The sequence below is a fragment of the Metapseudomonas cellulosilytica genome (genome assembly GCF_049334135.1).
Taxonomy (GTDB): Bacteria; Pseudomonadota; Gammaproteobacteria; order Pseudomonadales; family Pseudomonadaceae; genus Metapseudomonas.
Genome location: NZ_JBHZGN010000036.1, coordinates 1 through 45,146 on the forward strand (window position 1 = coordinate 1; position 45,146 = coordinate 45,146).

The 45,146-nt window shown below is 65.5% G+C and carries 46 protein-coding genes; 23 read left to right on the forward strand and 23 right to left on the reverse strand.

The features are described 5' to 3' along the window. The coding region (locus ACFW0H_RS27965; RefSeq protein ID WP_422917155.1) for a hypothetical protein at nt 1-113 on the forward strand (113 nt) is incomplete at its 5' end. Nucleotides 114-245: 132 nt separating this feature from the next. Here ACFW0H_RS27965 and dkgB read toward each other — a convergent pair. Beyond that, the gene (gene dkgB, locus ACFW0H_RS27970; RefSeq protein ID WP_422917110.1) at nt 246-1,049 is read right to left on the reverse strand and encodes a 2,5-didehydrogluconate reductase DkgB; all 804 of its coding nucleotides are present in this window, start codon (nt 1,047-1,049) and stop codon (nt 246-248) included. Between the two features lie 45 nt (nt 1,050-1,094). Beyond that, on the reverse strand, nt 1,095-2,276 hold the full coding sequence (locus ACFW0H_RS27975; RefSeq protein ID WP_422917111.1) for an MFS transporter: 1,182 nt from the start codon (nt 2,274-2,276) through the stop codon (nt 1,095-1,097). Between the two features lie 228 nt (nt 2,277-2,504). On the opposite strand from ACFW0H_RS27975, the gene ACFW0H_RS27980 reads away from it, so the two are divergent. After that, nucleotides 2,505-3,290 carry an SDR family oxidoreductase gene (locus ACFW0H_RS27980; RefSeq protein WP_422917112.1) on the forward strand — a complete coding sequence of 262 codons (786 nt, stop codon included), beginning with the start codon at nt 2,505-2,507 and terminating at the stop codon, nt 3,288-3,290. A gap of 65 nt (nt 3,291-3,355) precedes the next feature. Here ACFW0H_RS27980 and ACFW0H_RS27985 read toward each other — a convergent pair whose 3' ends face one another. The 3 genes from ACFW0H_RS27985 to ACFW0H_RS27995 form a co-directional block, all read right to left on the reverse strand. Continuing rightward, nucleotides 3,356-3,766 carry an SRPBCC family protein gene (locus tag ACFW0H_RS27985; protein WP_422917113.1) on the reverse strand — a complete coding sequence of 137 codons (411 nt, stop codon included), beginning with the start codon at nt 3,764-3,766 and terminating at the stop codon, nt 3,356-3,358. 82 nt (nt 3,767-3,848) lie between these two features. Next, nucleotides 3,849-4,859 (reverse strand): aldo/keto reductase, encoded by a 1,011-nt coding sequence (locus ACFW0H_RS27990; protein ID WP_422917114.1) that lies wholly within the window; start codon nt 4,857-4,859, stop codon nt 3,849-3,851. Nucleotides 4,860-5,067: 208 nt separating this feature from the next. Next, on the reverse strand, nt 5,068-6,372 hold the full coding sequence (locus ACFW0H_RS27995) for an MFS transporter (RefSeq protein ID WP_422917115.1): 1,305 nt from the start codon (nt 6,370-6,372) through the stop codon (nt 5,068-5,070). 474 nt (nt 6,373-6,846) lie between these two features. Between ACFW0H_RS27995 and ACFW0H_RS28000 the strand changes: the two genes are divergently transcribed. Further along, on the forward strand, nt 6,847-8,010 hold the full coding sequence (locus tag ACFW0H_RS28000) for an iron-containing alcohol dehydrogenase (RefSeq protein WP_422917116.1): 1,164 nt from the start codon (nt 6,847-6,849) through the stop codon (nt 8,008-8,010). 35 nt (nt 8,011-8,045) lie between these two features. Then, on the forward strand, nt 8,046-8,360 hold the full coding sequence (locus ACFW0H_RS28005; protein WP_422917117.1) for an NIPSNAP family protein: 315 nt from the start codon (nt 8,046-8,048) through the stop codon (nt 8,358-8,360). 41 nt (nt 8,361-8,401) lie between these two features. Here the strand turns inward: ACFW0H_RS28005 and ACFW0H_RS28010 are convergent, their stop codons facing one another. Together ACFW0H_RS28010 and ACFW0H_RS28015 are read right to left on the reverse strand one after the other, a co-directional pair. Further along, nucleotides 8,402-9,325, reverse strand: coding sequence for a LysR family transcriptional regulator (locus ACFW0H_RS28010; RefSeq protein ID WP_422917118.1), 924 nt, complete (start codon nt 9,323-9,325; stop codon nt 8,402-8,404). A 314-nt stretch (nt 9,326-9,639) separates the two neighbouring features. Continuing rightward, on the reverse strand, nt 9,640-10,092 hold the full coding sequence (locus ACFW0H_RS28015) for a LysR family transcriptional regulator (RefSeq protein ID WP_422917119.1): 453 nt from the start codon (nt 10,090-10,092) through the stop codon (nt 9,640-9,642). 133 nt (nt 10,093-10,225) lie between these two features. On the opposite strand from ACFW0H_RS28015, the gene ACFW0H_RS28020 reads away from it, so the two are divergent. The 3 genes from ACFW0H_RS28020 to ACFW0H_RS28030 all read left to right on the forward strand — a co-directional run bounded on the left by ACFW0H_RS28020 (nt 10,226) and on the right by ACFW0H_RS28030 (nt 14,073). Beyond that, nucleotides 10,226-11,017: an SDR family NAD(P)-dependent oxidoreductase gene (locus ACFW0H_RS28020; protein WP_422917120.1), complete on the forward strand. Its 792-nt coding sequence runs from the start codon at nt 10,226-10,228 to the stop codon at nt 11,015-11,017. A gap of 1,138 nt (nt 11,018-12,155) precedes the next feature. Beyond that, nucleotides 12,156-13,598 carry a SulP family inorganic anion transporter gene (locus ACFW0H_RS28025; protein ID WP_422917121.1) on the forward strand — a complete coding sequence of 481 codons (1,443 nt, stop codon included), beginning with the start codon at nt 12,156-12,158 and terminating at the stop codon, nt 13,596-13,598. Between the two features lie 88 nt (nt 13,599-13,686). Continuing rightward, complete coding sequence (locus ACFW0H_RS28030; RefSeq protein ID WP_422917122.1) at nt 13,687-14,073, forward strand: VOC family protein; 387 nt, start codon at nt 13,687-13,689, stop codon at nt 14,071-14,073. 369 nt (nt 14,074-14,442) lie between these two features. Here ACFW0H_RS28030 and ACFW0H_RS28035 read toward each other — a convergent pair whose 3' ends face one another. The 6 genes from ACFW0H_RS28035 to ACFW0H_RS28060 all read right to left on the reverse strand — a co-directional run bounded on the left by ACFW0H_RS28035 (nt 14,443) and on the right by ACFW0H_RS28060 (nt 22,385). Beyond that, nucleotides 14,443-15,534: a PAS domain S-box protein gene (locus ACFW0H_RS28035; protein WP_422917123.1), complete on the reverse strand. Its 1,092-nt coding sequence runs from the start codon at nt 15,532-15,534 to the stop codon at nt 14,443-14,445. A 67-nt stretch (nt 15,535-15,601) separates the two neighbouring features. Continuing rightward, a complete protein-coding gene (locus tag ACFW0H_RS28040; protein ID WP_422917124.1) occupies nt 15,602-16,573 on the reverse strand; it encodes a PDR/VanB family oxidoreductase in 972 nt (323 codons plus the stop codon). A 65-nt stretch (nt 16,574-16,638) separates the two neighbouring features. Then, the gene (gabD, locus tag ACFW0H_RS28045; RefSeq protein WP_422917125.1) at nt 16,639-18,087 is read right to left on the reverse strand and encodes an NADP-dependent succinate-semialdehyde dehydrogenase; all 1,449 of its coding nucleotides are present in this window, start codon (nt 18,085-18,087) and stop codon (nt 16,639-16,641) included. A gap of 55 nt (nt 18,088-18,142) precedes the next feature. Then, nucleotides 18,143-19,264 carry an aromatic ring-hydroxylating oxygenase subunit alpha gene (locus ACFW0H_RS28050; protein WP_422917126.1) on the reverse strand — a complete coding sequence of 374 codons (1,122 nt, stop codon included), beginning with the start codon at nt 19,262-19,264 and terminating at the stop codon, nt 18,143-18,145. Nucleotides 19,265-19,478: 214 nt separating this feature from the next. Beyond that, nucleotides 19,479-21,092, reverse strand: coding sequence for a BCCT family transporter (locus ACFW0H_RS28055; protein WP_422917127.1), 1,614 nt, complete (start codon nt 21,090-21,092; stop codon nt 19,479-19,481). 213 nt (nt 21,093-21,305) lie between these two features. Continuing rightward, nucleotides 21,306-22,385 (reverse strand): tartrate dehydrogenase, encoded by a 1,080-nt coding sequence (locus ACFW0H_RS28060; RefSeq protein WP_422917128.1) that lies wholly within the window; start codon nt 22,383-22,385, stop codon nt 21,306-21,308. A gap of 107 nt (nt 22,386-22,492) precedes the next feature. Here ACFW0H_RS28060 and ACFW0H_RS28065 point away from each other — a divergent pair, with 107 nt between their 5' ends. Then, the gene (locus ACFW0H_RS28065; RefSeq protein ID WP_422917129.1) at nt 22,493-23,416 is read left to right on the forward strand and encodes a LysR substrate-binding domain-containing protein; all 924 of its coding nucleotides are present in this window, start codon (nt 22,493-22,495) and stop codon (nt 23,414-23,416) included. 176 nt (nt 23,417-23,592) lie between these two features. On the opposite strand, the gene ACFW0H_RS28070 is transcribed toward ACFW0H_RS28065, so the two are convergent. The 3 genes from ACFW0H_RS28070 to ACFW0H_RS28080 all read right to left on the reverse strand — a co-directional run bounded on the left by ACFW0H_RS28070 (nt 23,593) and on the right by ACFW0H_RS28080 (nt 25,872). Then, nucleotides 23,593-24,495 carry a class I SAM-dependent methyltransferase gene (locus ACFW0H_RS28070; protein ID WP_422917130.1) on the reverse strand — a complete coding sequence of 301 codons (903 nt, stop codon included), beginning with the start codon at nt 24,493-24,495 and terminating at the stop codon, nt 23,593-23,595. Nucleotides 24,496-24,562: 67 nt separating this feature from the next. After that, the gene (locus ACFW0H_RS28075; protein ID WP_422917131.1) at nt 24,563-25,303 is read right to left on the reverse strand and encodes a sulfite exporter TauE/SafE family protein; all 741 of its coding nucleotides are present in this window, start codon (nt 25,301-25,303) and stop codon (nt 24,563-24,565) included. A 65-nt stretch (nt 25,304-25,368) separates the two neighbouring features. Then, nucleotides 25,369-25,872, reverse strand: a complete 504-nt coding sequence (locus ACFW0H_RS28080; RefSeq protein WP_422917132.1) for an anthrone oxygenase family protein — start codon at nt 25,870-25,872, stop codon at nt 25,369-25,371. 249 nt (nt 25,873-26,121) lie between these two features. Here ACFW0H_RS28080 and ACFW0H_RS28085 point away from each other — a divergent pair, with 249 nt between their 5' ends. The 3 genes from ACFW0H_RS28085 (at nt 26,122) to ACFW0H_RS28095 (ending at nt 27,675) form a co-directional block, all read left to right on the forward strand. Further along, on the forward strand, nt 26,122-26,400 hold the full coding sequence (locus ACFW0H_RS28085) for a hypothetical protein (protein ID WP_422917133.1): 279 nt from the start codon (nt 26,122-26,124) through the stop codon (nt 26,398-26,400). Between the two features lie 75 nt (nt 26,401-26,475). Then, on the forward strand, nt 26,476-26,787 hold the full coding sequence (locus ACFW0H_RS28090) for a YgaP family membrane protein (protein WP_422917134.1): 312 nt from the start codon (nt 26,476-26,478) through the stop codon (nt 26,785-26,787). A gap of 177 nt (nt 26,788-26,964) precedes the next feature. Then, complete coding sequence (locus ACFW0H_RS28095; RefSeq protein ID WP_422917135.1) at nt 26,965-27,675, forward strand: rRNA pseudouridine synthase; 711 nt, start codon at nt 26,965-26,967, stop codon at nt 27,673-27,675. Between the two features lie 202 nt (nt 27,676-27,877). Here ACFW0H_RS28095 and ACFW0H_RS28100 read toward each other — a convergent pair whose 3' ends face one another. Both ACFW0H_RS28100 and ACFW0H_RS28105 read right to left on the reverse strand, forming a co-directional pair. After that, nucleotides 27,878-28,675, reverse strand: coding sequence for a putative hydro-lyase (locus ACFW0H_RS28100; protein WP_422917136.1), 798 nt, complete (start codon nt 28,673-28,675; stop codon nt 27,878-27,880). A 97-nt stretch (nt 28,676-28,772) separates the two neighbouring features. Continuing rightward, complete coding sequence (locus ACFW0H_RS28105; protein ID WP_422917137.1) at nt 28,773-29,726, reverse strand: LysR family transcriptional regulator; 954 nt, start codon at nt 29,724-29,726, stop codon at nt 28,773-28,775. Between the two features lie 294 nt (nt 29,727-30,020). Here ACFW0H_RS28105 and ACFW0H_RS28110 point away from each other — a divergent pair, with 294 nt between their 5' ends. From ACFW0H_RS28110 to ACFW0H_RS28125, 4 genes are all read left to right on the forward strand, one after another. Then, nucleotides 30,021-31,304: an MFS transporter gene (locus ACFW0H_RS28110; protein ID WP_422917138.1), complete on the forward strand. Its 1,284-nt coding sequence runs from the start codon at nt 30,021-30,023 to the stop codon at nt 31,302-31,304. A gap of 75 nt (nt 31,305-31,379) precedes the next feature. Further along, nucleotides 31,380-32,123 carry a 5-oxoprolinase subunit PxpA gene (locus ACFW0H_RS28115; RefSeq protein ID WP_422917139.1) on the forward strand — a complete coding sequence of 248 codons (744 nt, stop codon included), beginning with the start codon at nt 31,380-31,382 and terminating at the stop codon, nt 32,121-32,123. Then, the gene (locus ACFW0H_RS28120) at nt 32,120-32,833 is read left to right on the forward strand and encodes a 5-oxoprolinase subunit B family protein (RefSeq protein WP_422917140.1); all 714 of its coding nucleotides are present in this window, start codon (nt 32,120-32,122) and stop codon (nt 32,831-32,833) included. The genes ACFW0H_RS28115 and ACFW0H_RS28120 overlap by 4 nt, the downstream gene beginning before the upstream one ends. Beyond that, the gene (locus ACFW0H_RS28125; RefSeq protein WP_422917141.1) at nt 32,830-33,747 is read left to right on the forward strand and encodes a 5-oxoprolinase subunit C family protein; all 918 of its coding nucleotides are present in this window, start codon (nt 32,830-32,832) and stop codon (nt 33,745-33,747) included. The genes ACFW0H_RS28120 and ACFW0H_RS28125 overlap by 4 nt, the downstream gene beginning before the upstream one ends. Before the next feature lie 100 nt (nt 33,748-33,847). On the opposite strand, the gene ACFW0H_RS28130 is transcribed toward ACFW0H_RS28125, so the two are convergent. Continuing rightward, complete coding sequence (locus tag ACFW0H_RS28130) at nt 33,848-34,747, reverse strand: LysR substrate-binding domain-containing protein (RefSeq protein WP_422917142.1); 900 nt, start codon at nt 34,745-34,747, stop codon at nt 33,848-33,850. 247 nt (nt 34,748-34,994) lie between these two features. Between ACFW0H_RS28130 and ACFW0H_RS28135 the strand changes: the two genes are divergently transcribed. From ACFW0H_RS28135 to ACFW0H_RS28155, 5 genes are all read left to right on the forward strand, one after another. Continuing rightward, nucleotides 34,995-36,110 (forward strand): ABC transporter ATP-binding protein, encoded by a 1,116-nt coding sequence (locus tag ACFW0H_RS28135; protein ID WP_422917143.1) that lies wholly within the window; start codon nt 34,995-34,997, stop codon nt 36,108-36,110. 19 nt (nt 36,111-36,129) lie between these two features. Beyond that, the gene (locus ACFW0H_RS28140) at nt 36,130-37,062 is read left to right on the forward strand and encodes an ABC transporter permease (RefSeq protein WP_422917144.1); all 933 of its coding nucleotides are present in this window, start codon (nt 36,130-36,132) and stop codon (nt 37,060-37,062) included. Next, complete coding sequence (locus ACFW0H_RS28145; RefSeq protein WP_422917145.1) at nt 37,062-37,868, forward strand: ABC transporter permease; 807 nt, start codon at nt 37,062-37,064, stop codon at nt 37,866-37,868. The genes ACFW0H_RS28140 and ACFW0H_RS28145 overlap by 1 nt, the downstream gene beginning before the upstream one ends. Before the next feature lie 15 nt (nt 37,869-37,883). Further along, nucleotides 37,884-38,918 carry an ABC transporter substrate-binding protein gene (locus tag ACFW0H_RS28150; protein WP_422917146.1) on the forward strand — a complete coding sequence of 345 codons (1,035 nt, stop codon included), beginning with the start codon at nt 37,884-37,886 and terminating at the stop codon, nt 38,916-38,918. Nucleotides 38,919-38,982: 64 nt separating this feature from the next. Next, nucleotides 38,983-40,440 (forward strand): amidase, encoded by a 1,458-nt coding sequence (locus tag ACFW0H_RS28155; RefSeq protein WP_422917147.1) that lies wholly within the window; start codon nt 38,983-38,985, stop codon nt 40,438-40,440. Between the two features lie 122 nt (nt 40,441-40,562). Here ACFW0H_RS28155 and ACFW0H_RS28160 read toward each other — a convergent pair whose 3' ends face one another. Next, nucleotides 40,563-40,865, reverse strand: a complete 303-nt coding sequence (locus tag ACFW0H_RS28160; protein WP_422917148.1) for a hypothetical protein — start codon at nt 40,863-40,865, stop codon at nt 40,563-40,565. Then, nucleotides 40,865-41,083: a hypothetical protein gene (locus tag ACFW0H_RS28165; protein WP_422917149.1), complete on the reverse strand. Its 219-nt coding sequence runs from the start codon at nt 41,081-41,083 to the stop codon at nt 40,865-40,867. The genes ACFW0H_RS28160 and ACFW0H_RS28165 overlap by 1 nt, the downstream gene beginning before the upstream one ends. 217 nt (nt 41,084-41,300) lie before the next feature. Between ACFW0H_RS28165 and ACFW0H_RS28170 the strand changes: the two genes are divergently transcribed. Beyond that, entirely contained in the window at nt 41,301-42,437 is a 1,137-nt protein-coding gene (locus ACFW0H_RS28170; protein ID WP_422917150.1) for a carboxylate-amine ligase, read from the forward strand. Here ACFW0H_RS28170 and ACFW0H_RS28175 read toward each other — a convergent pair. Continuing rightward, the gene (locus ACFW0H_RS28175) at nt 42,434-43,120 is read right to left on the reverse strand and encodes an RES family NAD+ phosphorylase (RefSeq protein WP_422917151.1); all 687 of its coding nucleotides are present in this window, start codon (nt 43,118-43,120) and stop codon (nt 42,434-42,436) included. The genes ACFW0H_RS28170 and ACFW0H_RS28175 overlap by 4 nt on opposite strands. Continuing rightward, nucleotides 43,120-43,521: an MbcA/ParS/Xre antitoxin family protein gene (locus ACFW0H_RS28180; protein ID WP_422917152.1), complete on the reverse strand. Its 402-nt coding sequence runs from the start codon at nt 43,519-43,521 to the stop codon at nt 43,120-43,122. Before ACFW0H_RS28180 ends, ACFW0H_RS28175 begins: the two co-directional genes overlap by 1 nt. A gap of 214 nt (nt 43,522-43,735) precedes the next feature. On the opposite strand from ACFW0H_RS28180, the gene ACFW0H_RS28185 reads away from it, so the two are divergent. Both ACFW0H_RS28185 and ACFW0H_RS28190 read left to right on the forward strand, forming a co-directional pair. Next, entirely contained in the window at nt 43,736-44,329 is a 594-nt protein-coding gene (locus ACFW0H_RS28185; protein ID WP_422917153.1) for a TetR/AcrR family transcriptional regulator, read from the forward strand. Nucleotides 44,330-44,440: 111 nt separating this feature from the next. Next, on the forward strand, nt 44,441-44,962 hold the full coding sequence (locus ACFW0H_RS28190) for a gluconokinase (RefSeq protein ID WP_422917154.1): 522 nt from the start codon (nt 44,441-44,443) through the stop codon (nt 44,960-44,962). Nucleotides 44,963-45,146: the final 184 nt, after the last annotated feature.

Genomic DNA, 45,146 nt, shown 5'->3' on the forward strand with positions numbered 1-45,146 from the left:
CGAAGAACATCGACAGCATGGCTGCCGATATCTACCGCTACCTGTCCTTCGACCAGATCGCCGAGTACAAGGAAGCCGCGGCCAACGCCAAGATCCCGGTGGTCCAGGCCTAAGCCTGCACCGCGATTCCGGTGACGCAAAAGCCCCGCCCCGTGCGGGGCTTTTTGCTTGCAGGCCAATGCGACCCACCACTGGCAGTGGCGATCAGTTGGCGCCGTCGGCAATCCCGTGCGGCACCGGCGTTCTCAATCCCAGACCGGCGCCAGGCCGTCGGGACTGACCTCGCGGCCGTTACGCTCCAGCCCGGCGATCCGCGCCATGTCCTCGTCATCCAGCTGCAATTCCCGGGCGATCAGGTTGCTGGCAAGGTTCTCGCGCCGGGTGGAGGACGGAATTACCGCGTGGCCGAGCCGCAGCGCCCAGGCCAGGACCACCTGTGCCGGCGTGGCCTGGTGCTTGGCGGAGATCTCGCCGATGACCGGGTCCTTGAGCGCCTTGCCGTAGGCCAGGGTCATGTAGGAGGTGACGCGGATGCCCTGCGCTTGCAGGAACTCGACCAGCGCGCGATTCTGCAGGTAGGGGCTGAGCTCGATCTGGTTGGTGGCGATCGCCTCGCGGCCGACAACCTCGATGGCCCGCCGGGTCAGGTCGATATTGAAATTGGAGATGCCGATCTGCCGGGTCAGCCCCTGCGCCCTGGCCTGCGCCAGCGCCTCCATGTATTCCTCCAGCGCGACGCCATTACCCGGAGCCGGCCAGTGGATCAGGGTGAGGTCGACCTGGTCGAGGCGCAACTTGGCCAGGCTGACCTCCAGGCTGGGGATCAGTTTGTCGCGGGCGTAGTTGGCGACCCAGATCTTGGTGGTGACGAACAGCTCGTCACGGCGCACACCGGACTCGGCGATCGCCTGTCCGACATCCGCCTCGTTGTCGTAGATCTGCGCCGTGTCGATGGCGCGATAGCCCAGTTCGAGCGCGTTGCGAACCGAATCGATCACGGTTTGCCCCTGCAGGCGGAAGGTGCCGACACCAAATTCGGGAATGCTCATGGAAGTCTCCTTGGAATGAGTGGGAGGACGTATCGGAAAAGGGATTCAGGCACTGGCCAGGCGGGCTTCCGCCCGGTTGTCCAGGCGTCCGCTCAGAACGGTCAGGCCAAGGGCGCCGAGGGTCACCAGCGCGGCGATCCAGGGTGTATGGGCAAGGCCCAGTTGGCTGACCACTTGCGCGCCGCCCCAGGAGCCGCCGGCCACACCGAGGTTGAAGGCGGCGATGTTGAAACCCGAGGCCACGTCGACAGCGTCGGGCGCGACCTTCTCGGCCTGCTGGACCACGTACACCTGCGGGCCGGGCACATTGCCGAAGGCCACTGCGCCCCAGGCCAGTACCGTCAGCACCACCAGCCAGGGGTTGGGCGCAGTGAAGGTGAGCACGAAAAGCACCACGGCCAGGGCCAGGAAGATGGTCTTGAGCGCGCTCACCGCCCCCTTGCGGTCGGCCAGCCGGCCGCCCCACAGGTTGCCCGCCGCCACCGACAGGCCGTAGGCCAGCAGCACCGCGCCGACCATGCCCGGCTCGAAGCCGGCGATGTCCTGGAGGATCGGTGCCAGGAAGGTGAAGGCGATCAGCGAACCGCCATAGCCCACCGCGGTCATCGCGTAGACCAGCAGCAGGCGTGGTTGCAGCAGCACACGGACCTGGCGCAGCAACGGCGCCGGCGGGTTGTGCGCGATGCCCCTGGGCACGAACAGCAGCGCGCCGAGCAGCGCCACCAGGCCGAAGGCAGCGACCACCAGGAAGGTGACACGCCAGCCGAAGTGCTGGCCGATGAAGGTACCCAGGGGGATACCGGTGACGAAGGCCACGGTCATGCCGCTGAACATGGTGGCGATGGCGCTGGCGGCCTTGTCCTTGCTCACCAGGCTGGTGGCGATGATCGAGCCGACCGAGAAGAACACGCCGTGGGCCAGCCCGGTGAGGATGCGTGCGACGATCAGCGACTCGTAGCCCGGGGCCTGCCAGGCCACCAGGTTTCCGCCGGTGAACAGCGCCATCAGCGCCACCAGCAGCAGCTTGCGCGGCACCCGGCCGGTGAGCGCGGTCAGCAAGGGCGCGCCGATGGCCACGCTCAGGGCATACAGGCTGACCAGCAGCCCGGCCGAGGGCAGCGTGACGCCAAGGTCACTGGCGATGGTGGGAATCAGGCCGACGATCACGAACTCGGTCGTCCCGATGGCGAAGGCGCTCAGGGTCAGCGCAAGCAGAGCGAGTGGCATATGCGTGGTCTCTGTTCGGAATGGAGAGGCCACGAAGTCTGCAGGCTGGACACTTTTCTAAAAAATACCTGCCCAAGCCAAATACTTTTGAATTTTTATCAAGAGTTGGCGCTACACCCGAGACACCACAAACCCCTATCCTGAGCGGCCGGATCTTCGATCCCGAAACCTTCCGGAGCGCCACTATCGGCGCCCCGGCTTCGCCGACTCAATTCGAGGAGATATGACATGGATCTGGGAATCGCGGGGCGGTGGGCAATCGTCTGCGCCGCCAGCAAGGGACTGGGCAAGGGCTGCGCCGCCGCCCTCGCCCGGGAAGGGGTGAACCTGGTGATCAACGCCCGTGGCAGCGAGGCGCTGGAACAGACCGCCAGCGAGCTGCGCGCGCGCAATGCCGGCATCGAAGTCCGCAGCGTGGTGGGCGACGTGGCACGGCCCGAGGTGCGAGCGGCACTGCTCGCCGCCTGCCCGCAGGTGGACATCCTGGTGAACAACGCCGGCGGGCCGCCGCCGGGAGACTTCCGCGACTGGACCCGTGAGGACTGGCTCAAGGCACTGGACGCCAACATGCTCGCCCCCATCGAGCTGATCAAGGCAACGGTGGACGCCATGGCGGCACGGGGCTTCGGCCGTGTGGTGAACATCACTTCCGGGGCGGTGAAGGCGCCCATCGACGTGCTCGGGCTGTCCAACGGCGCACGCAGTGGCCTGACCGGCTTCATTGCCGGCCTGGCGCGCCAGTCCCGGCTGGCGTCCTGTAACGTCACCCTGAACAACCTGCTGCCCGGTGCCTTCGATACCGAGCGGCTGCAGAAGACCCTGAAGGCCGCGGCCCAAGGGGAACACGACCTGGAAGAGGTGGCGGAGCAACGCCGCCGTCGCATTCCGGCCGGGCGCTTCGGCAATGCGGACGAGTTCGGCGCTTTCTGCGCCTTCCTGTGCAGCGCCCACGCCGGCTACCTCACCGGCCAGAACCTGCTGCTCGATGGCGGAGCCTATCCGGGGACCTTCTGAGGGTCTCCCGACAACCAGCGACAAACGGCGATCCCGGCTTCAGAAGCGGGATCGCCGGGCGTCGATCAGCCCTCCATGGCCTGTTTCAATGCGGCGAGGCCGTCCTTGTAGATTCCCTCGAACATGGCCTGGGCTTCCGCCTCGCTGATGTTCTCGGGGGTAAACGAGCCGAACCATTCCACTTTGGACCCCCGGCCTTGCGCCTGCACGCGCAGAGTGGACTGGTAATCCCGCACCGGCGCCGGCCCCTGGAGGATGGTGTAGGTGTAGCTCCGCTGGCTTTCACTGAAGTCCAGCAGGCGTTCGATGATGACGTCGCCGCCGACGGACTTCAGGGTCCGCACGCGTCCCCCCTCGCTCAGTCCGCTCTGGGGAATGAAGGGCAGCCAGTCGGGCAGCGAGTCGAAGCCACCGATCAATTGCCATACCTGCTCGGCACTGGCTTGAAGTTCAACGGATGCATAGGCGTTGCTCATGGCGATATCTCCCGGGGCCTCGGCCCCTGAATCGGAAAAGGTTCTGCTGACAGGCCCGGCGGAGGCCGGACGTGGAGAGGTTTCAGTTGGACGGAAGCGGCGCCTGCGGGGAGACCAGCCCCTGCTCGCGCAGTTCTTGCCAGAAATCGGTCGGGATAACGGCCGACAAGGCGGCATGGTCCTCATTGGCGTGCTGCGGGCGGGTCGAGCCGGGAATCACCGCCACCACCGCCGGGTTGGCCAGGGCGAACTGCAGGGCCGCGGCCTTGATGTCGACGCCATGGCGTTGGGCGACCGCGCGAATCCGCGCAAGCCTGGCCAATACCGGCGCCGGGGCTTTCTGATACTCGAAGTGCTCGCCGCCGGCGGTGACCCCGGAGCTGTAGGGGCCGCCGACGACTATGCCGACACCCCGCTCGGCGGCGGTTGGCATCACCCGCTGCAGGGCGCGCTCGTGGTCCAGCAAGGAATAGCGGCCGGCAAGGAGGAAGCCGTCGGGACTCGGCTCTTCCAGGCCCAGGGCGAGCTCGATGGGTTCCACGCGGTTGACGCCCAGTCCCCAGGCCTTGATCACGCCTTCATCACGCAGGCGGCTGAGGACGCGGAAGGCGCCCTTGCGCGCGGTTTCGAAGCGCTCGAGCCATTCGTCGCCGTAGAAGTCCTGGGCGATGTCGTGGATCCAGACGATATCCAGGTGGTCGGTCTGCAGGCGTTTCAGGCTGCCCTCGATGGCGCGCAGGGTGCCATCGGCGGTGTAGTCATTGACGATGCGGTTCCTGCTTCCGTGCTCGAACAGCCCGCTTTTCTCGCCCAGCTCACGGCTGGCCGGATCCTCCAATTCGTCGAGAACGATGCGGCCGACCTTGCTGCTGAGCACGTACTGGTCACGTGGGCGTTTGGCCAGGGCGGCTCCCAGGCGGGACTCCGCAAGCCCGGCGCCGTAAAAGGGAGCGGTGTCGAAGTAGCGCACGCCGTTGTTCCAGACTGCGTCTACGGTAGCCTGGACTTCCTCCTCGGACACCGCGCGATACATGTTGCCCAGCGGGGCGGTGCCAAAGCCGAGCGGATGAGGGATCAGGGGCTTGAGGTTCATGGGTCTCTCCGGATGCTGTGGTTGAAGGAGCCGGTTTCGATCTCCTGTGGGCTCATCCTATGGGCGAGACACCAAGACCGTCCAAGTCATACTTCGACATCCTTGAGACCCACCAGGTCTGCCCAGCCAACCAAAGGGCCACGCCTCTCCGCCATCGAAGCGAGGAGGCGTGACCGCAGGGGGATTCATCGGCAGGAGCGGTGTCCGCTCAAACCCGCTCGCGGTAGTCGATCAGGCTGGAGAACAGCGCCAGCAGGGCCGCCACGACCACGAAGAAGATGAGCGCCAGGAAATAGGAGCCGCTGAACTGCACGATCAGGCCGATCAGGATAGGCACCACGACCCCACCCATGTTGCCGCAGAAGTTCATGGCGCCAGCCAGCACGCCGGTCCTTGCCGGGCCGCCGATGATCGTCGGCAGGCACCAGTACATGCCGCACCAGCGGATGAAGAACATCGCCACACAGAGCAGGCCGATCACCACGGGTGCGCTGGAAACGTAGGCCGCGCCCAGGATGCAGGCCGCTGCCACCAGGGCCGAGCCGCTGAACATGCTGCGCATGACCAGGTTCGGTGAGGCTCCGGCGGATTTCCAGCGGTCACCGATCCAGCCACCGATCAATTCCCCGACGAAGCCGCACATGAAGATCAGGAAGGTGGCGCCGCCCATGGCCGAGATATCCAGCCCATGGGCCTTGTGCAGGTAGCTCGGCATCCAGGTCAGCAGGCCGTAGAACACGCTGCACACGCAGCAGTAGCCGGCGAACATGGCGAGGATGGAACGATCCTTCAGCAGGGTGCGCAAGGGCGGGTTGTGTTCCCGGCGAGCACTGCGGGACCCGGCGTTGGCCGAGGTGATGTGCTGCAACTCGGCTTCGTTGACCCCCGGATGATCGCCCGGGTGGTTGCGGATGTACTTCCAGGCCAGGAGCCCGGCCAGGACGGTGCCGACGCCCGCCACCACGAAGGCCACCCGCCAGGAGCCCAGCCAGGCGATCAGCCCGGAAATGATGATGGCGCCCAGGGCGCTGCCCAGCGGCGCGCCGCCGTCCACCAGCACCGCGCCACGGCCACGCTCGTTCGGCGTCAACCAGGCACTGTTGAGCTTGGCGCCGGCCGGATAGATGGGCGACTCGGCAACCCCCAGGCCGATACGCGTTGCGAGCAGCACCAGCCAGTTGTGCGAGGCCGCGCCCAGCGCCTGGAACAGCCCCCAGCTGACGGTGGCGACCCCGATGATCCCGCGGGACTGGTAGCGATCCAGCAGGATGCCACCCGGTATCTGCATCAGCGCGTAGGACCAGAAGAAGGCACTCAGCAGCAGCCCCTCCATGGCCGGTGAGATGTCGAACTCGGGGGCTATCAGCGGCATCGCCACCGACAGCGAGGCACGGTCGATGTAGTTGATGGCGGTGAGCAGCAACATGATCAGGAAGATGCGCCAGCGCACGTTCGTGGGCCGGCTGGCATTCAGCGCCTGGAAGGTAGTCGCGTCCGGGGAAGGTATTTTCATGATGTGTCTCATTGTTGTGATTGTCGGGTCGAGAAAGTTCACGCCAGCCCACTGGAAGGCAGAGGCCAGTCAAGCGCGGAAGAGCAATGGAAGAGTGGGCGGAGTAACTTTTTAAGTCACAGGAGCGAACCTGCGTAATGAAACTTCATGATTGGGGGATAACTGATCCTGATCTTCTTGCCGGCCATATCCGGCAGCACGTCGAAATAGCGTCCAGGGCAAAAGGCGGATAACCAGGGGTTATCCGCAGATCAGCTCTTTTCATTTGGAAGTGCAAGGGTGGATTTGTAGCTTCGGCCCCGAAGTTGCTCTTGGGCAACTTGAAACACTCAATCAATAACAAGGAAATTCCATGTTCGCCGCACTCCTGTCGCCCGCCCCTCCCCCTCTGCGGATTTCGCAGGCCTGATCCGACACTTTTCGAACTTGACGCTGCCGGTGCCCACACCCCGGCGGACTGCTCACGAGGCTGCCATGAACCCATTCCAGTTCTTCTTTCCCACGCTCCTGAAATCCGGCAACGGCCTGGCCCGGCAGGCCGGCCAACTGCTCAAGCCCCACCTGCGCGAAAAGCTGCTGGTGATCACCGACGAAGGCCTGATCAAATCAGGCGTTCTCGAAGGCTTTTTCCAGTCCCTGGCGGAAGCGCGGATTCCCTTTGAGATCTTTTCCGGCGTAGAGCCCAACCCCAGCACCGAGGTGCTGGACCAGGCGGTGGCCGTCCTCAAGGCCAGCGGTTGCGACGCGGTAATAGGCGTCGGCGGCGGCAGCAGCATCGACACCGCGAAAGGCGTGGCGGCCATGGCCACCAACCCTGGCAGCATCCTCGACTACGAAGGCTATGACCGCCTGCCGAACGCGCCCTTGCCGATCTTCGCCATCCCGACCACCTCGGGTACCGGCAGCGAATGCACGGCATCCACCGTGTTCACCAACAAGCAGACGCTGTTCAAGACGGTCATCGTCAGCCCGCGGCTGTTCCCCAGGCTGGCCATCCTCGATGCCGAACTGACCTGGAAGCTGCCACCGGCCATCACCGCGGCGACGGGCATGGACGCGCTGACCCATGCCATCGAGTCCTATGTCTCCAGACAGGCCAACCCGATCAGCCAGGCCCTGGCCATCCAGGCCATCCGCCTGATCGGCGCCAATCTGCGCAAGGCCTATTTCGTCGGCAGCGACGCCGAGGCAAGGGAAAACATGCTGCTCGGTTCCTTCCTTGCCGGCGTCGCCTTCTCGCAGTCGAAACTGGGCAACGTGCATGCCATCTCCCACACCTTCGGCGGCGTGTTCAACATTCCCCATGGCATCGCCAACGCCACCCTGCTGCCCTACGTGATCGGCTTCAACCTGCCGGCCTGCCCGGAGCGGTTCCGCGAGATCGCCATTGCCCTGGGCCGGGACATCACCGGCCTGGACGACCTGGCCGCCGCGCGCACAGTGGTGGACTTCGTCGTGGAGCTGAACGCCGCGCTGGGCATTCCCGACAACATCAAGGAACTGGGCGTCCGCCTGGACCTCCTGCCACAGATGGTCAGCGACTCCATGCGTAGCGGCAATGTGCTGGTCAACCCCCGCCTGACCACCGCCGCAGACGTCGAAACCATCATCACCCACGCCTACCACGGCACTCGCTGAGCGCCGGGTAGCCGCACATCCGAGGAAACCTCCAGATGTTCTACGAAATGCGTACCTACACCATCCAGATCGGCAAGATGAAGGAATACCTGCAGCACTTCGAAGCCGAAGGCCTGCCTGTGATCTCCCGCTACACGACCCTGGTGGGCTGGTGGTACACCGAGATCGGCGAACTGAACCAGGTCGTGCACATATGGGCCTACGAGAGCCTCGACGACCGGATCAGGAAGCGGGCGGCGCTCTACGAAGACCAGGACTGGCTGACCCGCTTCGTGCCCAAGGCCTTCCCCATGCTGATCAGCCAGGAATCGAAGCTGCTGATGCCGGCCGCCTTCTCGCCCATCCGCTGAATCAGGCGGACCTGGCCCCGCCCTCCCCCTGGGCGGGGCCCTCAGCACTCGCTCAGCAGTTCCTCCAGAAGCAGCCGTGCGGCGGGCGAAAGCTCGGTGCCGGCACGGCTGACCGCGCCGAAGGGTTCGACCAGGGCCCGCAGGGAAACCGGCAATTGCACAAGCACGCCGAAGCGTTCCGCGAACTCGGCCACCTCGCGGGGTATCACCGCCACCAGGGTGGGGTCCTCCTGCAGCAACATCATGGTGGCGAAGGTGGACGAGGTTTCCAGCGGATAGCGCGGCACTTCCAGCCCCGCCTCGCTCAACTCACGCTCCAGGGCCTGGCGCATGGGCATCTGCACCGGGTAGACGATCCAGCGGTAATGACTGAGTTCACTGATTTCCAGATGGGCAGCACCCGCCAAGGGGTGGTTGCGCGTGGCGACCACTGAAAGGGGTTCGTCGCCAAGGGCCACGCTCTGGTAGGCGCTGGCCCTGCGACTGACCCCGGTTCGGCAGATGGCCAGGTCCAGCCGTCCCTCGTCCAGCAGGGCGAGCAGGCTGGCGCTGGTATTCTCCACCACCTCCACCGACAGGGTCGGCTGTTTCTGCCGCAGGCGGCTCAGGGCGCGACTCAACAGTGGAACGGCGCCCATGATGACCCCTACCGACAGGCGCCCTCCCTCACCCTGGGTGATGCCCATCACCTCCTCCCGCAAGTGCGCCAGGTCGCTGTAGATCAGGCGCGCATAGCGCGTGATGCAGCGCCCCACATCGTTGGGCACCAGCCCTTTGGGCTGCCGGTCGAACAAGGGCATGCCGAGGATGGACTCGATTTCCCGCAGGACCTTGGTCGCCCCCGGCTGGGATATCGCCATTTCTTCGGCCGCCTTGTGCAGCGAGCCATGGTTATCGAGCTCGATGAGCAGCCGCAGCTGCTTCAGACGCAAACGCGCGGCGATGTTTTCCAGGGAAGGGAACATGGCGATGGATTCTCACGGAAGGCAGGCGGGAATTATAACTTTCGCGATGCGCCGATACTTGCCAACGCAGCAATACATAATTGCGGGAAAATCACGAGCCGGGCAACTGAAGAATCAATATTGAACTGCCGATAACGGAGCATGATCAGGTAATCCAGACTTTTCATTAGGCAGCTGCAGAAGAACTCGATAGAGTCGCCCGGACACAACTTTATTCATGTCGTGGAGATCGATACTTCCCACTGGGAATACTCTTCCGGACCTTCGTTTGTGTCCAGAAAGCCCTGCCGAACAATCCGGCAGGCGGGCCACCTTCAGTCTTGCGCACCCGCCAGCACCATCTGGCGGAAGTCACCGACGATCGGCCTCAGGTCGACCCGGTGCCAGGCCGCCCAGAGCCCGATGCCCTGATTCAGCCATGGCAGCTCCCGCAGCACCACGTTGGCGTTGCCTTCGCCGTTGAAGCTCTTCTGGATCAGGGCCAACCCCAGGCCGGCGGAAACGAGACCAAGTGCACTCAAGGGTTCGGCGGCCTCCAACCTGATCTGCGGGGTGAAGCCCGCTTCCACGCAACCAGCCAGGAAGCGCTCGCGTCGGTGCTGCTGCAGCTGGCTACGCTCGAATAGCTGAAGGCCGAGACGATCCTCCAACTGGGCGATCTGCCGGCTCAGGGGAGACTGGGAGATGTGCAGTTGCTCCGCCGCGCGACCGACGTGCTCGACTTCGGCCACGGCGACGAAATAGCGGAGCTGTCTGAGATCCAACATATGTCCCACAAGGACTCAAGTGTGACCCTATCTGTCATGGACGGTCTTATACGCCGATTCTAGGATGCTGCCCAGAACCCAATGATCACCGGTAGCCAACCAACGCTGCCGAACACTGGAGAGGACCTGAAACATGCAAATCGATCTGAGCGGCAAAACCGCTGTCATCAGCGGCTCCACCGGTGGTATCGGCCTGGGCATCGCCCGGAGCCTGGCCCTGGCCAACGCTGAAGTCGTGATAGTCGGCCGCACCGCGGCCGCAGTCGACGAAGCCGTAGCCGGCATCACGGCCAGCGGCGGCAAGGCCCGTGGCGTGGTGGCGGACCTGGGAACCCAGGCGGGTGCCGAATTGCTGTTCGCCGCCGAGCCTCGCGCCGACATCCTGGTCAACAACCTGGGGATCTACAACGATGTCGATTTCTTCGCCACCGACGACGCGGAGTGGTTGCGCTTCTACGAAATCAACGTGCTCTCCGGAGTACGCCTGGCGCGTCACTACATCCCGGCGATGGTGCAGCAGAAGTGGGGCCGGGTGATCTTTCTTTCCTCTGAATCGGGCATCGCCATCCCCGCGAACATGATCAATTACGGCGTCACCAAGAGCGCCAACTTGGCGGTCTCCCATGGCCTGGCCAAGCGCCTGGCCGGGACCGGCGTCACGGTGAACGCCATACTTCCGGGCCCGACCTTCACTGAAGGCGTGGCGGCGATGGTCTCGGATGCCATGCGCCAGTCCGGGCGCAGTGCCCGGGAAGAGGCGAACGACTTCGTCCGCCGGGAGCGTCCCAGCTCCATCATCCAGCGCGTGGCGGAGGTGGAAGAAGTGGCCAACCTGGTGACATACGTCGCCTCGCCGCTCTCCTCGGCAACCACAGGCGCGGCTCTGCGGGTGGACGGCGGCGTGGTGGACAGCCTGGCGATCTGAGGGCAAGGCGCCCCTCGTCAGGCGCTCTGGCGCCGGCGGCGGATCTGCGCTGCAGTCAATTCGGGCGAAAGGGGCAAAGCTGCACGGAGGTTGCCATGGCCGTTGAGCAGCCCAACGATTCCCGCACCGGCTCCTCAGGTTGGGCTTCGTGGCCTCAGCCACAACGGCGGTCGTGCGTATTCATTGGCTATGTCTGCGTCAGCTGTTGCAGAACCGAATAGAAGCGTCTAATACGGCCCCTTCAGACCTTCGTACCCGCCTGACACTTCCCTCACCCCCGGCCCCCGCCCTGCGCCCCGGCCCGATCGCTTCGCGCTCAGGCGTTCATCGGCACCGGAAGCGGTGCTTCCGAAAGCGTGCCTCTTCACCCCTGAAGAGGAGAGGGGTGACTCGCGCCTGCTCGAACGATGCAATTCTGATGCATTGTCGGGGCCTGAAAGCTTGCGGAAGAGGTGGGGCGGCACTCCGCCCCGTCAGGAGGCCGAGCGGAATCGTTGCGCAGGGGGACGAGCGGCATGGATGCCGCGAGAGGCGTGCGGGGCCATGGATGGCCCCTCACGCCGGGCCCCGGAGCAACGATGGAGCGAGGGAAACGCAGTAACAGCCGAAGGCTGGTCACCCGGCGAAGCCGGGCCGGATGCAGGGGCAAGCCTTTTGGTTCCTTTTTGGGGGGGGGGCGGCCATCCGTCGTTTGCAAAAGGGACTCGCCCGGGAGGGCGAAACAGGGACTCGCCGTCCGCTCGATAATCAGCTTGGCTCAGAACGTTCTAGCAACATTTAACGCAGACATAGCCTATTCATTCGCGAAAGGGCGGACTCAGTTCGTAGATGGGCCATGCGGCAGTGCGTAGGGTGGAAATCCCTTTCGGGATTTCCACCAGCGGTGTCCTGCACCGCCTCGCTGGTGGATAGAAAAGCCCTTTCCATAGCCCTACACGGCTGAGGGAGCGAGTTCATTCGCGAAAGGCGAACTGGCTCAAGGCACCGGATGCCGATGCCCGGGCATCCACGAGTCCGGGATCGACCGCAGAGTCGCCCCTTGCCGCTGGCCGCATCATCTTCATTTCCGTAACATCCGCCCCCCATTTTCCCGCTCGTTCCCGAGGCCGGCCTTGCCGGCCCTGATCCCAGGTACGCCATGAAACCACCCCGCCTGCGCGCCGATGTCCTGGCCGGACTCACCACCTCATTCGCCCTGGCGCCCGAATGCATCGCCTTCGCCCTGGTCGCCCACCTCAACCCGCTGATGGGGCTCTACGGTGCCTTCATCATCTGCACCCTGACTGCGCTGTTCGGCGGCCGCCCGGGGATGGTCTCGGGTGCGGCCGGGTCCATGGCCGTGGTGATAGTGGCGCTGGTGGTCCAGCACGGGGTGCAGTACCTGTTGGCCACGGTCCTGCTGGGCGGATTGATCATGGTCGCCTTCGGCCTGCTGCGCCTGGGCAAGCTGGTGCGCATGGTGCCCTACCCGGTGATGCTCGGGTTCGTCAACGGCCTGGCGATCGTCATCGCCCTGGCCCAGCTGGAGCATTTCAAGGCCGGTGACGGCTGGCTGAGCGGCACATCGCTGTACCTGATGCTGGGACTGGTGGCGCTGACCATGGCCATCGTCTACCTGCTGCCACGCCTGACCCGCGCCGTGCCGCCGGCGCTGGTGGCGATCCTTGGCGTCGGCCTGCTGGTCTACTTCCTCGGCCTGCCCACCCGCACCCTGGGCGACATGGCGCATATCGCCGGCGGCCTGCCTGCCCTGGCACTGCCGGAGGTTCCCTGGAACCTGCAAACCCTGGCGATCATCGCGCCCTACGCAGTGCTGATGGCGATGGTGGGCCTGCTGGAGACCCTGCTGACCCTCAACCTCACCGATGAAATCACCGAGAGCCGCGGCTACCCGGACCGCGAGTGCGTCGCCCTGGGTGCCGCCAACCTGGTGTCCGGCGCCTTCGGTGGCATGGGCGGCTGCGCCATGATCGGGCAGACCGTGATCAACCTCAGTTCCGGCGGCCGTGGCCGGCTCTCGGGCGTGGTGGCCGGGGTAATGATCCTGCTGTTCGTTCTATTCCTCTCGCCGCTGATCGAGCGCATACCGCTGGCCGCGCTGGTCGGCGTGATGTTCGTGGTGGCCCAGCAGACCTTCGCCTGGGGTTCGCTGCGGGTCGCAGGCAAGGTGCCGTTCAACGATGTGCTGGTGATCATCGCGGTAACCGTCATCACCGTGTTCACCGACCTCGCCATCGCAGTGCTCTGCGGCATCGTCATCGCCGCGCTGAACTTCGCCTGGCACCATGCCCGCGAGCTCTACGCCGACGGCCACGACGAGCCGGACGGCAGCAAGCTGTACCGCCTGCACGGCACGCTGTTCTTCGCATCCACCACCCCCTTCCTCAACCAGTTCGACCCGGCCGGCGACCCTGACCGGGTGACCCTGGATTGCCGCCACCTGAGCTTCGTCGACTACTCGGCCATCGCCGCGCTGAAGACCCTGCGCGAGCGCTACGCCAAGGCCGGCAAGCACCTGCGCGTGGTGCACCTGTCCGAGCGCTGCAAGCAGCTGTTCAAGCGTGCCGGGGAGCAGCACTAGGCACCCCTCGTCAGGCGGATTGGCGGGTGTGGCGTTTGTGCGCTGCAGTTAGTTCGGGTGAAAGGGGCAAAGCCGCAAGGAGGTTGCCATGGCCATTCAGCTCGATCATCTGATGGTGCCGGCCCGCGACAAGCTGAAGTCGGCGCAGCTGCTGGCGGAACTGCTCGGGGTGCCCTGGTCGGCTCCCGGTATCGGACCTTTCGTGCCGGTCTACCTGAACGAGGGGCTGACGCTGGATTTCGACGAGTGGGGCGAGCCCTTTCCGTTGATTCACTTCTGCTTCCGGGTGAGTCCGGAAGAGTTCGAGGCCATCCTCGGGCGCATCAAGGCGGCGGGGATTGCCTACCGCAGCGACGTGCACGGGCCAGTGGATCATCAGGTGAATACGCAGCATGGCGGGCGCATCGTTTACTGGAATGTGCCGGATGGGCATCAGTGGGAGATGTTGACGGTGAGTTATGCGCGGAAGGGTTGAGGAACTGTAGGGGCGAATTCATTCGCCAAGCGCCGCGTAGGGTGGAAATCCCTTTGGGGATTTCCACCATCGGTGTCTTGCATGGCCTCGCTGGTGGATAGAAAGGCGCTATCCACCCTACACAGCTGTGGGCGAGTTCATTCGCGATCGGGCAGTTCGTAAGATGGGTCGGGCGGCGTTCCGCGAGCTTGCGATACCCATCAGCCCTGTCCGCATGGGTATCGCTCCGCTCCACCCATCCTACGGGGAGCCATGTGGCTCCAATTAGGGATTTCCACCATCGGTGTCTTGCACGGGCTCGCTGGTGGATAGAAAAGCGCTATCCACCCTACACGGCTGTAGGAGCGAATTCATTCGCGATCGGGCAGCCTAGCGCCCCTGCAGCTCCCGCACCTGCGCTTCCAGCTCGGCGATGCGCGCCTCCAGTGCCTGGCGCTCCGCGCGGCTGGCGGTGATGTCGTCGTAGACGCTGATGATGTGCTCGGGACTGCCATCCCGGGCGTTGCGCTGGACCGAAGCGCGCACGCTCACCCAGATGTAGCTGCCATCCTTGCGGCGGAAGCGCTTCTCCATGGTGCTGACAGCCACCTCGCCATTCAGCAGGCGCTTGACCCGGGCGAGGTTTTCCTCGACGTCGTCGGGGTGGGTGAGCGCCTGGAACGTCAGCCCGGCGAGTTCATCCGCGCTGTAACCCAGGAGTTCGCACAGCGGCTGGTTGACCCGCTGCCAGCGGCCGTCGAGGCCGATGTAGGCCAGGGCGCCACCGGCCAGCTCGAAGATGGCGCGGAAGCGCTCCTCGCTCTGCCGTAGCTCATCCTCCACCCGCTTGCGTTCGGTGCTGTCCAGGCTCACTCCGACCATCTTCACCGAGCGCCCGGCGGCATCCTTCAGCGAAGTGGCGCGGGAGGTGACCCAGCGCAGCTCGCCATCGGGGCGGTAGATGCGGAAATCGAATTCGTAGCCTTTGCCCTCGGCCACGCACTCGCGGTAGATGGCCTGCAGCGCGGTAACGTCGTCGGGGTGCAGGTGGGCCCAGAAGTCTTCGTTGCGGCGCACGGGCCAGCCGTACACGGCTTCGACATTGGCCGAGTAGGAGACTTCGTCGGTGATCAGGTTCCATTCCCAGTTGACGATGCCGGCGCTTTCCTGCGCCAGCTTCATGCGCGCTTCGCTTTCCATGATTTCGGCGGTGTACTTGCGCCGCACATCGGTCATGGGCAGGTCCTGCACCTCGACGTGCTGGGCATCTTGCAGGGCTTCGTCGCCATAGCGCAGCCAGATCCAGTTGACCTTGAGGAAGGTGGCCAGCTTGCGCAGGTTGTCGTAGTCGATCTCGCCGCCACGGGTCCACTTGTGCACCGCGGTGCGGGAAATGCCGAGCACCGTGGCCACGGCCTGCAGCGTCAGTTTCTGGTGTTCGAGCAGTTCTTTGAGGCGGAAGGCGAAGCTGTTTTCTGTCATGGCAAGACATGTCCCTGAGCCAGGCGACGCAGTATACACGTCGCCAGCTCCGCCCCTGCCAGCCCCGCTACAGATCGAGAACCAGGCGCTGCCCCTTGGCTCGCGACACGCACAGCATCATGGTTTGCTGAGCGGCTTTTTCGTCGTCGGACAGGTACTGGTCGAAGTGCTCCGCCTCGCCTTCGAGGATGCGCGTCTCGCAGGTGCCGCAGACGCCTTCGCGGCACAGGCATTCCACCTGGGCGGCATTGGACTTCTCGATGGCCTGGAGGATGGTCATGCCCTCCTCCACCTGCAGCTCGCGGCCAGACTGGGCGAGCACCACGGTGAAGGCCCCACCGGTGGCCGGAGCGGCGGCGAACTGTTCCCAGTGCACGCGCGAATCCGCCACGCCCTGGGCCTTGGCGGTGTCGATCACCGCGTCGATCAGCGGCTTGGGCCCGCAGACGTAGAGGTGAGCGTCGGCGTCCAGGCTGCCGATCAGTTCGGCCAGGTTGAGCGAGGTCCCCTGGCTGTCGACGTAGAAACGCACCTGCTCGGCATGCGGCCCTTCGCCCAGTTCGGCCTGGAAGGCACCATGCTCCGGGCTGCGGAAGGCGTAATGCAGTTCGTAGCGAGCGCCCACCCGACCCAGGTCATGCAATTGCGAGAGGAACGGCGTGATGCCGATTCCGCCAGCGATCAGCACATGCTTGCCGGCGGAAGGATCGATGGCGAACAGGTTGTTCGGGCTGGAGATCACCAGCTCGGTGCCGACCTCCACCTGCTGGTGCATGAAAACCGAGCCGCCCTTGGACTGTTCTTCCAGGCGCACGCCGATCTGATAGCTGGCGGTGTCGGCCGGGTCGCTCATCAGCGAGTAGGCATTGCTGAACTGGCGGCCGTCGGCGCTCTTCATCTGCACGATGATGTGGCTGCCACCGGTGAAGGTCGGCAGCGGCTGGCCGTCGGCACGCTCCAGGGTGAAGCGTTTGATCAGGGGGGTCGCCTGCTCCACCGCGGTCACGCGGGCAGGCATCATTTCGTAGGAGTTGGCCATCGCTCACCTCTGTTGCGACTGCGGGCGGCGCCAGGCGCCGCCCTGATGGTGCGTGGTGCCCGCCGTCAGACGGCGAGGCACAGGTACTTCATTTCCAGGTAGTCCTCGATGCCGTACTTCGAGCCTTCGCGGCCGAGGCCGGACTGCTTGACGCCACCGAAGGGGGCCACCTCGTTGGAGATCAGGCCGGTGTTGATACCGACCATGCCGTACTCCAGCTGCTCGGCGATCTTCCACACGCGGCCGATATCGCGGCTGTAGAAATAGGCCGCCAGGCCGTAGAGGGTGTCGTTGGCGAGAAGCACCACTTCCTCGTCAGAGGAGAAGCGCACCAGGGGCGCCACCGGGCCGAAGATTTCCTCGTCCAGCAGCTGCATGCCCGGCGCCACGCCGGTCAGCACCGTGGGCTGGAGGAAGTTGCCGCCCAGGTCGTGGGTTTCGCCGCCCACCAGCACCTCGGCGCCCTTCTCCAGCGCGTCGGTCATCAGGCTGCGGACCTTGTCCAGAGCCTTGCCGGTGATCAGCGGGCCGATCTGGGTGCCGCCTTCCAGGCCGTGGCCGACGCGCAATTCGCGCACCTTCGCGGCGAAGCGCTGGGCGAAAGCGTCGTAGATGGCGTCATGGATGTAGAAGCGGTTGACGCAGACGCAGGTCTGGCCGGCATTGCGGTACTTGGCGACCAGCGCGCCTTCGACCGCTGCGTCGATATCGGCGTCATCGAAGACGATGAAGGGCGCGTTGCCGCCCAGCTCCAGGGAGACTTTCTTGATGGTGGGTGCGCACTGGCCCATCAGCAGGCGGCCCACCGGGGTGGAGCCAGTGAAGCTGAGCTTGCGCACCAGCGGGTTGCCGGTGAGCTGGGCGCCGATGGCCACCGCGTCGCCGGTGACGATGCTGAGCACGCCGTCCGGTACACCGGCGCGCTTGGCCAGCTCAGCCAGGGCCAGGGCGGAGAACGGGGTCTCGTTGGCGGGTTTGACCACGATGGTGCAGCCCGCCGCCAGGGCCGGCGCCACCTTGCGGGTGATCATGGCCGAGGGGAAGTTCCAGGGGGTGATGGCGGCGCAGACGCCGATGCCCTGCTTGATCACCACCAGGCGCTTGTCGCCGGCCGGCGAGGGAATCACGTCGCCATAGATACGCTTGCCCTCTTCGGCGAACCACTCGATGAAGGAGGCGGCATAGCGGATTTCGCCCACGGCTTCGGCCAGGGGCTTGCCCTGCTCCAGGGTCATCAGGCGGGCCAGGTCGTCCTCGTGCTCAAGCATCAGCTCGAACCAGCGGCGCAGGATCTGCGCGCGTTCCTTGGCGGTACGGGCGCGCCAGGCCGGCAGCGCGGAGTCGGCAGCCTCGATGGCGCGCAGGGTCTCGGCGCCGCCCATGTTGGGCACCTGCCCCAGCAGCTCACCGCTGGCCGGGTCGGTCACGTCCACCGTGCGGCTATCATCGGCGTCGCACCAGGCACCGGCGATGAAGGCCTGCTGGCGGAACAGGTCGTTGTCTTTCAGGTTCACTCTTTGATTCCTCCTCGCGAGGCGGGCCGCCGCGCTGCCGCGGCGGCCACAGCCATCAACGGTCCAGGTGGGCGACGGCGATCAGGTTGTGGAAGTGGGCGATGCCGTGCTCGCTCTGGCCGCTGCGTTGGCTGTCGACCATGATCCGGCCCTGGCCGCGATAGCCGCGGGACTTCAGGCCTTTCTGCACGCTCTCCACCAGGCGCAGGTCTTCCGGACGGAAGACGTCGCGGTACCACTCGATCAGCGCCTGCTGTTCGGGGGTGATGTCCTTGTTCAGGAAGTAGATGTCGTAGTGCTGCAGGGTCACTTCGGCGCTGACCGGGAACTCGTAGATCACGGTCATGAAGTTGCCGCCGGGCGGGGCGTTGAACATGGTGCAGGGCCAGGCCCAGAAGCCGCTGAAGGACGGGTCCTTGACCGACTCGTCGAACTTGAAGGATTTCTCGGACGGCTTGGCCACGCCGTACTGCAGCGACCAGTTGCCGTGCATGGTGTGGGTGTATTGGCCGACGTCGACGGAGTCGGAGAAGCCCGGGTGGGCCGGGGCGCAGTGGTAGCACTCCATGTAGTTGTCGACGATGGACTTCCAGTTGGCCGGGGTCTCGGTGACGAAGCGGGCGGCCAGGTGCAGGTCGTCCACCACCGGGCAGGCCTGGCGCAGGCGCGCTTCCATGCCCGGCAGCTGCTCTTCGACGCTGCCGGCGTCCTTGTTCATGTTGACGAAGATGAAGCCGGCGTATTCCTCTACACGCAGCTGCACCAGGCTGGAGTTGGCCTTGTCGAAGTCGGCCACGTGATCGCAGTTGCGCGCATGGGCCAGCTCGCCGTCGAGCTTGAAGGTCCAGGCGTGGTACGGGCAGGTGATGACGTTCTTGGCCTTGCCGTTGCCTTGCAGCAGCTGGTGGCCACGGTGCGGGCAGACGTTGTAGAAGGCGCGCAGCTCACCGTCGCGGCCACGCACGACGATGATGCTCTCGCCGATGTATTCGCGGGTGATGTAGGCGTTGTTCTCGGCGACCTCGCTGCGGTGCCCCACGCAGACCCAGCTGTTGGCGAAGATCTTTTCCTTCTCGTGTTCGAAGATCTCCGGGCGGGTGTAGTAGCTGGCCGGAATGGTGTAGGCCACGTCCGGGTTGGCGCAGAAGTCTGCGGGCAGGCGTTTGATGTCGTTCATCGTCTGTACTCCAGGCATTTTCAAGGCACCGGCCGAGGCCGGGGCGTCACAGCTATTTACTTTTGGTTAACACAAATCTGTTGGTTAACAGATCGGGCAAAATTTTTTGGACCGGCCATTTTGTAGGGTGGGCTTCAGCCCACCATCGACGGTCCGCGTGGGCTGAAGCCCACCCTACCCTGCACGTCCCTGTGCAGGCTCGGCACAACTCAACTCATTGCGCGGTGGCAGTGCTCAGGCGGACTTTCTCCTCGCCCCGGGGCGGCTCGACGCTCTCGTCCAGGCCACGGCGCACCGCTTCTTCCTCGATCAGGTGGGCCGGCATGCTGCCGTAGTCCTCCATCATCCATTTGAAGAAGCCGTAGATCTTGGTCAGCAGGATCGCCAGGAAGGGAATCGCGGTCAGCACCACGGCGGTCTTCATGGTGGACAACGACGCCTTGGCGAACAGCATGGCCAGCGGGATCAGGGTCAGCATCACGCACCAGAACAGGCGGTGGGTCGGTGTCGGGTCCTGGCCTTCCTGGAGGTTGCGGGTGCTGGTGGCCGCCACGGCATAGGCCGCCGCGTCCATGTGGGAAGCGCAGAACACCGCCATGATGAACAGGTACACCGCCAGGAATACCTTGCCGAAGGGCAGCGCGGTCAGCAGCACTTCCACGGCCGTCTCACCGCCCTGCTCGCTGAGAATGCGCGGCACGTCGATGGCCCCATTGATGAACTGGTGCATGCTGTAGCTTTCCAGGGCACCAAAGAAGAACCAGCAACCCAGGCTGCCGCCGAGCAGCAGCGCGGCAACCACTTCCTTGATCTTGCGGCCCTTGGACACGCGGGTGACGAACATGGCCACGCCCGGTGCGTAGGACACCCACCACAGCCAGTAGAACACCGTCCAGTTGCGGGTGAAGGCACCGTCGCCGGCCGGGTCGGTGAACAGGCTCATGTGCACGTAGTTCTGAATCATCAGGCCGATGGCGTTGGCAGTGTTGTTCAGGGTGAACTGAGTCGGGCCGACCAGGAACACCACGCCGGCGAAGCCCAGGGCGCCCACGCAGACCATTTTCGACAGGCGCTGCATGCCGTCATCGATGCCGATGTAGGAGCTGAGGGAGAAGATCACCGCCACGGCACCAATCACCACCAGCTGGGTGACGAAGGTGTCCGGGATGCCGGTCAGGCCTGACAGGCCACGGGTCAGGGTGGACGCGGTGAGCGCCAGGGACACGGTCAGCGCACCGAACATGGTGAGCAGGAAGATCATGTCCACCGCCCGGCCCACCGGGCCGTTGGCGCGAAAGCCGGTGACCGCCTCGATGATCGAGGCCAAGCCCAGGCCGCTCTTCTTGCGCACGTGGAAGTGATAGGCCAGCGCCAGCGACGACAGCGCGTAGAGCGCCCAGGCGCTGATGCCCCAGTGGAAGAACGAATAGCTGACGCTGAAGTCCAGCGCCTCGCGGGTACCGGGAGCGATGTTCAGGCCGGGGGTCTGGTAGTAGTAGGCCCACTCCATCACGCCCCAATAGAGGGTCGAGGACCCCATGCCGGCGCAGATGAACATGAACACCCAGGTCATGGTCGGGTATTCCGGCTTGCCGTTGCCGAGGCGGATGTTGCCGTACTTGCTGAACGCCAGGTACAGCACGGCCAGGGCGCAACCGAACACGAAGAGCTGCACGGCGGTGCCGAAGGTGCGGGTGGAAATTTCGAAGAGGCGATTGGCCAGCGCCTCCGATTCAGCGGGGAAAGCAGCAAGGCCGAACACGGTCAAGGCCACGGCGATCAGGCTCGCCGTGATCAAGAACATGTCTTTCTTATTGTTGTTGGACATCGATGTCTCCTGGAACTGGATACCCCGGGCCTCCTTCAGGCAGGGAGGTCACCGGACTACGCTATTTGTTAATCATTGGTTTACGTTAATCCATTGGTTAACAGCTTGTCCGAAATACGCCTTCAAAGCAACTCCTGTCGGACAATTTGCAGGCCGTCTGTCACCTGCAAAAACGCAACGGCCGCCCGTTATCACGGGGCGGCCGGATGGAACTCAAAGCGCGTCGGCGATCGCCTTGCCCACTTCCTGGGTCGAAGCCTTGCCCCCCAGATCCGGGGTGACCGGACCTTCGGCGATGACCTGCTCGATGGCGCGCAGGATGCCGTCGTGGGCCGCCTTGTAGCGCTCATCGCCGTTGCCGAGGAAGTCCAGCATCAGCGCGCCGGACCAGATCATGGCGATGGGGTTGGCGATATTGCGGCCGTAAATGTCGGGCGCCGAACCATGCACCGGCTCGAACAGGGACGGGAAGTTGCGCTCCGGGTTGAGGTTGGCCGAGGGCGCGATGCCGATGGTGCCGGCGCAGGCCGGGCCCAGGTCGGAGAGGATGTCACCGAACAGGTTGGAGGCCACCACCACATCGAAACGGTCCGGCTGCAGCACGAAGCGCGCACAGAGGATGTCGATGTGCTGCTTGTCCCACTTGATCTCGGGGTACTTCTCCGCCATCGCGGCGACCCGCTCGTCCCAGTAGGGCATGCTCACCGCCATGCCATTGGACTTGGTGGCGGCGGTCAGTTGCTTGCGCTCGCGGGTCTGGGCCAGGTCGAAGGCGTACTTGAGGATACGGTCGACGCCACGGCGGGTGAACACCGACTCCTGCAGCACGAACTCGTGCTCGGTGCCCTCGAACATGCGGCCGCCCAGGGCGGAGTACTCGCCCTCGGTGTTTTCGCGGATCACCACGAAGTCGATGTCGCCCGGCTCGCGGCCGGCCAGCGGGCACGGCACCCCGGGGAACAGACGCACCGGACGGATGTTCACGTATTGGTCGAAGTCGCGGCGGAACTTCAGCAGCGAGCCCCACAGGGAGATGTGGTCTGGCACCTTGTCCGGCCAGCCCACGGCACCGAAGTACAGGGCGTCGAAGCCCTTGAGCTGCTCGAACCAGTCGTCCGGCATCATCTTGCCGTGCTGCAGGTAGTAGTCGCAGCTGGCCCACTCGATGGTCTCGAAGGACAGGTCCAGGCCCCACTTGCGGGCCGCCGCCTCGACGACCCGCAGGCCCTCGGGGAGAACTTCGTTGCCGATGCCGTCGCCGGGAATGGCGGCAATCTTGAATGTCTTGCTCATGGTCGTGCCCCTGGTGAAGACGCCCTGTTCAGGCGGTGTGACGACCATGCTATAAGGACTATCCGCAAAGATAATCCAGCACTTCATTGATAGATAAGACACGAATCGTGAATAGTCTGCCGAACCTTGAAGACCTCCGCGTCTTCGTCCTGGTAGCCCGCCGCTCCAGTTTCGCCGCGGTGGCCAGCGAGATGGGCACCTCCCCCGCCTTCGTCAGCAAGCGCATCCGCCTGCTGGAAGAAAGCCTCGGCGTGCGCTTGCTGCACCGCACCACCCGGCGGGTGGCGGTGAGCGAGGACGGCGAGCGCGTATACCGCTGGGCTCAGCACATCTTCGACGCGGTGGAGCGGATGACCGATGAAGTCTCCGAACTGCACCAGGAACCCCGTGGGCAACTGCGCATCGTCAGCAGCTTCGGCCTCGGCCGACGCCTGGTGGCCCCCGCACTGTCCGAACTGTCGGCGCGCTACCCGGCCCTGGACATCCGCCTGGACCTGTTCGACCGCCTGGTGGACCTGATCGACGAAGGCTTCGACCTGGACATCCGCATCGGCGACAACATCGCCCCCAACCTGATCGCCAAGCCGCTGGCGACGAACAGCCGCATCCTCTGCGCCGCTCCCGCCTACCTGGCGCGCCAGGGCACACCCGGAAGCCTGGCGGAACTGGCCGGCCACGACTGCCTGGTGATCAAGGAACGCGACCATCCCTTTGGCCTCTGGCGCCTGCACGGGCCGGCGGGCGAGGAAAGCGTGAAGGTCACCGGGCCGCTGTCGGCCAACAACGGCGAGATCGTCCACCAGTGGGCAGTGGACGGCCGCGGCATCGCCCTGCGTTCCTGGTGGGACGTGGGCGAAAGCCTGGACAATGGCCGTCTCGTGCACGTGCTGCCCGAGTACAGCCAGCCGGCGAACATCTGGGCGGTGTACGCCGCGCCGCTGGACACCTCGGCCAAGATCCGCGTGACGGTGGAGTTCTTCCGCCAGTATTTCCAGGAGCGCCGTAGCCAGGGCCTCGACCACCTTTCGTAAGGTCGATCACGCTTCATCGATCCACCAGGGACGCCCGGCCGGCAGCAGACCATCACGTCCCGATCGGGCGACAAAAGGTGTTACACCAAAGTCGAATAGTGCCGCGGGTTTCGCAGCGCCAACGCCAGGTATCGACTAACGTGAATTTGTCCCCTTGCTAAGGACAGTTCGAGCCGTCACGGTCGCCACCTCCCCCCGTAAGTTGCATGCGCCGTGACGGCTTCTTTTATCTCCGCGCAAACGACCGATCCGCCTTCCCCCCGCTTCACCGCTTGCAGGGTGTAGCTCAGGGGCAGTCGCCAGCGGTCCCGCTTCAACCGCCATTCCCCCAAGTCATCCAGCACCATCCGCCCCGGCAGGGCTTCCCAGGGAAGGCTGTCGTGCTCTTCCAGTGCGGTGAGCTGCAGGCCGTGCTTCAGCAATGCGGAAACCACCTCGCCCAGGCCATGATTCCACTCGTGGGTGCGGGTCGCCGTCAGGCTGGCGTCGGTCTCCACATAGCTGCTGTCGTCGTCCCACACCGTGGGCTCGGTTCGCTCGAAATAGGGGTAGTCGATCACCAGGGCATCCTCGCGCGCCTCGTTCACCGCGTAGAGCATGGGGTGCCCCTCGCGCATGAACAGCCGTCCACCGGGTTTCAACAGGGCGGATACCACCCGCGCCCAGTCGTCGATGCGCGGCAGCCAGTTGATGGCGCCGATGCCGGTGTAGACCAGGTCGAAAGCGCCTACCGGCAGCACCTGGTCGGCGCGGTAGACATCGGACTCGACGAAGCCGATTTCCACCCCGCAGCGCCGCGCCAGCAGGCCTGCCTGTTCGAGGGAGGTCGGCGAGAAATCGAGGCCGGTCATCTGTGCGCCCAGTCGGGCCAGCGACAGGGTGTCAGTGCCGATATGACACTGCAGATGCACGCCGCTCAGGCCGGCGATGTCACCCAGGCGCGGCAGGTCGAAGCGCACCACCTCCGACAGGTAGCCGGGCTCGGCGACGAAGCGCTCCACCGCGTAATCGCGAGAAGCTGCGTGCAGCGGCGCGCGCTCGTCCCAGTTGGCCTTGTTCAATTGCATGGAATCGCTCATGGGGCAGAACTCCTTTCTTCCCTCGGTCAAAAGCGCTGCAACGCTAGACCAGCTGAAAGGCCAGCGTCTAGGCGTTCTGCACGATCAGCTGCACGCCCGTCACCAGCAGCCCGGCCCAGGCGATGCGATAGAACCAGCTGTGGTTGACCCGGCTCTGTAGCCAGATGCCCAGCCACACCCCGAACACCACGACCGGCGCCAGGGCCAGGCTGGCGGTGAGGCTGGTGCGGGTGAACTGCCCCAGCAACGCGTAGGGCACCACCTTGACGGCATTGGTCAGCAGGAAGAAGCAATTCACCGTGGCGACGTAGCGCACCTTGTCCATCTGCTGCGGCAGCAGGTACATCATGATCGGCGGGCCGCCGGCATGGGCGACGAAGCTGGTGAAACCGGCGATGCCGGACAGCAAGGTGCCCTTGCCTGCCCGGGGTTCGCTGGGGGCCTGGGCCGCCGCGGCATTCAGCACGTTGAGCAGGAAGAAGGCGATGGCGATGCCACCGATCATCAGGCCGATCAGCCGCTCGCTGAGCAGCCCGAAGCTGAGGGTGCCCGCCAGCACGCCCAGCAGCGCGCCGGGCAGCATGATCTTCAGGTTGCGCACGTCCCACTTGCCGTAGAAGCGGCGCAGGCCGGTGATATCCGCCATGCAGAGGATCGGCAGCATGATCGCCGCCGCCTGGGTCGGCGGCATCATCAGCGCCAGCAGCGGCACCGCGATGCCACCCAGGGCGCCACCGAAGCCACCCTTGGAAATGCCCGTGAGCAACACGGCGGGGATGCCCAGGAGAAAGAGCTCGACAAAAGACATCGGGGCCGGCCTTATCGATCAGGGATGGAAAAAGGGGCGCCATTATGGCGGGAAAATCTCGCCCCTCAATCCACCGTCAGCATCAGGCACATCCCCACGATCATCACCGCTGCCGCCAGCAGCGCCGTGCCGGTGCGCACATGGTTCCAGCGCGTCCACTCCTCCACATAGTTGCGCCAGGGGGCGACCGATTCCGGGCTACCCGCATCCAACCGTGCCAGGGCGTTGTTGCGCGGAACGTTGCAGGCCAGGGTCACCGCGAAGTTGCCCAGCAGGTAGAGCAGGCTGCCCAGCAGCAGGAAGAAGGTGCCGGGCATTTCCCAGGTGGAAAGGGCATAGAGGACCAGCAGCGCGCAGGCGCCGGTGGTACCCATGAAGAGGCCGAGGAACCAGCGGTTGAGCACGGTCCGGTTGATCGATTGCATGGCGGTGATGCCCGCTTCCGGGTGGATGCGCGCGAGCGCCTGCATCACGAAATTGGAAAAGGCGAAAAAGAGTCCGCCCATCAGCCCGCAGGCGACGGCGGTGAGCAAGGCCAGCAGGAAGGCCAGGTCGTCGATGAATGCCATGGTCGGCCCCTTGGAAATGGCGTGGATGTGTCAGGGTTCACGGGTGAGGTTCGATGCCGCCAGCCCAGGCCTGTCTGCCGGCCTGGCCACGAGCCGCGGGCCAATCGGCAAGCCCCGTGGTTCCCGCGTGCCCGCAAGCGCGATCGCCCGTTGGTCGCCCATCTTCCTGCCCTCCTCCGCCCCATGCATTCTGGACCAACCGGGGATTTCTGCCGCCCGGTCGCCGTTCGAACTACCGAGGACACAAGCATGGCCGATGAAAGTGAATACAGCCGGCTCCTGCACGAGGTCCGGCAGTCGCCGATCTTCCGTGGAGTACAGGCGGTGCAGTGGTTCGGGGTGGTGATGTTCCTGATGGCCGTGGGGCTTGCGGTGTTTTCCGAGATCACCGCCACCCACGGCGGCGTCACCCTGATCGTCGCGTTCGGCATCCTGGGGCTGCTGTCCCTGGTGTCGGCCCGATTCATCCTCAGCCTGTACCTGCTGAGTTACAGCAAGAAAGCGGGGAAAGGCCACGCCCGGAGCTGACCACTCATCCCGGCGCCTGAACGCGCGGCGCCCAAGGTCGGTCAAGTGTCAAACCAACGCGAGAGGATGCAGACCATGGACAACCAATGGCGGACCATGGACCCGGCATACGAGCCGAACGTCCACGGCTGGGAGCGGGCCGGCTCCATTGTCAGCGGCCTGCTGATGGCACGGCGCGGTTTCCGTCGGGGCGGCCTGTCGGGTATCTGGAACGTCGGGGTGGGCGCCGCCCTGCTGCTGCGCGGGCTGACCGGTCACTGCTACGTGAAGGAAGTGCTGCACGACCGCCGGGAAGCCTTGCACCACTTGCGTGACGACCTGGAACGCCTGCAACGCGCGGTGGACAAACTGGTGAAGGAGTCGGCGGTCAAGGCGCCACAGGCCTGAGCCAGCCTCACTCGCCAAACCCTGGTGCTCCCGCAGGACGGCGCCAGCGCCGGTTTGCGGGTAGCGGCCAGGGCATTCGACGATGGACTGCAGGTCGATCGATCCGGAATGTCCCTGCAGCGGTCCGCCCTGCAAAGGGTTTACCATTGCGCCCCCAATTCTCTTGCGGCGCATCCCATGACCGACCCCATCCGCTTGTCCAAACGTGTTATCGAACTGACCGGCTGCTCGCGCCGGGAGGCGGAGCTGTACATCGAAGGTGGCTGGGTCACGGTGGATGGCGAGGTGGTCGAGCAGCCGCAGTTCAAGGTGGAGGAGCAGGCCGTGGCCCTGCTGCCCGGCGCCACCCCGGCCCTCCTGGAGCCTATGACGCTGCTGCTGAACCAGCCGGCCGGCCTGGCACTGGAAGCCGCCCAGCGCCTGCTGTCGCCGCAAAGCCACTGGCCGGACGACCGCGCCGAAGTGCGCCTGCTCCGGGGCCACTTCGCCCGCCTGACCAGCACCCTGCCCTTGCAGCCGGGGGCCAGCGGCCTGCTGGTGCTCACCCAGGACTGGCGCGCCCTGCGCAAACTGAACGAGGACGCCGCCAAGCTGGAGCAGGAGTATGTGGTGGAAGTGACCGGCAGCCTCGTGGAGAACGGGCTGGAGCGCCTCAAGCGTGGTATCCGGGTCAGGAACCAGGAGCTGCCGCCGGTCAAGGCCAGCTGGCAGAACGAAACCCACCTGCGCTTTGCCCTGAAGAACCCGAAACCGGGCCTGATCGTGGCCTGCTGCGCCGCCGTTGGCCTGGAAGTGGTGGGCATGAAGCGCATCCGCATCGGCGGCGTCCCCATGGGCAAGGTGCCTGTCGGGCAGTGGCGCTACCTCGGCGAGCGCGAGAAGTTCTGAGCCCACACCCTCCAACGAGAGCGGGCCCACGGGGTCCGGACCTCAACCCCGGGGTCTTGAGTGCGTAGGATGGGTGGAGCAACGCGATACCCATCACCCACGCCGATGGGTATCGCTGAACTTCACCCATCCTACGAAAGCCTGGCCCACGAGGTCAGGCTGTCCACATGGCGATACCCGTCGACAGCAGTACCCCAGCCCGTCACACCTCGCCGTACAGCTTGTCGCTCACCAGCATGTGGCCCGGCGCGTGGGTGATGTAGAGCTCGGGCTCCGCCTCGGCCAGCACCGCCTGGGGGGTGACGCCGCAGGCCCAGAACAGCGGGATTTCATCCTCGGCCACCGGCACCGGGTCACCGTAGTCCGGGGTGGCGAGGTCGCGGATGCCGATCAGCGCGGGATCGCCGATATGCACCGGCGCGCCGTGGGTCATGGGGAAGCGCGCGGTGATCTCGATGGCGCGCACGGCGTCGGCGGCCTTCAGCGGACGCATGGAGACCACCGTCTTGCCCGCCAGGCGCCCGGCCGGATGGGTGTCGATGGCGGTGCGGTACATGGCGACGTTGCGGCCGAGCTCGATATGCCGCAGGTGGATGCCGGCATCCAGCAACGCCTGTTCGAAGGAGAAGGAGCAGCCGATGGCGAAGGCGACGAAGTCCGCCTCCCAGAGCTCGCCGATATCGGTCACTTCCTCGAAGTCCCGCCCCCGCCGATGGACACGGTAGCGCGGTACATCGCTGCGTACGTCCACATCCACCCCCAGTTTCTCGAAACAGGGCGAGCCGGGTTCGGTGACATCCAGCAGCGGACAGGAACGCGGGTTGAGCACGCAGAAGCGCAGGAACTCGTCCGCCCAGGACTTCTGCAGAATCACGATATTGGCCTGCAGGTGGCGCTGGCCGAGGCCGCTGGTGTGGCCGCTGTAGTCGCCACGGCGGATCAGCCTGCGCAGTTCGCGAGGGGAAAGTTGGGCAAGTTGCTTGAGGTCAGGCGTGCTCATCGGCCGGCTCCGGTTGTTGTTCTGGCGGCTATTCAGGGGCGCGCGGGTCCGGCCGTCCAACAAGAAATTTCCGGGACCGGGCATCGGGAAAATTGAATCACAGCGGACGCAGTCGCCCTTCGCCCTTTTTCAGCTCGGCCGGCACGAAATGCGCCTTGCCCACGTTCTCGGCGTAGTGCGCCACCACCGACTTGCTCACGTTCACCACCTGCTCCACCAGCTCCAGGCCGGTGCCGCCGCGCCAGGACATCACCAGCGGCAGGCTCGGCGGCATCGGGCCGATACGCAGGATGGTCAGTTCGCCCCGTTCCAGTTCCTGGCTCACCAGGGCCGGCGGCAAGGCGCCGATACCGAAACCGTCGCGCAGCAGGCGGGTCATGGCCGCCACCGAGTTCACGCAGCTCAGGCGCGGTGCCGCCACGCCATTGGCGTGCAGCAGGCTGAGCACATCCTGGTGCGGCCGAGAATGCTTGGAGAAGGTCACCACCCGCTCGCGGGCCAGCTCGGCCAGGGAGGCGTAGTCGCGGTGATAGATGGAGCCGGTGGAGACGATCCAGCACAGCGGATAGCTGCCCAGCTCGAGGTTGAGCACCGACTCATGGCGCAACGGATCGGTGCCGAAAATCAGGTCCAGGTAGCCCTTCTGCAATTGCTCGGAGAGGTTGCGCGCGGTATCGGCCATCAGCTCGATCTCCACCGCCGGGTACAGCTCGTTCACCTTGGACACCAGCGGGCTCAGCCAGGTGTGGATCACCGTATCCATGGCGCCGATGCGGATGCGCCCCTGGGTGGCGGCACTGGTATCGATCGCCTGCTTCAGGGCGTGCATGGTGTCCATCATCTGCTCGGCGTACTCCAGCACCTTGTGGCCTTCGGGCGTCAGGGTCACGCCGCGGGAATCGCGCACGAACAGCTTCACCCCCAGTTCGTCCTCCAGCACTGCGATGCGACTGGAGATGGACGCCTGGGTGCTGAAGAGCTTCTCGGCGGTCAGGCGAAAGCTTTTCAGGCGGGCTACCCAGACGAAGGTTTCAAGGAACTTCAGGTTCATGGCGGTTACCAGCACGCTAGGGGTCAAACACGGCAAAAGCGAAAAGATACCGTAGATTCAAGCACTTCCTGTGCCAGATGGCACCACGAACGACGAACGCGGCCCTGCGGCCGAGGAACAACTCCAGTCCTGGCGGCATGGGCCGGGTATTGGAATTTCTTATCCCCGGGGGCCGGTTTAATTAGTTGGACGGCCCCGCGACCCCGGCTCAAGAATCGGCCCATAGGCTGCGGGCGCCGACTTTGCAGCTGCCGAATGCTCATACAACGCCAAGAACAGCGATCGGAGTACCCCATGCAAAAACAAGCGACCCACGCGGGCGGCCTGGACCACGACCACGGCGGCCATTTCGGCTGGTACCGGGCCCTCAGCAAGCAGGAACGACGGACCTTCTGGAGCTGCAAGATAGGCTACGGCCTGGATGGCATGGACACCCAGATGCTCAGCTTCGTCATCCCCACGCTGATCGCCGTCTGGGGTATCAGCACAGGTGAAGCCGGCCTGATCCACACCCTCACCCTGCTCGCCTCCGCCGCTGGCGGCTGGGTGGCCGGCATCCTCTCCGACCGCATCGGCCGCGTGCTGACCCTGCAACTGACGGTACTCTGGTTCGCCTTCTTCACCTTCCTCTGCGGCCTCGCGCAGAACTACGAACAACTGCTGATCGCCCGCACCCTGATGGGCTTCGGCTTCGGCGGCGAGTGGACCGCCGGCGCGGTGCTCATCGGCGAAGTCATCAAGGCCAAGGATCGCGGCAAGGCCGTGGGGCTGGTGCAGTCCGGCTGGGCCATCGGCTGGGGCTTTACCGCCCTCCTCTACGCCGTGATGTTCAGCATCCTGGCACCGGAAGACGCCTGGCGCGCACTGTTCATGCTCGGCCTGCTGCCGGCGATCTTCGTGATCATCGTTCGCCGCCTGGTGAAGGAGCCGGAAATCTACAAGGAAGCGCAGAAGCACAACCAGGGCGCCGAGAAGGTCAACTTCTACGAAATCTTCGCACCCGGCATGCTCAGCATCACCCTGCGCGCCTCGCTGCTGACCACCGGCGCCCTGGGCGGCTACTACGCCATCACGTCCTGGCTGCCGACCTTCCTCAAGGCAGAACGCGGCCTGACCGTACTCGGTACCGGCGGCTACCTGGCGATGGTGATCCTCGGTTCCTACGTGGGCTACGTGATCAGCGCCTTCCTCACCGACCTGATCGGCCGCAAGAAGAACTTCATCCTCTTCGCCGTCGGCTCCTTCATCGTGGTGCTGCTCTACACCCAACTGCCGGTCAGCAACGGCGCCATGCTCTGGCTGGGCTTCCCCCTGGGCTTCTTCGCCTCGGGCATCTTCAGCGGCATGGGCTCCTTCCTCACCGAACTGTTCCCCACCCGTATCCGCGGTTCGGGCCAGGGCTTCTGCTACAACATCGGCCGCGCCGTCGCTGCCTTCTTCCCGATGCTGATCGGCATCCTCAGCCAGCACGTTTCGCTGGGCGCGGGCATCGGTGGTTTCGCCGCGGTGTCCTACGGGGTGGTCATCCTCGCCGCCCTCAGCCTGCCGGAAACCCGCGGCAAGCAACTCGAAATCTGACCCCTCTCAGCTGCACCCACCCGCTGCCGTGCCATTGGCCGGCAGCCGGGCACCCCATTACCTGAAGGACTGACCATGAGCAGACTGCTTCTGAACTGCGATATCGGCGAAAGCTTCGGCGCCTGGAAGATGGGCCTGGACGCCGAGGTGATGCCGCTGATCGACTGCGCCAACATCGCCTGCGGATTCCACGCCGGCGATCCCGGCACCATGCGCCGCACCATCGCCCTGGCGGTGCAGCACCGGGTGAGCATCGGCGCCCACCCCGGCTACCCGGACCTGGTGGGCTTCGGCCGCCGCTCCCTGGCCTGCACCCCGGCCGAGGTGGAAGACCTGATGCTCTACCAGATCGGTGCCCTCGACGGCCTCTGCCGCGCCCAGGGCGCCCGGGTCAGCTACGTGAAGCCCCATGGCGCGCTGTACCAGGACATGATGCGCGACCCGGCCGTCCTCGCCGCGGTGATGCGTGCCGTGGCGGCCTACGATGGGCAACTGCCGCTGATGCTGATGAGCACCCGCGACAACGGCGCCGCCCAGGCCATCGGCGACGAATACGGGGTGACCCTCTGGTTCGAGGCCTTTGCCGATCGCGCCTACGATGGCGCGGGTTACCTGGTGTCCCGCAGCCTGCCCGGCGCGGTGCACCACGACCCGGAATTGGTGGTGGCCCAGGCCATCGCCCTCGCCCGCGGGGAATCCCTGCGGGCCAGCGACGGCAGCGAGCTGCCGCTGAAGGCCCACACCCTTTGCGTACATGGCGACAACCCGGGGTCGGTGGCCGCGGTCAAACGCATACGTGAAGCACTGGAGGCCCAATGAGCACCCCGCAGCTGCGCATCGAAGTGGCGGCCATCGACAGCTTCATCCTGCGGCTGTTCGATCGCATCGACGAAGCCAACATGCCCTGGATGCTGGCCGCGGGCACGCGGTTGCGCGAGGCCTTCGGCACCGCCCTGGTGGACCTGGTGCCCTCCTATACGACCCTGCTGCTGCACTACGACCTCCAGCAGCTTGACCCGCGCCAGGCCCGCGAGCTGATCGCCGGCGCGCTCACCGGTCTCAGCCCGGAAACCCGCGCCACTGGCCGCGCCCACGTCATCCCCACCTGGTACGACCCGCGCGTGGGGCCGGACCTGGAGCCCCTGGCACAGCGCAAGCAGATCAGCGTGGCCGAACTGGTCCAACGCCACAGCCAGCGCGAATACCAGGTGTTCGCCCTGGGCTTCACTCCCGGTTTCGCCTTCATGGGCCTGGTGGAGGAAGCCCTGGCCGCCCCGCGCCTGACCACACCGCGTAAACGCATCGCCCCTGGCAGCGTCGGTATCGCCGAGCGGCAGACGGCGGTCTACCCGGTGGAGAGCCCCGGCGGCTGGAACATTCTCGGGCGCACCCCGGTACGTCTGTTCGACCTCGGCCTGCCCGGCTACAGCCTCCTGCAGGCCGGTGACCGGGTGCGCTTCGAGCCCATCGACCATGCCGAATTCATTCGCCTGGGTGGCGACGACACACCGCTGGAGCCTTGCAAATGAGCCTTGTCATTGACAGCAGCACCCCCTTCATCCTGCTCCAGGACAAGGGCCGCTTCGGTTGCCGCCACCTGGGCGTGACCCAGGGTGGCGCACTGGACTGGGTGTCCATGGGCTGGGCCAACTGGCTGCTGGGCAACCCGCTGGATGCGGCGGTGGTGGAAGTCGGCCTGGGCGCCTTCAGCCTTACCTGCGAGCGCGACGGCGCCTTGGCCATCGCCGGCGCCGACCTGGGCGCCACCCTCGACGGCCAGCCGCTGCCGGCCTGGGGCGCCTTCAAAGTGCGCAGCGGCCAGCACCTGGCCTTCGCCCACCCGCGCCAGGGCGCCCGCGCCTACCTCGCGGCGCCGGGTGGTTTCCTCGGCGAACGCCAGCTCGGCAGCCTGTCCTCGGTGGCCCGGGAAGAACTGGGCGGCCTGCATGCCGACGGCAAGGCCCTGGCCGCCGGCGACCGGCTACGCTGGCAAGGCGAAGTCCGGCAGCTGCGGGACATGCCGCGCAAGTGGCTACCCGACCTCAGCGGCGATGCCCGACTGGAGCTGATCCTCGGCGCCCAGGCCGGCGACTTTTCCGGCCAGAGCCTGTTCGATGCCTTCAACAGCCAGTGGGCGGTGGACACCCGCGCCGACCGCATGGGCGTGCGCCTGCTCGGGCCTGCGTTGGCCTGCAAACGCCAGTCGATGATTTCCGAAGGCATCGCCCTGGGCGCTGTGCAGGTCCCGCCGGACGGCCAGCCCATCGTGCTGCTCAACGACCGCCAGACCATCGGCGGCTACCCCCGCCTCGGTGCCCTGACCCCGCTGGCCGTGGCCCGCCTGGCCCAATGCCTGCCCGGCGCCCCCCTGCGATTCGTGCCAACCGTGCAGGAAGCGGCCCATGAGGCCCACAGGAAAGCACTGGCGGGATGGTGGGGCTGATGAGCTCGTTGTAGGGGCGAATTCATTCGCCAAGCAGACCGCAGGTCTGCCAGTGGAATCCCCCGGGCAACTGCGTTGCCCTTGGCGAATGAATTCGCCCCTACCCGGAAAACGCCTCCGGGAACTCCTCCCGCAACGCCCCGGAAATCCACTCGAGGAACCACTCCACATCCGCCGTCACCCGTCCCGGTGGGGTCAGCAGCTGGTAGCTTTCCAGGGGCACGTCCACATCCACGGCCTTGACCAGCGAACCGTCCTCCAGCTCCTTGCGCACCAGCACCTCATTGGCCAGGGCGATGCCACGGCCGCTTTCGGCCAGTGACAGCACGTAGTCGTTGCTCACGTAGAGCACGTCGGGGTTGACCTGCACCTCGACGCCGACGCTGGAGAACCAGAGGTTCCACCACTCGCTGTCGTAGTGGATGAGCTGGTGTCGGGCGAGGTCCTCTACCCGTTCGATGGGACCGACGCGGGCCAGGTATTCCGGCGAGCAAACCGGAAAGACCCGGGGCCGCATCAGGGTGGCGAGGGCTCCGCCGTACTGCCCGGGCATGCCGTAGACGATGCCCAGGTCGGCGCTGCGCCCGTCCACCTCGGTGAAGGTGGAATTGGGTTCGATCAGCAGCTTCAACCCCGGTCGCATGCGGCTCACCGCCTCCAGCCTGGGCGTAAGCCAGCGCTTGGCGAAAGCCGGTACCGCGAAAATCTTCAGCCAGCGCACTTCTCCCTGGCGGGCCACCTCGTCGCCAGCGTCGGCGATTTCCGTAAGGGCGGCACTGATCCGCGCGTAGTAGGCGCGCCCCGCCGGCGTGAGCTCGACGCCACGCGGGGTACGGTCGAACAGTTGCACCCCCAGCCAATCCTCCAGCAGCTTCACGTGGCGGCCAATGGCCGGCTGGGTGACGTGCAGGGCCCTGGAGGCCGCGACATAGCTGCCCAACTGGGCGGCCGCCTCGAAGGCGCGCACGGCATTGAGCGGTGGCAAACGGCGAATGGACATGGAAGGCGCTGACCTTTCTGGCTGTTAGTTTTCTTAATACCACATGTAAGAAAATTGAGCTTTATAGCCTGCAGCCCCTGCCAGATGATCGGTCCCGAGGCGCCAATAACAACAACCTCCCGATCCACTCCCTGTTACGCCCGGCCACCGCCGGGACTGCCTAGAACAACAATCGAAAAGCCCGTGGACCCGGGCCCGGCCGCCAGCCTGCGCGGCCAGCCGACCACGGGGAACAGGAGACGCAGTGATGAATGCGGTGCATGTTCCGTTGCCCACGGCAGCGGTGTCGGTTCGCTCGGTCCGCAAGGTCTATGGTGATCCGCAGAACGGGCCGGTGGCCCTGAAGAACGTCGACCTGGATATCCGCGACAACGAGTTCTTCACCCTCCTCGGCCCTTCCGGCTGCGGCAAGACCACCCTGCTGCGGATGATCGCCGGCTTCGAGTTCCCCAGCGCCGGGGAAATCCTCCTCTACGGCGAGAACATCGCCGACCTGCCGCCCTTCAAGCGCCCGGTCAACACCGTGTTCCAGCACTACGCGCTGTTTCCCCACATGACCATCGCGGAAAACCTCGCCTTCGGCCTGGAATCCCACCCGATGGGCAAGCGCATGAGCCGCACCGAGGTGGCCGAGCGGGTGCGCGAGATGCTGGCGATGGTGCAGATGGAGCGCTTCGCCGAACGTCGCCCGAGCCAGCTCTCCGGCGGCCAGCAGCAGCGCGTGGCCCTGGCCCGCGCCCTGGCGCCGCACCCCAAGGTCCTGCTGCTGGACGAGCCCCTCTCCGCGCTGGACCTCAAGCTGCGCCAGGCCATGCGCGAGGAGCTGAAAAGCATCCAGGCGCGTACCGGCATCACCTTCATCTTCGTCACCCATGACCAGGAAGAAGCCCTGGCCATGTCCGACCGCATCGCCGTGCTTTCCGAAGGCCAGGTGCAGCAGGTGGGCCGGCCGGACGAGATCTACGAGCGGCCGCGCAATCGCTTCGTCGCCGACTTCATCGGCGAGACCAATTTCATCGAGGCGCGCCTGTTGCAGGAAGAAGGCGGCCAGGCGATCTACCAGGGCCCCGGCGGCAAGCCATTCCGCGCCGCCGCGCGGGAAGGCGTGAAGCCGGGCCAGGACGTCTGCCTGTCGATTCGTCCGGAGCGCCTGCACCTGGTGGAGGCGGCCCAGAGCGGCGCCATCCCCTGCCGCGTCGACAACCAGGTCTACCTCGGCACCGACCTGCACTACCACGTCAGCCTCGGCGACGGCAGCCGCCTCACCGTGCGCACGCCCAACCGTGCCGGCCAGCGCTTCCGCGCCGGCGAGGCCGCCGCCCTGCTGCTGGATCCGGACAGCGCCAGCGTGCTGCTGGATTGACCCCGACGAGGCCATCGCCATGAATCCGACAACCCTTGTGCCCGGCGCCCGCCTGGCGCGCCGCCAGGCCATGCAGAGCTTCCTCGGCGTCTCACCCGCCCTGGCCGCCATCGGCCTGTTCCTGATCCTGCCGATCCTGATCGTGGTCGCCTACTCGCTGATGGAAGCCAATCCCTACGGCGGGGTGAATCGCGTCTTCAGCACTGAGTCCTATCTGTCGCTGCTGTTCGAGCGCCAGCTGGACGACAGCCTGGCCTTCGCCGACTCCTACCTGGTGATCGCCCTGCGCTCCGTGGGCATCGCCGCCGCCACCACGCTCATCACCCTGCTGGTGGGCTTTCCGGTGGCGGTGTGGCTGGCCATGCAGCCGGCCCATCGCCGCGGGCTGCTGATCTTCCTGATCACCGTGCCCTTCTGGGCCAACCTGTTGATCCGCACCTACGCCTGGATCCTCCTGCTGCGCGGCAGCGGCGTGGTCAACGGCGGCCTGATGGGCCTCGGCCTGATCGACCAGCCGTTGCAGCTGCTCTACACCGACGGCGCGGTGCTGCTGGGGCTGGTCTACACCTACGCGCCCTTCGTGGTGCTGCCCATCTACGCCTGCCTGGAGAAGATGGACATGCGCCTGCTGGAAGCCGCCCAGGACCTCTACGCCGGCCGCTGGCGCACCCTGCGCAAGGTGGTGCTGCCCATCGCCCGGCCGGGCATCCTCGCCGGCGCCATCCTCACCTTCGTGCCTTGCCTCGGCGCCATGATCGCCCCGGAACTGCTCGGCGGCGGGACCAGGATGATGCTCGGCAACCTGATCTTCCGGCAGTTCAGCGATGCCCGTAACTGGCCCTTCGGTGCCGCCCTGTCGCTGGTGCTGATGGCCGCGGTGATGCTGGTACTGACCCTTTATGCGCTGCGCGCCGAGCGCCAGCGCCAGCGCCAAGCGCGCGGAGGTGTGTGATGGTGCGCCTGTTCGGCAAGGCCCGCCTGGGCGTGCAGGATTTCCCCGGTTTCGGTGGATTCAGTTTCCTGTTCTATCTCTACCTCTACGCGCCGATCCTGGTGCTGGTGGTGCTGTCGTTCAACGCCAACCAGTCGGCCACCATCTGGACCGGCTTCAGCCTCGACTGGTACCGCGCCGCCTTCGCCAACCAGGCGTTGCGCCAGGCAGCCGGCAACAGCCTGCTGATCGCCGTGTGCGCGAGCCTCGCGGCCACCGCCATCGCCACCCTGGCGGCCCTGGGCACCTCGCGGGGCGCGAAGTTCAAGGGCATGCGCCTGTCCATCGGCGCGATCATGCTGCCCCTGGTGCTGCCGGAGATCGTGGTCGGCGTCGCCACCCTGGCGCTGTTCTCCACCCTCGGCCTGTCGCTGGGCTACGGCAACCTGATCATCGCCCACACGGTGTTCTGCATTCCCTTCGCCTACCTGCCGATCCGCGCCCGCCTGGACGATATGGACCTGTCCCTGGAGCAGGCCGCCGCCGACCTCTATGCCGGCCAGTGGCGCACCTTCCGCAAGGTGACCCTGCCGCTGCTGATGCCGGGAATCGTCTCCGGGCTGATGCTGGCCTTCATCGTCTCGCTGGATAACTTCGTGATCTCGATGATGGTCTCCCAGGCCGGCACCACCACCCTGCCGATCTTCATCTTCGGCCTGCTGCGGATGGGCGTGACGCCCGACGTGAACGCCGTTTCCACCTTGATCCTCGGGGTCTCCGTGCTGTTCGTGACCCTGTCCTACCTGCTCGGCAAGAAAAAACACTAATCGGAGAGCCAACCCATGAACGCAGTGATGAAAACCCTGGGCGCCGGCCTGGCGCTGAGCCTCAGCCTGTCCGCCCAAGCCGATGGCCAACTGAACGTGGTGAGCTGGAGCGGTTATTTCTCGCCGCAGATCCTGGAGAAGTTCCAGAAGGAAACCGGCATCAAGGTCACGGTGGATTCCTACGATTCCAACGAGACCCTGCTGGCCAAGCTCAAGCAGGGCGGCACCGGCTATGACCTGGCCATTCCCTCCCACCAGTTCGTCCCGATCCTGGTGCAGGAGCAGCTGCTGGAGCGCTTCGACCCCGTGCAGCAGCCCTACTACGCCAGCATCGTCGACAACCTGAAGAAGCCCAGCTGGGACCCGGAGGGCGCCTACTCGGTGCCCTTCATCTGGGGCACCACCAGCGTCGTGGTGGACACCGCCACCTGGAAAGGCCCGACCGACAGCCTGGCGCTGCTGTTCCAGCCACCGGCGGAGCTGCAGGGCAAGATCAACATGTTCGACTCGGCCAGCGAGGTGATAGACGCCGCCAGCGTCTACCTCGACATCCCGCTGTGCAGCGAGGACCCCAAGCAGATGCAGCAGGTGCTGAACCTGCTCAAGGCGCAGAAGCCCTTCGTCAAGACTTACAGCTCCAAGGCCGGCTCCATTCGCGAGAACCTGGCCTCCGGGGAGATCGACATGTCGCTGTTCTGGGGCGGCTCCTCCATGCGCGCCCGGGAAATGAAACCGAGCCTGCGCTACCTCTATCCGAAGGAAGGGGTGATGGCCTGGGTGGACAACCTGGTGATCCCCAAGGGCGCGCGCAACCCGGATAACGCCAAGCGCTTCATCGCCTTCCTGAGCCAGCCGGAGAACGCCGCGCTGACCCAGAACTTCCTCAAGCACCAGAGTCCGGTCAAGGGCGTGGAGCCCTACCTGGACGCCAGCCTGAAGGACGCCCCGGAGCTGCACATCCCCGAAGGCACCAAGGTGCTGTTCAGCAAGACCTGCGGCGAAGGCGCCATCCGCCTGGCCGACCGGGTCTGGACCAACCTGATGCGCTGAGGCGCCCGGCCCCGCCCATGTGGGCGGGGCATTCCGCAACCCGCCGTTTGCCCAAGGCAGAACCATGAGCAGTCAAAAAGAATCCATCAGTGAGCTGGTGCAGCTGCCGGCCCACCAGCTTTCCCTGCACATCCGTCAGCGCCAGGTGTCCTGCCGCGAGGTGATGCAGGACTACCTGGCCCATATCGAGCGCTTCAACCCCAGGGTCAACGCCCTGATCAGCCTGCAGCCCGCCGAGCTCTTGTTGGCCGAGGCCGACCAGCGCGACGCCGAGCTGGCCCGTGGCGAGTACCGGGGCTGGATGCACGGCCTGCCCCATGCAGTGAAGGACCTGTCCCTGACCCGCGGCATCCGTACCACCCTGGGCTCGCCGCTGTACAAGGACCACGTGCCCGAGCGCGACGGCATCATGGTCGAGCGCCTCAAGGCCGCCGGCGCCATCATCATCGGCAAGAGCAACACCCCGGAATTCGGCCTCGGCTCGCAGACCTACAACCCGCTGTTCGGCGCCACTGGTTGCGCCTACGACCCGAGCCGCACCGCTGGCGGCAGCAGCGGCGGTGCGGCGGCGGCCCTGGCCATGCGCCTGGTACCGGTGGCCGATGGCAGCGACATGATGGGCTCGCTGCGCAACCCGGCGGCCTTCAACAACATCATCGGCTTTCGCCCCTCCCAGGGCCGGGTGCCCTTCGACGATGCCGCCGACCTGTTCTTCGACCAACTCGGCTACGAAGGCCCCATGGGCCGCAACACCCGCGACGTCGCCCTGCTGCTGTCGGTGCAGGCCGGCGGCGATGCGCGCGCGCCGCTGTCCATCGCCGAAGGCGGACAGGACTTCGCGGGCACCCTGCAGCGGGACTTCAAGGGCGCCCGCCTCGGCTGGCTGGGGGACTTCGACGGTTACCTGTCCATGGAGCACGGCGTGCTGGAGCTCTGCCGCGCCGCCTTCAAGGACTTCGAGGCCCTGGGCTGCGCGATCGAGGAAAGCCGCCCGGACTATTCCATGGCCAGGCTCTGGGACACCTGGCGAACTCTGCGCCATTGGCAGGTGGCCAGCTCCCTCGGCAGCCACTACGGCGACCCGGCCAGACGTGAGCAGCTCAAGCCCGAAGCCATCTGGGAAGTGGAGAACGGCCTGCAGCTTTCCGCCATGGACGTCTCCCGCGCCTCCGCCGCACGCACCGACTGGTACCGCGCCATCCGCCAGCTGTTCGAACGCTATGACTACCTGCTGCTGCCCAGTGCCCAGGTCTTCCCCTTCGACAAGACCCAGCACTGGCCAAAAGAGATCGCAGGTCGGGCCATGGACACCTACCACCGCTGGATGGAGGTGGTGATCCCCGGCACCCTCTCCGGCTGTCCGGTGGCCAATGTGCCGGTAGGCTTCGACAGCCGCGGCCTGCCCATGGGGCTGCAGATCATCGGTCCGCACCAGGCGGACCTGGCCGTGCTGCAATTGGCCCACGCCTATGAACAGGCCAGCGGCTGGACCCGGCATGTGCCGGGGTGCCTGGTGATGTGATCAATGTAGGGGCGAATTCATTCGCCAAGGGATGCGCAGCGTCCCCCTGCGGGCTCGAAGGGCAGACCTTCGGCCTGCTTGGCGAATGAATTCGCCCCTACAAGGGCAACGGAGTTCAAACCCTACAACTGCACCCGCGCCGACTGTCCCTGCGCGGAACGGCTTTCCTGCTGCGGCCGCTGCCCGGACGCCGCCGTGCGCTCCGCAGGATTGGCGCTCAAGCGCTGGAACTCGAACACCGGTGTTTTGGCTGGCCGGCTGGGCATCGCGGTGGTACCCGGGCCCCGACCCGAGTACTGGCCGTAGACACCCAGCATGAACATGCCGATCACCATGAAGATGGCGACACGCTCGACCGACTTGGGACTCTTGCCGGCGGGCTGCTGCAGGACCTGCAGCCGCGGCTGACTGGCTACCCGTTTCATCAGTCGTCCAACACTCTGTCCATGAGTTCCAGCCCCAGGCGCTGGGTGCTGTATTCGTCCTGCAGCGCTTGCTCGCTGATGCCGGCCACCTTGGTACGGGGAATGGCAAGGTGCTGGTTGCGAAGGGTGATGGAGCAACTGCCATCGGCCTCCCACAAGCACTCGAACTGGAAGGTGACGCTCATCTTGTTCAAGGTGTCCTCAACCTGGCGAAGCATCAAATTATTCATTCTCAGTCCTCTCACCAATCGAGTAGCCGGACTGAAAAACCTAGCAGGGAAACTCGCCACGTAAATGTCATCGGGCGGCTATTCATCGGAAAGCTTCCTCCCGACAGATGACACCCCCGTTGCAGAAGCCTTGCTGACCAACGGTCCTTGAAACCTCGGCCAACGGGTACGTCACTTGCCTGTAGGCTCAATCGAGGCGGACCGTATGCCCAACGCCCCACTCGCCCCCAGCTTCGGAGTCGAAGAGACCTATTTCCTGGTAGACAAGCGCAGCCGGGACCTGCCTCCGCAACTGCCCGAGGGGTTCCTGCAGGTGGCCCGATCCACCTTCAAGGACAGTTTCAGCCAGGAGATGTTCCAGAGCCTGGTGCGCCTGGAGATGGTGCAACCCAACCTTCAGGAACTGGCGGAAGTCCGCGCCAGCCTGCTGGAGCGGCGCACCCGTCTGGCGGCCATAGCCGCGGAATTCCAACTGGCGCCCCTCTGTGTCGGCACCCACCCCTTCGCCAACTGGCATATCCAGGTGCCATCAGCGGAGCCGTACTATCAGCCGTTCTTCGAAGACCAGCGGATGATTGCCCATCGCAGCCTGATCTGTGGCATGCGCATCCATGTGGTCGTGCCTGCCGGGATCGACCGGGTCCGGGTGATGAACCGGGTGCTCGGCTGGCTCCCGTTGCTGCTCGCCCTGAGCGCCTCCTCGCCGTTGTGGAATGGGCGGCCGACCGGGCTGATGAGCTATCGCCAGGCGGTCTGCGCGGAGTGGCCGCACAAGGGCATTCCCGAGCACTTCCCCGACGAGCCGGCGTACGCCGCCTACCTGCAGTGGCTGATGGCCTCCGGAGCGATTCGCCGCGAAGGCGACCTCGGCTGGCATATCCGGCCATCCTCGCGCTTTCCCACCCTGGAGCTGATGGCGGCGGACGCCTGTCCATCGGTGGAGGATGCCCTGTGTGTGGTCGCCCTGTTCCGCGCCCTGGTGGCCTGGGCCATCGAGCAGGACGACGCCCCGCCGGACTCCCTGGTGCAACGCCTGGTGTTGAAGGAGAACTACTGGCGGGCGATGCGCTTCGGCATCCATGGCACGTATCTGGACACCTCGGGCGAGGCCAACCTCTCGGCGGGTGCCTGGCTCGCCCGGGCCCATGCCTGCTTCGGTGAGCGTGCCGAGGCCGAAGGCGATGGCCAGGGGTTCGTCCGCGGCCGGCATGTCCTGCGCTATGGCAGCAGCGCCGACCGGCAGTTGCTCCGCTATCGGGAATCCCTGCAAGCCGGCCTGCCACGCCAGCAGGCGCTGGTGGCGGTGGTGGATGAGCTGATCGCGGAGACCTGCGGTGGTTAGCCCACGGGGCTTAGCTTGATCACGCAGGAAATGCTCTGGGTACGGCCATCCCAGATATAGCGGAAGTGTTGTCCCTGCACCGGCAGGGTCACCGCTGGCGGACGGAAGGCCGCCACGCATTCATGCCCCGGCAACCGCACGCTGTTGTACAGCAGGCCCCATTTGCCGGCATTGCGATGCAGCCCGGCGAAGGCCTGGCTGCTGCCGTAGGTGGTGGGGTCCGGGTCATGCAGATCGACGCGGTCGCGCACATCGAGCATCGGGTTCACCACCTTGTTGACGTAGGAGCGCATGGTGATTTCGATGCTCCCCTCCTGGGTGGCGCGCCAGAACCGCTCCTGGTGATAGCGGGTTTCGGCGATGGCGGCATCGATGGAGCTGGCGCAGTAATAGACGCCGAAGGAACCGTCGGAAAAGCGGCTGGTACGGCCGATATGGGTGAACACCGCCATCACTACGGTGGAGCCCGCGCCGCTGACACGATCCTCGGGGGCGACGCGACTGATCTCACCCACCTGGTCTCGCAAGCGGTCGTTGGTCATGGCCTCGATGGCGTAGGCGAATTCGAGGTCGTCGGGGTCGAGGGTATCCTCGAACACGGAAATCGGCGGGAAGGCACTGTTGACCAGGCGATAGGCCCTGGTCCACTGCGGAATCCGTTCCACCAGGAGCTCCTGGGTCATCAGCCACGCACTCCATCGAGGTAACGGCGGACATCGGCCACGTCGACTACCTGGCCGCCAAGCATGTAATCCAGCGCACTGCGGCCATTGAACGGTGCGGCGCTGTTGGGTTTGTGGACCCATTCGTAGGCGCGCTCCTCGTGATTGCTGAAGAGGATGCGCAGGGACTTGTGAATGCCCATCAGGTAGGAGATGCGTTCCAGGGTGTCGTGAGGCAGACGCACGCTGGGCAGCTTCCTGTAGCTGAAGTAGGTGGTATTGCCGATGGAGCCCAGCAGGGTGCGCTGCTGCTCCTTGGTGCAACCCCACTTTTCCATCAGGTTGAAGAAGAACTTCAGCGCCACTCGGCCGGCTTCGCCGCTCTGGAGGTCCGGACTGGCATGGCTGGCGGGAATGCTCATGACGTCTCCTGGGTGAATGCTTTGATTTCGAGTCTACTACTGATCCGAATTATTTCAACTTATTTATTCGGATACGAAGAAACCACCTCCCTCCTTCCGGCCTGCGCGGGGGATCAATGGAAAAAAACGCCAAAGTAGCGGAGCGCTTTCGACCTAGGCCCCGGCGTCGGCGCTGGCTAGAGTGCCGGGCAAGCCACCCGCGAGAGCCATCGCCATGCTCGACGCCATCACCGCCCGCCGCTCCCGCTACCTGGAAAACCGCCACCTGGCGCTGGCCCTGTTCGCCGAGCAGGGCTACGGACAGGTCAGCATGCGCGACCTCGCGGCCCAGCTGGGGATCAAGGCCGGGTCCATCTACCACCATGTGGAAAGCAAGGAAGCGCTGCTCTTCGAGTTCATCGAGGAGCTGTACGAACAGTTGCTGGACAACGCCGCCTTGGCCGCACGCCGTCACCGCGATCCGGCCACGCGCCTGGCCGCACTGATCGAGGCGCACCTGGCCCTGCACGAATCCATGGGCCTGCAATTCCGTCTGGCCGAGCTGGAGGCCCGCTGCCTCTCCGGTGAACGCCTGGAGCAGGCCCGGGCGCTGCGCCAGGCCTACGAAGAAGCCTTGCTGCAGCCCCTGGCCCAACTGGCCGGCCAGCCCCTGGACGCCGCCGGACGCGGCGCGGTGGCCAGCATCGTTTCCCTGCTCAACCAGCTACCGGCCTGGCTGGACGCCAGCGGATTGCCACGCGGGCAAGGGCAGGAACTGATGAAACGGATGATCTTCGGGACGGTACACGGGGCGCTGCGCCTGCCCTGAACTGCGACATGGCTGCCTCGATCCGTCGTCGATATGGGGTTTTCGCCTCACAACGGGCCATTTTCCCTCCCATCGCCTAACGTTTTATCTAGCAGCATGGGAGAAAGCCCGATGTACCAGCCCATCAACGCAGTAGTGATCATGGGGGTTGCCGGCAGCGGCAAGTCCGCCGTGGCGCGGGCGCTGGAGGTGCGCTCCGGGGCGAGGCTGATCGAGGGTGATGCCTTCCACCCCGACCGCAACATCCAGAAGATGAGCACCGGCCAGCCCCTTACCGACAAGGACCGTGCCAGCTGGCTGCGTGCCTTGGAGAAACGACTGCAGCAGGCCCACGCCGCCGGCGAACATCCGATACTCACCTGCTCGGCCCTCAAGCGCAGCTATCGCGAGGGTTTGCGCCACGCCATTCCAGCGCTGGGTTTCGCCTACCTCGAACTCGCCCCTGAAGCCGCTCGCGAACGAATGGCCAGGCGCCGGGGGCATTTCATGCCGGTAAGCCTGCTGGACAGCCAGTTCGCCGACCTGGAGCCGCCGGTGGACGAACCCCTGACGCTGGTCCTCGACGCCACCGAGTCGGTCGAGGCCCTGGCCAAGGCCATCCACCAGTGGTGGCAGCAGCACGCGCCGGCCTGAGCTCTTGTGGGAGCGATTTCAATCGCGAATGAATTGGCTCCACAGGCCCTGTGCCGTCAGCCGTGTAGATACCGTCTTGCCCCTTAGTGGGCAAGGGCCAGTTTCGGATCGAATGGCCGACCCGATTTCAGCACGCCATAGGCGATGTGCAGCAGCTTGCGCATCGCCGCGCAAACGATCTGCT

What these genes read in the sequence shown, in the direction of transcription:
- dkgB (WP_422917110.1), bottom strand. Translation starts at nt 1,049, where the DNA reads ATGAGCATTCCCGAATTTGGTGTCGGCACCTTCCGCCTGCAGGGGCAA.
- ACFW0H_RS27975 (WP_422917111.1), bottom strand. Translation starts at nt 2,276, where the DNA reads ATGCCACTCGCTCTGCTTGCGCTGACCCTGAGCGCCTTCGCCATCGGG.
- ACFW0H_RS27980 (WP_422917112.1), top strand. Translation starts at nt 2,505, where the DNA reads ATGGATCTGGGAATCGCGGGGCGGTGGGCAATCGTCTGCGCCGCCAGC.
- ACFW0H_RS27985 (WP_422917113.1), bottom strand. Translation starts at nt 3,766, where the DNA reads ATGAGCAACGCCTATGCATCCGTTGAACTTCAAGCCAGTGCCGAGCAG.
- ACFW0H_RS27990 (WP_422917114.1), bottom strand. Translation starts at nt 4,859, where the DNA reads ATGAACCTCAAGCCCCTGATCCCTCATCCGCTCGGCTTTGGCACCGCC.
- ACFW0H_RS27995 (WP_422917115.1), bottom strand. Translation starts at nt 6,372, where the DNA reads ATGAAAATACCTTCCCCGGACGCGACTACCTTCCAGGCGCTGAATGCC.
- ACFW0H_RS28000 (WP_422917116.1), top strand. Translation starts at nt 6,847, where the DNA reads ATGAACCCATTCCAGTTCTTCTTTCCCACGCTCCTGAAATCCGGCAAC.
- ACFW0H_RS28005 (WP_422917117.1), top strand. Translation starts at nt 8,046, where the DNA reads ATGTTCTACGAAATGCGTACCTACACCATCCAGATCGGCAAGATGAAG.
- ACFW0H_RS28010 (WP_422917118.1), bottom strand. Translation starts at nt 9,325, where the DNA reads ATGTTCCCTTCCCTGGAAAACATCGCCGCGCGTTTGCGTCTGAAGCAG.
- ACFW0H_RS28015 (WP_422917119.1), bottom strand. Translation starts at nt 10,092, where the DNA reads ATGTTGGATCTCAGACAGCTCCGCTATTTCGTCGCCGTGGCCGAAGTC.
- ACFW0H_RS28020 (WP_422917120.1), top strand. Translation starts at nt 10,226, where the DNA reads ATGCAAATCGATCTGAGCGGCAAAACCGCTGTCATCAGCGGCTCCACC.
- ACFW0H_RS28025 (WP_422917121.1), top strand. Translation starts at nt 12,156, where the DNA reads ATGAAACCACCCCGCCTGCGCGCCGATGTCCTGGCCGGACTCACCACC.
- ACFW0H_RS28030 (WP_422917122.1), top strand. Translation starts at nt 13,687, where the DNA reads ATGGCCATTCAGCTCGATCATCTGATGGTGCCGGCCCGCGACAAGCTG.
- ACFW0H_RS28035 (WP_422917123.1), bottom strand. Translation starts at nt 15,534, where the DNA reads ATGACAGAAAACAGCTTCGCCTTCCGCCTCAAAGAACTGCTCGAACAC.
- ACFW0H_RS28040 (WP_422917124.1), bottom strand. Translation starts at nt 16,573, where the DNA reads ATGGCCAACTCCTACGAAATGATGCCTGCCCGCGTGACCGCGGTGGAG.
- ACFW0H_RS28050 (WP_422917126.1), bottom strand. Translation starts at nt 19,264, where the DNA reads ATGAACGACATCAAACGCCTGCCCGCAGACTTCTGCGCCAACCCGGAC.
- ACFW0H_RS28055 (WP_422917127.1), bottom strand. Translation starts at nt 21,092, where the DNA reads ATGTCCAACAACAATAAGAAAGACATGTTCTTGATCACGGCGAGCCTG.
- ACFW0H_RS28060 (WP_422917128.1), bottom strand. Translation starts at nt 22,385, where the DNA reads ATGAGCAAGACATTCAAGATTGCCGCCATTCCCGGCGACGGCATCGGC.
- ACFW0H_RS28070 (WP_422917130.1), bottom strand. Translation starts at nt 24,495, where the DNA reads ATGAGCGATTCCATGCAATTGAACAAGGCCAACTGGGACGAGCGCGCG.
- ACFW0H_RS28075 (WP_422917131.1), bottom strand. Translation starts at nt 25,303, where the DNA reads ATGTCTTTTGTCGAGCTCTTTCTCCTGGGCATCCCCGCCGTGTTGCTC.
- ACFW0H_RS28080 (WP_422917132.1), bottom strand. Translation starts at nt 25,872, where the DNA reads ATGGCATTCATCGACGACCTGGCCTTCCTGCTGGCCTTGCTCACCGCC.
- ACFW0H_RS28085 (WP_422917133.1), top strand. Translation starts at nt 26,122, where the DNA reads ATGGCCGATGAAAGTGAATACAGCCGGCTCCTGCACGAGGTCCGGCAG.
- ACFW0H_RS28090 (WP_422917134.1), top strand. Translation starts at nt 26,476, where the DNA reads ATGGACAACCAATGGCGGACCATGGACCCGGCATACGAGCCGAACGTC.
- ACFW0H_RS28095 (WP_422917135.1), top strand. Translation starts at nt 26,965, where the DNA reads ATGACCGACCCCATCCGCTTGTCCAAACGTGTTATCGAACTGACCGGC.
- ACFW0H_RS28100 (WP_422917136.1), bottom strand. Translation starts at nt 28,675, where the DNA reads ATGAGCACGCCTGACCTCAAGCAACTTGCCCAACTTTCCCCTCGCGAA.
- ACFW0H_RS28105 (WP_422917137.1), bottom strand. Translation starts at nt 29,726, where the DNA reads ATGAACCTGAAGTTCCTTGAAACCTTCGTCTGGGTAGCCCGCCTGAAA.
- ACFW0H_RS28110 (WP_422917138.1), top strand. Translation starts at nt 30,021, where the DNA reads ATGCAAAAACAAGCGACCCACGCGGGCGGCCTGGACCACGACCACGGC.
- ACFW0H_RS28115 (WP_422917139.1), top strand. Translation starts at nt 31,380, where the DNA reads ATGAGCAGACTGCTTCTGAACTGCGATATCGGCGAAAGCTTCGGCGCC.
- ACFW0H_RS28120 (WP_422917140.1), top strand. Translation starts at nt 32,120, where the DNA reads ATGAGCACCCCGCAGCTGCGCATCGAAGTGGCGGCCATCGACAGCTTC.
- ACFW0H_RS28125 (WP_422917141.1), top strand. Translation starts at nt 32,830, where the DNA reads ATGAGCCTTGTCATTGACAGCAGCACCCCCTTCATCCTGCTCCAGGAC.
- ACFW0H_RS28130 (WP_422917142.1), bottom strand. Translation starts at nt 34,747, where the DNA reads ATGTCCATTCGCCGTTTGCCACCGCTCAATGCCGTGCGCGCCTTCGAG.
- ACFW0H_RS28135 (WP_422917143.1), top strand. Translation starts at nt 34,995, where the DNA reads ATGAATGCGGTGCATGTTCCGTTGCCCACGGCAGCGGTGTCGGTTCGC.
- ACFW0H_RS28140 (WP_422917144.1), top strand. Translation starts at nt 36,130, where the DNA reads ATGAATCCGACAACCCTTGTGCCCGGCGCCCGCCTGGCGCGCCGCCAG.
- ACFW0H_RS28145 (WP_422917145.1), top strand. Translation starts at nt 37,062, where the DNA reads ATGGTGCGCCTGTTCGGCAAGGCCCGCCTGGGCGTGCAGGATTTCCCC.
- ACFW0H_RS28150 (WP_422917146.1), top strand. Translation starts at nt 37,884, where the DNA reads ATGAACGCAGTGATGAAAACCCTGGGCGCCGGCCTGGCGCTGAGCCTC.
- ACFW0H_RS28155 (WP_422917147.1), top strand. Translation starts at nt 38,983, where the DNA reads ATGAGCAGTCAAAAAGAATCCATCAGTGAGCTGGTGCAGCTGCCGGCC.
- ACFW0H_RS28160 (WP_422917148.1), bottom strand. Translation starts at nt 40,865, where the DNA reads ATGAAACGGGTAGCCAGTCAGCCGCGGCTGCAGGTCCTGCAGCAGCCC.
- ACFW0H_RS28165 (WP_422917149.1), bottom strand. Translation starts at nt 41,083, where the DNA reads ATGCTTCGCCAGGTTGAGGACACCTTGAACAAGATGAGCGTCACCTTC.
- ACFW0H_RS28170 (WP_422917150.1), top strand. Translation starts at nt 41,301, where the DNA reads ATGCCCAACGCCCCACTCGCCCCCAGCTTCGGAGTCGAAGAGACCTAT.
- ACFW0H_RS28175 (WP_422917151.1), bottom strand. Translation starts at nt 43,120, where the DNA reads ATGACCCAGGAGCTCCTGGTGGAACGGATTCCGCAGTGGACCAGGGCC.
- ACFW0H_RS28180 (WP_422917152.1), bottom strand. Translation starts at nt 43,521, where the DNA reads ATGAGCATTCCCGCCAGCCATGCCAGTCCGGACCTCCAGAGCGGCGAA.
- ACFW0H_RS28185 (WP_422917153.1), top strand. Translation starts at nt 43,736, where the DNA reads ATGCTCGACGCCATCACCGCCCGCCGCTCCCGCTACCTGGAAAACCGC.
- ACFW0H_RS28190 (WP_422917154.1), top strand. Translation starts at nt 44,441, where the DNA reads ATGTACCAGCCCATCAACGCAGTAGTGATCATGGGGGTTGCCGGCAGC.